Here is a 56,252-nt window from a genome sequence, read left to right as displayed (position 1 = left end):
AGTGCCGAGGCGGGCTTGCGGGCCTGGCTGGAGGCTGGGTTTCATGGCAGCATGGGCTACATGGCCAGCCACGGCCTGCGGCGCGCGCGGCCGGCGGAACTGGTGCCGGGCACGGTGCGCGTGATCACGGCGCGCATGGATTACCTGCCGGCATCTACCGAGACGGACTGGCGCGAGCGTGAGCTGCAGCGCCTGACGCAACCCGGCGAGGCGGTAGTGTCCGTCTATGCCCGGGGGCGCGACTACCACAAGGTGGTGCGGGCGCGGTTGCAGAAGCTGAGCGAGCAGATTGCCGCGCTGGTGGGGCCATTCGGCCATCGCGTGTTCACCGATTCGGCACCGGTGCTGGAGGCGGAGCTGGCCAGCCGCAGCGGACAGGGCTGGCGCGGCAAGCACACGCTGGTGCTGAGCCGGGATGCGGGATCGACCTTCTTCCTGGGCGAGATCTACGTGGATTTTCCGCTGCCGCTGACCGAGCCGGAGCCGGCCCATTGCGGTCAGTGCACGGCCTGTATCGATGCCTGCCCCACCGGCGCGATCGTGGCACCGTACCGGCTGGATGCGCGGCGCTGCATCTCCTACCTGACCATCGAGCATGCCGGCAGCATCCCCGAGGAGATGCGTCCCCTGCTGGGCAACCGCATCTACGGCTGTGACGATTGCCAGCTGGTGTGCCCCTGGAACAAGTTTGCCCGGCGCAATGCCTTGCCGGACTTTGACGAACGACACGGGCTGGGGCAGGCGCAATTGCTGGAGCTGTGGGGCTGGAGCGAGGCGCAGTTCCTTCAGCGCACCGAAGGCAGCCCGATCCGGCGCATCGGCCATGCGCGCTGGCTGCGCAATATTGCCGTGGCATTGGGCAATGCACTGCGGCAGGCACCGGACGCGCAAAAGGCAGTCATCCGGGATGCCTTGGTCCGGCACGCGCAGCACCCTGATGTTGCAGTGCGCGAGCATGTGCAATGGGCATTGCAGCAGGGATGATGGCGTGCGTTGTGCGTGTTGTGAGCCACCGCGTGACCGTTTGGCAGGCTGACACCCTGTGCCGTGTCTGAGAAGGCGTTGGCGCATGGCGGCCCCGGCAGTTGCCGGCTGCATAATGCGGCGATGCCCCGCGCCACCCCCGCACCCTCTCCACTGCCCGAGCAAGACGCTGCCGCCGTTGATGCCTTCATCGACGGTTTGTGGCTGGAAGACGGCCTCTCCAGCAACACGCTGGCGGCCTACCGGCGCGACCTGACGCTGTTTGCGCAATGGCTGCAGCAGCAAACGCCGCCTTGCCCGCTGGATGGCGTTTCCGAGTCGGCCATCAACCTGTATCAGGGTCACCTGTTCACCACCGGCAGCAAGGCCACCACGGCCAACCGGCGGCTGACGGTGCTGAAACGCTATTACCGCTGGGCCGTGCGCGAGCATCACATTGCGCAGGACCCAACCCTGCGCCTGCAGGCGGCCAAGCAGCCGCTGCGCGTGCCCAAGAGCCTGAGCGAGGCACAGGTGGAGGCATTGCTGGCGGCGCCGGATGTATCCACCGCGCTGGGCCTGCGTGATCGCACCATGCTGGAGCTGCTGTACGCCAGCGGCCTGCGCGTGAGCGAGCTGGTCGGGCTCAAGCTGTTTCACATCAGCCTGAACGACCGTGTGTTGCGCATTACCGGCAAGGGCAGCAAGGAGCGGCTGGTGCCGTTCGGTGATGTGGCGCACGACTGGCTGGTGCGCTACCTGGCGCAGGCGCGATCAGAGCTGCTTGGCGGCCACCAGACCGACGCCGTGTTCGTGACCGTGCGCGGCGCCCATCCGGGTGAAGCGATGACGCGGGCCATGTTCTGGCATCTGGTGCGCAAGTATGCGTTGCAGGCCGATATCCGCGTGCCCCTGTCGCCGCACACCTTGCGCCACGCCTTTGCCACGCACCTGCTCAACCACGGCGCCGACCTGCGTGCCGTGCAGATGCTGCTGGGCCATGCGGACATCAGCACCACCACCATCTACACCCATGTGGCGCGCGAGCGGCTCAAGCAACTGGTGGCCAGGCACCATCCGCGCGGTTGAGCGGAACAGGCAGTGACCTTTGCACGAGGTTGCACGAAGTGATGGCGCCCTTGCCGGGGTGGAGTGCAAGGGCGCGGCTACGCACCGGCAGCAAGGTGCGACGCGGAACGCGAGCGGGGTTTATGAACCAGAATAGGTACCGGGACGTTTTTCCAGCAGTGCCGCCACAGCTTCCGCATGATCCTGCGTATGGTGCGCCAGCGCCTGCATGGCGGCCGACAGTTCCAGCAGGCTGTCCAGCCGCATGTGCTGGCCTTCGCGCAGCAGGCGCTTGCTCATGCGCACGGCCTGCGGCGGGTTGACGGCGATGCGTTGTGCCAGCTGGCGGGCGCTGTCCAGCAACTGCTCGGGCTCCACCACGCGCGACACCAGGCCCCAGGCCAGCGCCGTTTGTGCATTGATCGGCTCGCCGGTAAAGGCCATCTCGCTGGCGCGCGACATGCCGACCACGCGCGGCAGCAGCCAGGCACCGCCATCGCCGGGGATGATGCCGATCTTGGCAAAGCTCTCGGCAAACTGGGCACGGGTGGAGGCGATGCGGATGTCGCACATGCAGGTCAGGTCGCAGCCGGCGCCAATGGCCGGGCCGTTCACCGCGGCGATGGCCGGAACCTCCAGCTCCCACATGGCGCGCGGAATGCGCTGGATGCCGTGGCGGTAGCCGTTGCGGATCTGTGCCGGCGTGCCGCCGAACATGCCGGTGCGGTCGCGCATGTGCTTGACGTTGCCCCCCGAGGAGAACGCGCTGCCGGCGCCGGTCAGGATCACCACGCGCACGCTGGCATCGCTGTTGATGCGATGCACGGCCCCTTCGAAGGCGTCGATCATTTCCGGTTCGGAAATCGGGTTGCGCGTATCGGGGCGGTTCATCGTCAGCGTGACGATGGCACCGTCCTGTTCGTAAAGCAGGGCGTCGGTCATGGGGGGTCTCCTGAGGGTGATGATGTGTCTGCCCCCATTGTGCCTGCGTCCGTTACGGATTTGTGCCCATCGCCTTTGTGGTGGCGCCGGGTGGTCTGACGTCCATCAGCGCAATGTGATGCAGGGGCGCGTGCCTCGTGCATCAACGGAAGATGCATGCCCTGCCTTGCTCGCCTACACCCCCATGCCCAGCAGGTAATCCAGCTCGGCCTGGCTGAATCCGGCCTGCTTGCGCGCCGCCTCGTTGAATGGCGGCTTCAGGCGCGGGGCGGCGTAGCGTTCCACCAGCACGCCGTAGTGCGGCACCGCATCCAGCCGTTCGCGTTCGCACAGCCAGCGGTACCAGTGGTTGCCGATGGCCACATGGCCGATCTCGTCGCGCAGGATGGTGTCGAGCAGGGTGGCGGTGGTCTGGGCGTCTTCTGCGTCGATGGCGCGCAGGCGTTTCTGGATCAGTGGCGTGGCATCCAGACCGCGTGCCTCCAGCGTGCGCGGCACCAGCGCCATGCGTGCCACGATGTCGTCCGCCGTCTTCTCGCACATGGCCCACAGCCCGTCGTGCGCCACGAAATCGCCATACTTCCAGCCCATGTGCCGCAGATGCTCGTGCAGCATGGTGAAGTGCTCCGCCTCCTCGCGGGCTACCTGCAGCCAGTCGCGGTAGAACTGCTCCGGCATGCCGGCAAAGCGCCACACCGCATCCAGCGCCAGGTTGATGGCATTGAACTCGATGTGCACCACGGCGTGCAGCAGCGCAGCGCGGCCTTCCGGCGTATGCACGCTGCGCTGGGCCACCTCGCGCGGATGCACCAGTTGCGGCAATGCGGGGCGGCCGGGGATGTCACTCGGCGCGGCGCGCGCAAGCACGTCGGCGCTGACGGAAGGATCGAAGGAAAGCGCCCCCGATGCCGCCTGCGCCCACAGCGCAAGCACCGCCTGCACCTTGGCAGCGGGATCGGTCAGACTCAGGGCAGAACGGGCAGCTTGGCGTACACTCATGCCCAGAATTCTAGGCGCCCCGCGCCGCCCACGATTTGACCGGAGACAGACACCATGGCCATTTACCAGCTCGATGACAAGACCCCGCAGATTGCCGACTCCGCCTGGGTGGCGGACAACGCCGAAGTGATGGGTGATGTGCGCCTGGGCGAGAACGTCAGCATCTGGTTCAACACCACGCTGCGTGGCGACAACGACCCGATCACCATCGGAGACGGCACCAACATCCAGGACGGCAGCGTGCTGCACACCGACGAAGGGGTGCCGCTCACCATCGGCCGCAACGTCACCGTAGGCCACATGGTGATGCTGCACGGCTGCAGCATCGGCGACGAAAGCCTGATCGGCATTGGCGCCATCGTGCTCAACGGCGCGAAAATCGGCCGCAACTGTCTGGTCGGCGCCGGTGCGCTGGTGACCGAGGGCAAGGAGTTTCCCGACGGCAGCATGATCATCGGCAGCCCGGCCAAGGTGGTGCGCCAGCTCACGCCCGAGCAGATGGAGGGCCTGCGCTACAGCGCGCAGCACTACATCGACAACGCACGCCGCTACAAACAAGGCTTGAAGAAGATCGGCTGATCCTCATTTACGGGTTTTGGGCAGCCTGATGGCGGGTTGCCGTGTGCCCGGGCGGCACAGAGATTGATTGGCGGTCCCCATGTCCCAGATCCAGAAATTCCTTTTTGACGGCCTGCCGGTGCGTGGCGTGGCCGTGCGCCTGACCGATGCCTGGCAGGAAGTCGTGCAGCGCCGCGCTGCCAATACCGAAAGCGGCCCCTATCCCGCACCCGTGGTGCAGCTGCTGGGCGAGATGACGGCCGCAGCCGTGCTGATGCAGTCCAACATCAAGTTCAATGGCGCCCTGATCCTGCAGATGCAGGGTGACGGCCCGGTGAAGGTGGCCGTGGCCGAAGTGCAGCCCAGCCTGGCCGTGCGCGCCACGGCTTCCATTGTGGGTGAAGTGACGCCCGGTGCCGGCCTGGTGCAACTGGTGAACCAGCACGGTGCCGGCAAGTGCGCGATTACGCTGGATCCGAAGGACCGCCTGCCGGGACAGCAGGCCTACCAGGGCGTGGTCCCGCTCGCGGACGAGCAGGGCGCGCCGCTGCTGCATGCCGCCGACGTGTTGCAGCACTACATGCGCCAGAGCGAGCAGCTCGACACCACGCTGGTGCTGGCCGCCAATGAAGAGGTGGCGGCAGGCATCCTGATCCAGCGTCTGCCGCTGGAAGGCGAAGCGAACCTGGCCGGCAGCACCGCAGCCCCGACCGATGAGGCGCGCGAGGAGGCGGACGAAAGCTACAACCGCATCGTCACCCTGGCGCAAAGCCTGCAGCCGGACGAGTTGCTCGGCCTGGACATCGACACCATCCTGCATCGCCTGTTCTGGGACGAGAAGCTGCTGCGCTTCATGCCGTCCTCCAGCGATCCGGTGCCGCACTTTGCATGCACCTGCAGCCACGAGCGCGTGGCGGCCATGCTGCGCAATCTGGGCAAGGAAGAGGCCGATGCCATCGTGGCCGAGCAGGGCCAGATCGAGGTGGGCTGCGAATTCTGCGGTCGGCAGTACCAGTTCGACAAGGTGGAAGTGGCGCAGCTGTTCAAGCCGGCGGCGGCGCAGCCGCCGGGCAGTGACGCCTTGCACTGACCGATGTTGGCGAGCGGGCTCACGGCTTGCCGGATATTCTGGGGAGTATCACGCAAGCACTGGCGCGCAGAGCCCCGATCAGAGCAACAAAAAAGCCTGTGCCGACCACCGACACAGGCTCGCGAGGCACGCGCGCAGCTCAATGCGCGATCTGCACGAACACCTCGTTGGGCTTGACCATGCCCATCTCGTAGCGGGCCTTTTCCTCGACGGTGGCGACCCCTTCCTTGAGATCCTGAATCTCGGACTTCACGCGGGCGATGTCCTGTTCCAGCTGGGCATTGGCTTCGCGCTGGCGCTCCAGCTCGGTCTTCATGACGGCGACCCGGTGCACGCTCCCGCGCCCGGTCCAGATCTGGTACTGCAGCATGACCAGCAACAGCAGCAGTACCACCGTGACGACGCGGGAAACAGGCATGGCGCGCATGGGAAGCCCTCAGTTAAAGCCGGATTAGCGCAGATTGTAGAACGCCTTGCGGCCGGGGTACACAGCCACGTCGCCCAGGTCTTCCTCGATGCGCAGCAGCTGGTTGTACTTGGCCATGCGGTCGGAGCGGCTCAGAGAGCCGGTCTTGATCTGGCCGGCGTTGGTGCCGACGGCGATGTCGGAAATGGTGCTGTCCTCGGTCTCGCCCGAACGGTGGCTGATCACGGCGGTGTAGCCGGCGCGCTTGGCCATCTCGATCGCTTCGAAGGTCTCGGTCAGGGTGCCGATCTGGTTGATCTTGATCAGGATGGAGTTGGCGATGTTCTTCTCGATGCCTTCCTGCAGGATCTTGGTGTTGGTCACGAACAGGTCGTCACCCACCAGCTGCACCTTCTTGCCCAGCTTCTCGGTCAGCAGCTTCCAGCCATCCCAGTCGCCTTCGGCCATGCCGTCCTCGATGCTGATGATGGGGTACTTGTCGCACCAGGTGGCCAGCATGTTGGCCCACTCTTCAGCGGACAGCTGCACGCCGCCTTCGCCTTCCAGCACGTACTTGCCGTCCTTGTAGAACTCGGAGCTGGCGCAGTCCAGACCCAGCACGATGTCCTGGCCAGCGGTATAGCCGGCGTCGGAGATGGCTTGCAGAATCAGCTGGATGGCTGCTTCGTGGTTGTCCACGTTGGGGGCAAAGCCGCCTTCGTCGCCCACGGCAATGCTCATGCCCTTGTCGTGGATGATCTTCTTCAGCGCGTGGAACACTTCGGCGCCGTAGCGCAGCGCTTCGCGGAAGGAGGGGGCGCCCACCGGAATGATCATGAACTCCTGCAGGTCGAGATTGTTGTTGGCATGCGCGCCGCCGTTGATGACGTTCATCATCGGCACCGGCAGGTCCTTGCCGCCCATGCCGCCGAAGTAGCGGTACAGCGGGATGCCGGCTTCTTCGGCAGCCGCACGGGCCACGGCCATGGACACGGCCAGCATGGCATTGGCGCCCAGACGGCTCTTGTTGTCGGTGCCATCCAGCTCGATCAGGGTGCGGTCCAGGAAGGCCTGCTCGCTGGCGTCCAGACCCAGGATGGCTTCGCTGATCTCGGTGTTGATGTGCTCCACGGCCTTGAGCACGCCCTTGCCCAGGTAGCGGCTCTTGTCGCCGTCACGCAGCTCGATCGCCTCGCGGCTGCCGGTGGAGGCGCCGCTCGGCACGGCCGCACGGCCCATCACGCCGCTTTCCAGCAGCACGTCGCATTCGACGGTGGGGTTGCCACGGCTGTCCAGAACTTCGCGGCCGACGATATCAACGATTGCACTCATGGGTTGGTCCTTTTAATGCAGGGTTTTCTAATGGTTAAACAGGGCTTCAGCCGAATTGCTGGATGCGCTCTTCGAGCAGGCCGCGGCTGGCGGCAGTTTTCTTGGTGATGCGGTCGAGTTCGAGCAGCGTCTCGAGCAGCTCGGGCATGTGCTGCAGCGGCACGGCGTTGGGGCCGTCGCTCAGTGCGCAGGCGGGGTTGGGGTGGGTTTCCATGAACAGGCCGGCAATGCCGACCGCCACGGCAGCCCGGGCCAGCACCGGCACCATCTCGCGCATGCCGCCGCTGGACGTGCCCTGGCCGCCCGGCAGCTGCACGCTGTGCGTGGCGTCATACACCACCGGAGCGCCGGTCTCGCGCATGATGGCCAGCGAACGCATGTCGCTCACCAGGTTGTTGTAGCCGAAGCTGGCGCCGCGCTCGCAGGCCATGAAGTTGTCGGTCGGCAGGCCCATTTCGGCCGCCGCCGCACGCGCCTTGTCGATCACGTTCTTCATGTCGTGCGGCGCGAGGAACTGGCCCTTCTTGATATTGACTGGCTTGCCCGACTGCGCCACGGCGCGGATGAAATCGGTCTGGCGGCACAGGAAGGCCGGCGTCTGCAACACGTCCACCACATCGGCCACGGCCATGATCTCGGTCTCGGTGTGCACATCGGTCAGCACCGGCACGTCCAGCTCCTTCTTCACTTTGGCCAGAATTTCCAGACCGGCCACCATGCCCGGACCACGGAAGCTCTCGCCGCTGGAGCGGTTGGCCTTGTCGTAGCTGCTCTTGAAGATGAAGGGAATGCCCAGCTTGCCGGTCATTTCCTTGAGCTGGCCGGCCACGTCCATCTGCAGCTGCTCGCTCTCGACCACGCAGGGGCCGGCGATGAGGAACAGGGGCTGGTCGAGGCCGATATCGAAATTGCAGAGTTTCATGTCAGGGGGCTGCTCCAAACGTGCGGAAGGTCGGGTGTTGCCGGATCAGGCCGGAGCCGTTGCCTCGGCCTGCTGGTGTTTCAGCGCGGCCTTGATGTAGGCGTTGAACAGCGGGTGGCCGTCCCACGGCGTGGACTTGAATTCCGGGTGGAACTGCACGCCCATGTACCAGGGGTGCACGTCCTGCGGCAGCTCGACGATCTCGGTCAGGTGCTCGCGCTGCGTCAGCGCGGAGATCACCAGGCCAGCCTTGCGCAGCTGGTCCAGATACTGGGTGTTGGCCTCGTAGCGGTGGCGGTGGCGCTCGGTGACCACGTCGCCGTAGATGCTGTGTGCCAGCGTGCCGCCGGCCACGTCGGAGCTCTGCGCGCCCAGGCGCATGGTGCCGCCCAGGTCGCTGCCTTCATGGCGCGTCTGGATGTTGCCTTCGGCGTCCTGCCACTCGTCGATCAGGGCGATCACCGGGTGCTTGCAGTGGGGCTCGAATTCGGTACTGTTGGCATCCGTCAGGCCGGCCATGTGGCGGGCGTATTCGATGGTGGCCACCTGCATGCCCAGGCAGATGCCGAGGTAGGGCACCTTGTTCTCGCGGGCATAGCGGGCGGCGGCGATCTTGCCTTCCACGCCGCGCTTGCCGAAGCCGCCCGGCACCAGAATGGCGTCGAAGGGCTTGAGCTGGTCGGCCACGTTGGCGGGCGTCAGTGTTTCGGAATCCAGGTAGGTGATTGCCACCTTGGTGTGGTTCTTCATGCCGGCATGGCGCAGCGCCTCGTTGAGCGACTTGTAGCTGTCCGACAGATCCACGTATTTGCCAACCATGGCCACCTGCACCGTGTGCTGCGGGTGCTGCAACTCGTACACCAGATCGTCCCAGCGCTTGAGGCTGGCCGGCTGGGTGTGGATGCGCAACTTGTCGCAGATCAGGCCGTCCAGACCCTGCTCATGCAGCATGCGCGGCACCTTGTAGATGGTGTCCACGTCCCACATGCTGATCACGCCCCACTCGGGCACGTTGGTGAACAGGCTGATCTTCTCGCGTTCCTCTTCCGGCACCTTGCGGTCGGCGCGGCACAGCAGGGCGTCGGGCTGGATGCCGATTTCGCGCAGCTTCTGCACCGTGTGCTGGGTCGGCTTGGTCTTGAGCTCGCCGGCGGCCGCAATGTAGGGCAGATAGGTGAGATGGACAAACGCCGCCATGTTGGGGCCCAGGCGCAGGCTCAGCTGGCGCACGGCTTCCAGGAAGGGCAGGGATTCGATGTCGCCCACAGTGCCGCCGATTTCAACGATGGCCACATCCACCGCATCGGCCGTGCCGATGCCGGCACCGCGCTTGATGTATTCCTGAATCTCGTTGGTGACGTGCGGAATCACCTGCACCGTCTTGCCGAGATAGTCGCCGCGGCGTTCCTTCTCAAGCACGCTCTGGTAGATGCGGCCGGTGGTGAAGTTGTTGCTCTGCTTCATGCGCGTTTCAATGAAACGCTCATAGTGGCCCAGGTCGAGGTCGGTTTCGGCGCCGTCGTCGGTGACGAACACCTCGCCGTGCTGGAATGGGCTCATGGTGCCCGGGTCGACGTTGATGTAGGGATCGAGCTTGATAAGGGTGACTTTGAGGCCGCGCGATTCGAGAATGGCAGCCAGGGACGCCGAGGCGATGCCTTTGCCGAGCGAAGACACGACACCGCCGGTGACGAAGACGAATTTGGTGGTCATGGCCAGAAGCGGGTGAGTGAACCCGCGTGGTGGGAAATTCCAATTATAAAGGGCAAGGCCGGGCGGGAGGAATGTGCCCCGGCTTGCCCGCACCACGGCCGGGAAAGCGCAGGGCTCTTGACTGGCGGCTTAACGCGCCCGAACAGCCGCATGCAACGGCACAATCTTGGGTCGGGGCTTCTGTTCGGCCTGCCACAGATCATAGGCACCCTGCATGCCGATCCACATATCGGCGCTGGTGCCGAGCAGGGCTTCCAGGCGCAGCGCCATGTCGGCGCTGATGCCGGCGTGCTCGTTGAGGATACGAGACAGATAGGCGCGCGTAACGCCCAGACGAAGCGCAGCCTGCGTCACGCTGACATCCCCCAGCCATTCCTTCAGCACGGCGCCGGGGTGGGCGGGGTTGTGCATGCGGGTCATTGCTGTTTCTCCTGTCAATGATAGTCCTGATAGTCAACCAGTTCGACGTCCTGGCCCACAAAGCGGAAGGTCAGACGCCAGTTGCCATTGACCGTAATGGCCCAATGGCCGGCCAGCGAGCCTTTCAGAGCATGCAACTTCCAGCCTGGTACGGCCATGTCTTCGGGTTTGCTGGCATGATCCAGCGAGGTCAACTGCAACTGCAGGCGCCGGGCATGATCCGGACGGATGCCTGCCTTGCTGCCAGTTTGGTAGAAGGCTTCAAGGCCTTTGTGAAGGAGGCTGCGGATCACGATGGATTGTATACATATCGTATACAGGTGGCAAGTGGATGGACAACAGATTTGAATAGTAAAAAATAAGAGAAAAAGCCGGATATATCCGCTCCGGCTTTTAATTTATCATACTTAAGAATTAATTAATCGAAAGATTTCTCTCACACCTTCAAATCCCCATCCACACCGCCATCGCTGGTCTTGCTGCCGGTGATGGCAGACAGGCTCGTCTTGATGAAGGACATGACCTTGCCCGAATGGGTCTGCCAGTAGTGGCCATCGACGGGCTTGACGCAGATGACGGTGATACGGGGATCGTCCTTGCCATCGAACCAGGCATTGGCGTAATCGGTCCAGTATTTGTCGATCGTGACACGGTCGGTGTGCACCGAGGCCACGCCGGAGAGGGCCAGATATTCGTATTTCTCGTCGTTCTGTATCGTGAGGATCACCCGCGCATCATGCGCGATGTCGCCGTTCTTCTCGCTGGCACCCGAGCTCAGGAACCAGAACGTGCCGTCGTCTTCCACCTTCTGGATCGCCATCGGGCGCACGTCGCCGGGATAGTCCGTCACGTCGGTGGCCAGCATGCACATGCGTGCATCCTTGGCGAGCTCGCGGATCTTCCTGCAGGCGGCTTCTCCGCTGAGGTCTTCGCGCGGTTGTTGGTCCATGTCAGCCATGAGTTTGCTCCTGGGGTCTGTTTGGGAATACCCATTGGAGCGCAGCTGGCGTGCCGGGGCCGCAGGCCCGTGCCGGACGCAGGCGTAGGACCAGAGCCCTCGTGGCCCGCTAGAGGTGGAACTGGCAGGTGGCGGGGGCAGCAGGGGGCATGCGCCGCCATGCAGGCCCCTCATCCAGAAACAACAAAGCCGGCTCCGGGAGCCGGCTTTGCTGCGCAGGGGCGCTTACATGCTGCCGTAGTTCGGGCCGCCGCCGCCTTCCGGCGTTACCCAGACGATGTTCTGGGTCGGGTCCTTGATGTCGCAGGTCTTGCAGTGCACGCAGTTGGCGGCATTGATCTGCAGGCGCTGGCCACCGCCTTCGGCCTCGACGAACTCGTACACGCCGGCCGGGCAGTAGCGGGCCTCGGGGCCGGCGTACTTGGCCAGGTTGACGTTGACGGGCACGCTCGGGTCTTTCAGCGTGAGGTGGGCCGGCTGGTTTTCCTCATGGCTGACGTTGGCAATGAACACGCTGCTCAGGCGGTCGAAGGTGAGCTTGCCGTCCGGTTTCGGATAGTCGATCTTCGGGCACTCGGCCGCCGGCTTGAGCGCGGCGTGGTCGGGGTGCGTGCGGTGCACGGTCCAGGGCATGTTGCCGCCGAACAGCTTTTGCTCGATACCGGTCATGATGGTGGCGACGTCACGGCCCTTGTGGAACCAGTACTTGAAGTTGCGCGACTTGTTCAGTTCGTCGTACAGCCAGCTGTTCTCGAAGGCGGCGGTGTAGGCGCTCAGTTCGTCGTGCTGGCGGCCGGAGGTGATGGCCTCGTAGGCAGCCTCGGCGGCCATGGCGCCGGTCTTGATGGCGGCGTGGCTGCCCTTGATGCGGCTGGCGTTGAGGAAGCCGGCGTCGTCACCCACCAGGGCGGCACCCGGGAACACGAATTTGGGCAGCGACAGCAGGCCGCCGGCCGTGATGGCGCGCGCGCCGTACTCGAGGCGCTTGGCGTTGACGTTGCCGTCCTTGTCGGTGAAGTACCACTTGATGTTGGGGTGCGTCTTGAAGCGCTGGAATTCCTCGAACGGGCTCAGCCAGGGGTTCTGGTAGTCCAGGCCGACCACGAAACCGACGATGACCTTGTTGTCGGCCATGTGGTACATGAAGGAGCCGCCGTAGGTGTCGGCGTCCAGCGGCCAGCCGGCGGTGTGCAGCACCAGACCCGGTTCGTGCTTGGAAGGATCGACTTCCCACAGTTCCTTGATGCCGATGCCGTAGGCCTGCGGATCCTTGCCGGCGTCGAGCTTGAAGCGCTCGATCATCTGCTTGCCCAGGTGGCCGCGGCAGCCTTCGGCGAAGACGGTGTACTTGGCATGCAGTTCCATGCCGAGCTGGAAGTTCTCGGTGGGCTCGCCTTCCTTGTTGATGCCCATGTTGCCGGTGGCCACGCCCTTGACGGAGCCGTCTTCGTTGAACAGCACTTCGGCAGCGGCGAAGCCGGGGAAGATTTCCACTTCCAGCGCTTCGGCCTGCTGGGCCAGCCAGCGGGTGAGGTCGGCCAGGCTGATGATGTAGTTGCCGTGGTTGTCGAAGCACTTGGGCAGCATGAAGTTGGGCATGCGGCTGGCGCCCTTCTCGGTGAGCTGCAGGAAGGTGTCGGCCACCACGGGCTGGTTCAGCGGAGCGCCCTTTTCCTTCCAGTCGGGGATCAGTTCATTGAGGGCGCGCGGGTCGAAGGTGGCGCCGGAGAGGATGTGCGCGCCGGGCTCGGAGCCTTTTTCGAGCACGACCACGGACACGTCGGTGCCTTTTTCTGCAGCCAGCTGCTTCAGGCGGATGGCGGTGGACAGGCCGGCAGGGCCGCCGCCCACGATCACCACGTCGTATTCCATGGATTCGCGCGGGCCGTACTGTTCGAGGATTTGTTGAGGGGTCATGGATAGTCTCCAGATCACTAGGAAAGGGTACTGCTGCGGATGCAGGCCGGGGCAGTGCAAATGCCTGCGCGACACGGCTCTCCTGGGGCACAATGGCGCTTGCGGAAATAAACCGGGCGTGCGCAAACAACCCGACGGGCAGTATGGCTGTATCTGATTGTAGAGAGAATTGCCTGCAAGACCGATGTTGCGCTGCAAAAATGGACAAATCCAGTCGCTGGCCTGCAACCTTTTTGCAGTTTACGTTAACGTAAACTATTGCCGGGCTTTTCCGATTTCCTTTTCTCATCACGAAGTTCCCATGAAACTGCTGCTGCCTGAAGACAAGAAACCGGTGCACGTCACCACCATGCCGATCCGCTGGGGAGACATGGATGCGCTGGGCCATATCAACAACACCGTGTACTTCCGCTATTTCGAGGAGGCGCGCGTGCGCTGGCTGACCGAAGGCGGTCGCAGCATGGTGGAGGGCGGCGAGGGGCCGGTGGTGGTCAACGTGTTCTGCAACTTCTTCAGCCAGGTCGAGTACCCGGGCGATTTGCTGATCCGCCAGTACATCAGCAACGTGGGGCGCAGCTCATGCGACGTATGGATGACCATGGAGCGCACCGACCAGCCCGGCAGGATCGTGGCCGATGGCGGCTGCACCATGGTGTGGGTGAACTACGCGGCGCAGAAATCGGTGCGCCTGCCGCAGTGGGTGCTGGAGCTCCTGAACCAGGCACTGCCGGAGCAGCAACCGGCGTAATCCGGGAGGGCGCTACCAGGCACGGCCCGGCGGGCCTGCCACCGGCTCAGGCGTCGGCCTTCGGCTTGCGCGGCGTGCGGCCCAGCAGGTAGAACTCGGGGTTGGGCATCATGCCGGCGAAGCTGGCGATACGGTTGCTCATGCCGAAGAAGGCCGTGATGCCGGCGATGTCCCAGATGTCGTCGTCGTCCAGGCCGTGCGCATGCAGGGCGTCGAAGTCGGCGTCTTCCACGGTATGCGAGGCGGTGCAGACCTTCATCGCAAAGTCGAGGATGGCGCGCTGGCGCGGCGTGATGTCGGCCTTGCGATAGTTGACGGCGACCTGGTCGGCCACCAGCGGCTTCTTCTCGAAGATGCGCAGCAGCGCGCCGTGCGCCACCACGCAGTACAGGCACTGGTTGGCGGCGCTGGTGACGGTGACGATCATCTCGCGGTCGCCCTTGCTCAGGTTGCTGCTGCGGCCCACGCTGGCAGGGTCCATCAGGGCGTCGTGGTAGGCGAAGAAGGCGCGCCATTCGGCCGGGCGGCGCGCCAGCGCCAGGAACACGTTGGGGACGAAACCGGATTTTTCCTGCACCGCGAGGATGGCGGTGCGAATGTCCTCGGGCAGGTTCTCGAGTGGAGGGTGGGGGTAGCGGTCGGGGGTCATGCGTCTTTGTCTTTCGGAGGAATCCGATCATAGGGCGCAGGGATGGAGGAGCTTGCGGAGGACTTCCCCGACTTGCCGTTTACGTCAATTTGGGGCAGGCAATGCCAAGGGGCGCCTGGTGTCAGGTGGCAGCAGGTGTGACCGGAATTGCCTTGGTCAAGAACGAGCAACCGGAGTGCAGGCATTCACGGCATGCCTGCCAGCAGTTTCTGCACCAGCGCGGCGGTGGTGGCGGTGCAGTACTTGCGCATCAGGCTGGCGCGATGGATCTCCACGGTGCGGTGACTCAGGCCGAGGATGCGGCCGATTTCCTTGGAGGTGAGGCCGTGCAGCAGCTGGCTGGCCACTTCGCGCTCACGCGGGGTGAGGGTGCTGCCTTCCGCGGCAGGGGGCGGGCGGCTGTCGATGTCCTCGAAGCTCCAGATGCCGGCGGCGTGCGGGTGCAGCCGGTCGAGCGCGCGGCCCGATACACGGCACCAGAACATCTGCCCGGCACAGCGGCCGCCGACGCGGCGCATGATGCGCTCGTCGCGGTAGCTGCCGTGCTTCATCAGCGGCTGGGCGATGCGTTCGCCGGTGCGGTGGTACTCGTCCACGCTCGGATAGAGGATGGCGAAGGTCTGGCCGATCAGGGTTTCGCGGTCGGTGTCAAACAGGGTACACACTTGCTGGTTGCAATCGACAATGACACGGTCGCGTGACAGAATCAGCCCGATGGGTGCCAGCTCGAAAGCCCAGCGGTAGTCGGCATTGGCCGGGGGCAGATCAGGGGTGTCCATTACGCAATACTACGTAGTTCAATACGTAGTATCGTAATGCTTTCCAAACCTCAACTCAAATCAGGAGACAAGCGTGAACAAGATTTATCCGAGCGCTGAAGAAGCGCTCAAGGGCGTGGTGAAGGATGGCCAGCTGCTGGCCGTGGGCGGCTTCGGCCTGTGCGGCATCCCCGAAGCGCTGATCGACGCCCTGTGCGCCAGCGGCGTGAAGGATCTGACCGTCATCTCCAACAACGCCGGCGTGGACGGCTTTGGCCTGGGCAAGCTGCTGGAAACGCGCCAGATCAAGAAGATGATCTCCTCCTACGTGGGTGAGAACAAGGAGTTCGAGCGCCAGTACCTGGCCGGCGAACTGGAACTGGAATTTACGCCGCAGGGCACGCTGGCCGAGAAGCTGCGCGCGGGCGGCGCCGGCATCCCGGCCTTCTTCACCAAGACCGGCGTGGGCACGCTGGTGGCCGAAGGCAAGGAACTGCGCGAGTTCAACGGTGAAACCTATGTGATGGAGCATGGCCTGTTCCCCGAGGTGTCGCTGATCAAGGCCGACGTGGCCGACCGCAGCGGCAACCTCCGTTTCAACCTGACGGCGCGCAACTTCAACCCGGCTGCTGCCACCGCCGGCAAGATCTGCATCGTGGAAGTCGAGCGCATCGTGGCCAACGGCGAAATCGCTCCCGATGACGTGCACCTGCCCGGCATCTACGTGCACCGCATCGTGCACAACCCCACGCCCGAAAAGCGCATCGAGAAGCGCACCATCCGCGATCACAAGTAAAGCAATTCAGGAGACATCATCATGGCTTGGACCCAAGACCAAATGGCTGCGCGCGCAGCCCAGGAGCTGCAGGACGGCTTCTATGTGAACCTCGGTATCGGCATTCCCACGCTGGTGGCCAACCACGTGCCGCACGACAAGGAAGTGTGGCTGCAGAGCGAGAACGGCATGCTGGGCATCGGCCCGTTCCCGTCCGAAGACGAGGTGGACGCCGACCTGATCAACGCCGGCAAGCAGACCGTGACGACGCTGAAGGGCTCTTCCATTTTCGGCAGCGACCAGTCTTTCGCCATGATTCGTGGCGGCAAGATCAACCTGTCCATCCTGGGCGCCATGCAGGTGACGGCCAAGGGTGACCTGGCCAACTGGATGATTCCGGGCAAGATGGTCAAGGGCATGGGCGGCGCCATGGACCTGGTGGCCGGAGTGAAGCGTGTGATCGTGCTGATGGAGCACGTGGCGCGCAAGAAGGACGGCACTACCGACCTGAAGATCCTGCCCGAGTGCACGCTGCCGCTGACCGGCGTGGGCGTGGTGGACATGATCATCACCGACCTGGGCGTGTTCGACGTGACGCCGGAAGGTCTGAAGGTGCTGGAACTGGCGCCGGAAGTGACCTTCGAGGAAGTGCAGTCCAAGACGGGTGTGCCGCTGATCCAGTAATCGGCAACTGCCCAAAACAGGAAACCCGCGACTCTTGCGAGCGCGGGTTTCTTGTTGGGCGCTGCGTCGGTGTGTCAGCCCAGCTTCTTCGCGTATTCGCGCGGCTGCGTGAGCATCTCGTGGCGCAGCGCCTCGTTCAGCTCCTCTTCGGACATCAGCTGCTTCTGCAGCACGATGTCGCGCACGTTGCGGCCGTGGGTGAAGGCTTCGGTGGCGATGTCGGTGGCCTGCTTGTAGCCGATGATGGGGTTGAGTGCGGTCACCAGGGCGATGGAGCGCTCGATATTCTCGCGCAGGCGTTCCTCGTTGGCGGTGATGCCGGCCACGCAGCGGTCGGCCAGCGTCATGCAGCCGGTGGTGAGCAGCGTGAGACTGCGCGACAGGGCGTTCATGATGACGGGCTCGAAAGCGTTGAGCTGCAATTGGCCGCCCTCGGCCGCGAAGGTGACGGTGACGTCGTTGCCGAACACTTCGAAGGCGACCTGGTTGACCACTTCGGGGATCACCGGGTTGACCTTGCCGGGCATGATGGAGGAGCCGGCCTGCATGGGCGGCAGGTTGATCTCGCCGAAGCCGGCGCGCGGGCCGCTGGAGAGCAGGCGCAGGTCGTTGCAGATCTTGGAGATCTTGACGGCGATGCGCTTGAGCACGCCGGAGAGCTGCACGAAGTCGCCGCAGTCCTGCGTGGCCTCGATCAGGTTGGGGGCGGTGGACAGGTCCAGGCCGGTGATCTCGCGCAGGTGGTGCAGGGCCTTGGCGGCGTATTCGGGGTGGGCCGTGATGCCGGTGCCGATGGCGGTCGCGCCCAGGTTGATTTCGCGAACCAGCACTTCGACGCGGATCAGGCGCGCCATGTCTTCCTCGAGCATGACGGCGTAGGTGGAGAATTCCTGGCCCAGCGTCATGGGCACGGCATCCTGCAGCTGGGTGCGGCCGATCTTGAGCAGGCCGGAGAATTCTTCCGCTTTTGCGGCGAAGGTGTCGCGCAGGTGCGCCATGGCTGCCAGCAGGCTCTTGATGGCGAAGCAGGTGGCAATGCGGATGGCGGTGGGGTAGACGTCGTTGGTGCTTTGCGCCATGTTGACCTGCTCGTTGGGGTGCAGGTACTGGTATTCGCCGCGCTGGTGGCCCATCAGTTCGAGCGCGCGGTTGCAGACGACCTCGTTGGCGTTCATGTTGGTGGAGGTGCCGGCGCCGCCCTGGATCACGTCGACCACGAACTGGTCATGCAGCGCGCCGCTGCGGATTTCGGCGCAGGCGGCAACGATGGCGTCGCACTGGTTCTTGGGCAGCAGGCCGAGTTCGTTGTTGGCCTTGGCAGCGGCGGCCTTGACGGCAGCCAGCGCCACGATCAGTTCGGGCATGGTGGCTACCGTGACCCCTGAAATCTGGAAGTTTTCCTGCGCGCGCAGGGTGTGGACGCCGTAGTAGGCGGAAGCGGGGACCTCGCGGTCGCCGAGCAGATCATGTTCCAGACGGGTTGCTGTCATCGGAGTGCTTTCATCAATAAATCCTGATTTTGCGAAAGAGGGCAATTCGCACGAAAGAGCATGGTTTTTGGCTGGCAGGGGTGCGAAGGGGAATGGGAAGGCTTTAGGGGGAAGTCCGGATGTCAGGGGGAGCGGCGGGCGTGGGTGTACTCGCTTGATCCGATGGCGGTGATGCGGCGGACCAGAACAGGGCTCCTGTGCGCCAGGCCCACTGCCAGCCGCTGAGGCTGGCGGACATCAGCGCACCGGCCAGCTGGGCATTGGAGACATGGGTGCCCAGCGCGCTGGCGTCCCGCGGGCCGGCCAGCGTGCGGCGCGGCCATTCGGCCAGCAGTTGCGCCAGGCCGCGCTGGATCAGCGGCAGATCGGGCGAGACTTCGCCGCCCAGGTCCGCCAGCACGCCGGCGAGCGAGAGCCAGGTCTTGCGGAACAGCGACAGGCTGGGATCGACCTGGATATGGCCGTCGAGTGCGAGCTGATCGAGCAGGCCGAGCAGCCAGTCGAAACCGGCCAGTTGCGGAACGGGGAAGGGCGACAGCGCAAGATGCGGCAGAGTCGCGTGCGGGAAGCGCAGGTGCGGCGCAACAGGGTGTGCAGCAGGTGAAGGGAAGGCAGCCTGGGCGGTGGCGGGGCGCACCAGACGGTTCAGGGCCTGCTCCACATGCGCTATCAGGGCAGGGTCGTCCGGCGGGATGTTGCCGAGGCGTGCCACGGCGCTGCGTACCTGTGCAGCATCCAGCGTGATGCCGCCGATCATGGCGGCCACCACGGCTTCGCGCGCGGACTTGGGCATGGGGGCGATCAGGGCCCAGTCCAGCACGGCCAGCCGGCCCTGCTCGGTGAGCATCAGGTTGCCGCCATGCAGGTCGCCATGGAACAGGCTCGGGTCTGCCGGAGACCAGAAGGGCTGTGCCAGCAGGGCATCGATGGCGATACGGGCCAGGCGCTGGCGCTCGGGCGGAGGCAGGTCCGCTTCGGCCAGCGGCTGGCCATGGATGCACTCCATGGCCGTGACCCAGGAAGTGCTCCAGGGCAGCACGCGCGGAATATGGATGGCGGGCGTGCGGGAGTAGAAGGCATGCGCGGCCTGCAGGTGGGTTTGCTCGCGCTCGAGCTGGATTTCTTCGCGCAGCAGGCGGGCCACGCTGTCGAGCGTGCCGGCGTAATCGAGGGCAGGCAGTTGCAGCTCTGCGCCGCGCTGTTGCAGGAATTGCGCGATGGCGGGCAGGGTGGAGAGTTCTTCGTCCAGCTGCCGGGCCACGCCGGGGCGCAGCACCTTGAAGACGCCATGCTGCTCGCCGTCTGCATCGTGCCAGCGGAAGGGCAGCACCAGGGCCACGCTGCCTTCGGCCAGCGGAGCGGCATCGATCTGCAGGCCCGGAGCGGGTGTTGCAGAGCCGGCTACCAGGGTGCGGAGATCATGCACCAGCGCGGCCACTACCGAGGCATCGGTGCGCGCCGGTGTGGACTCGAGCTGGCGCAACTGGTCGCGCAGCTCCTGCGGCAGGTGCTTCTGCCGTGCCAGTACCTGCCCCAGCTTGTGCAGCGTGGGGCATTGCAGCAGCAGGGTGGTGATGCGTGCGGGCAGCGGAGCGTCCAGGCCGAGCTGGAACTGGGCCTGCACCAGAGCCTCGATACGGGCAGCGGGCAGGGCGTTGAGGAAGCGGGCCAGGCCTTCGAGCACCAGCGGCTCCCACTGGCTGAGCGAGCGGGGCAGCAGGCTGCCGATGCCGAGAGCGGCAAGCCATTCGGCGTCGAGGGCAAGGGCGTGATCAGCTTCGGAAGGGAGAGGAGTCATGGCGGGCTGGGATGGAATGGGCCGACTCCAGTCTAGCGCCTGTGCGTGACAGGCCGCGCGAAGAGGTGACGGAAACAATGCATGCCTGTTTTTTGCGCAGGCATGGCGATAACTTGCCTGATGCAGTAAAATGGAAAGTTTCACACCAACATAATTTCAGGACAGGACTCCATCATGGGCAACAAGATCGTTACCGAAGCCGACCGCAAAGCCACCAAGCCGCTGCCGGGCGCACCCCGCGTCAAGATTGGCGCTGGCCAGCGCAGCAGCCTGGAGCGCGGCTCCCACACCCGCAGCAAGAAGAACCCCGGCAAGCGTCCGCACCAGGGTTGATGGGCGCGGCTGCCAGCGGCGGCCAAACCCCATGCAAAAGGCGACTGCCTGAGCCCTTCCTGTCGAGGAGGGTTCAGGCAGTCGCCTTTTTTGTGCTGGTTCAGGCGTCGATCTCGAGGTTGTCGATCAGGCGTGCGCGGCCCAGTTGTGACGCGGCAAGTACCACCAGCGCGCGGTCGTCCGCCGTGGCGGGCAGCAGGTCGCCGCGATTGGCGATGACGATGTAGTCGGTTTTCCAGCCACGCGCATCCAGGATGCTGCTGGCGTTGGCGCAGAGGGCAGCATAGTTGCGTTCGCCGCCTTCCACGGCGGAACGGATGCCCTCCAGCGTGCGGCGCAACTGCGGCGCTTCGGCGCGTTCGCGTTCGCTCAGGTAGCCGTTGCGCGAGGAGAGCGCCAGTCCGTCCTCGGCGCGTTCGGTGTCGATGCCGACAATCTCGACCGGCATGTTCAGGTCGCGCACCATGCCTTCGATCACCTTGAGCTGCTGGTAATCCTTCTTGCCGAAGATGGCCACGTCGGGCTGCACCAGGTTGAACAGTTTGGTGACCACCGTGGCCACGCCGCGGAAGTGCCCCGGCCGGAATTCGCCGCACAGGCGGCTCTGCAGCTCGGGGGGCTCGACGAAGTACTGCTGCGGCCCGTGCGGGTACAGGTCTTCCACGCCGGGGTGAAACACCGCATCGACGCCGGCGGCGCGCAGCTTGTCGCAGTCGGCATCGAAGGTGCGCGGGTACTTGCTCAGGTCTTCGTTGGGGCCGAACTGGATCGGGTTGACGAAGATCGAGACGATCACCTGGCCGCCTTGGGTCGTGGCCTGTTTGCGCGCTTCATGGCAGAGCGCAATGTGGCCCGAATGCAGGTTGCCCATGGTGGGCACAAAGGCGACATGGCCAGCCTGCTTGCGCCAGGCGCGCAACTCGGCGACTGTGGTCAGGATCTGCATGAAAGACCTCCGTGGGGATCAGATCAGTAGCAATGCTCGGGTGCAGGGAAGGAGCCGGCCTTGACCTGCTGCACGTAGTGTGTCACGGCGTTCTGGATCGTGCCAGCCTCGGCCATGAAGTTCTTGACGAAGCGGGCCTTCTTGCCGGGGTACACATCCAGCATGTCATGCACCACCAGCACCTGGCCGTCGGTGTCGGGGCCGGCGCCGATGCCGATGGTGGGCACGGCAATGCTGCGCGAGACTTCGCCAGCCAGCGCGGCGGGCACCATCTCCATCAGCAGCATGTGCGCGCCGGCTTCGGTCAGGATGCGGGCATCCTGCAGCAGCAGCGCGGCCTGGATGTCGTCGCGACCCTGCACGCGGTAGCCGCCCAGGGTGTTGACGGACTGGGGCGTGAGGCCGATATGCGCGCACACCGGAATGCCGCGCGCCACCAGGAAGGCAATGGTTTCAGCCATGAAGGCGCCGCCTTCGAGCTTGACCATTTCGGCACCGGCCTGCATCAGCGCGACCGAGCTGGCAAAGGCCTGCTCCTTGCTCTGCTGGTAGCTGCCGAAGGGCAGGTCGGCCAGCACCAGCGCATTGCCGGCGCCGCGCGCCACGCAGCGCGTGTGGTAGACCATGTCGTCCAGGGTGACGGGCAGCGTGCTGCCGGCACCCTGCACCACCATGCCGAGCGAATCGCCCACCAGCAGCATGTCCACGCCGCACTGGCTCATCAGGCTGGCGAAGCTGGCGTCGTAGCAGGTCAGCATGGCAATCTTGTTGCCTTCTGCCTTCATCTTCTGCAGGGTGGTGATGGTGTGTTTCATGAAACCTCTCTCCTTGCCGTTATCGCGGATGGCTGCAACAGAGCGCGGATTGTAGTACCGCGGCGCGCCTTGTGTGCAACCGGAGCAGAGGATATCAGAGAGGACGGCGCAAATGGGGGCTGTGCGACAACATGCCGGCCCAGGTGCGCACCAGGGTTTCGGCGCAGTTGCGCAGGTCGAGCCGCTGCGGTTCGGACAGCCACAGCGCGGTGAGGCCGAACAGGCTGGACATGAGGGCGGCCTGGGCCAGATCCGGATCCAGATCGGCCGGCAGCATGCCGTGGTGCTGGCCGGACTGGATGGCGCTGCGCATGTGCTGGCGCCAGATATCGCGATGGCTGGCCAGAACGCGCAGAATGCCTTCGTTGCCCGGGGTGGCCTCGCACTTGAGATGCAGCACCGCGGCGAACTTGCACAAGGCAGGGTCATCGGCCAGACGCCGGTAATAGGCGATGCAGGAGTCGATCAGGATGTTCCAGGCCTGCGGGTTGATGGCGCCGTCCTCGCAGAAGAGCTTGGCGCGGATTTCGGCGAAGTGCAGCTGGCACAGGGCGTCGAACAGGTCTTCCTTGTTGCGGAAGTGCCAGTAGAGCGCGCCGCGCGTGACGCCGGCGGTCCGCGCGATTTCGTCCAGCGAGGCGCGGGCCACGCCGCGCGCATGGAATACTTCCAAGGCGGCGTCAAGCAGGGCCTGACGGGTCTGTAGGGCTTCCTCGCGGGTTCTTTTCACGGTACAGAAAAATGGGGGAACGGCAACAATTGCCGGGGTTGGCAAAGGGGCATTTTAGCATTGAGGCAGTAGAAACATACAAGTGTGTATGTATAATTTGCCGGCGCTATTGTGCAGAAGAAGACGGGGTCAGATGCTGACCCCTTTTGCGTTGTTTTTCTGCGGCCCTGCCGCGGTTTGCACGCACAATGCACATACCACCGGGATTTTGTTGCGGCCTCCGGGAGCAGGAGGGGCAATACCGTCTGCAAGTCGTTCGGCGGCTTTCGCAGCATCTAATTCGATACCGATACGGATCAAGCATGAAGAAGAACCAACCGACATTCATCAACGGTGCGCGCCTGCGCGTGCCCGCCCTGGTGCTGGGCAGCGCGCTGCTGCTGGTGGCCTGTGGAAAAAAGGATCCGGCTGCTGCGGGCCCGCAGGGCGAAGGCGCTCCGCCGCCCACCGTGGGCGTGGTGGTGGTGCAGCCGGGTAGTCAGCCGGTGCTGACCGAGCTGCCGGGTCGCCTGGAAGCGTTCCGTATTGCCCAGGTGCGTGCGCGTGCTACCGGGGTGGTACAGCGTCGCCTGTTTACCGAAGGAGGTTGGGTGAACGCGGGGCAACCGCTGTTCCAGATTGACAGTGCGCCCTACCAGGCGGCGCTGCAGAGTGCACGCGCCAGCCTGGCGCGCGCCCAGGCATCGCTGGGTCAGACCAGTGCCCAGGCGCGCCGCTTTGCCCCGCTGGCAGCGGCCAATGCAATCAGCAAGCAGGAATATGACAATGCGCTGGCTGCCGAGAAGGCTTCGCGTGCCGAAGTGCAGGCGGCCCAGGCAGCGGTGCGTACCGCCAATATCAACCTGGGCTACGCGCGTGTGACGGCGCCGATTTCCGGCCGCATCGGCAAGGCGCTGGTGACCGAGGGGGCGATGGTCAGTGCCACCGAGGGCACCCAGCTGGCCGTGATCCAGCAGACCAATCCGATGGTGGTGAATTTCACCCAGTCCGCCAGCGAGCTGCTCAAGCTGCGCACGGCGGCGGGTGCCACCGGCGTGGGGGCCAATCCCGAGGTGAACGTGCTGCTGGAGGATGGCAGCGTGTACGCACACCGCGCGCGCCTGCTGTTCACCGACGTGACGGTGGACCAGGCGACCGGCCAGGTGAACCTGCGCGCCGAGGTGCCCAACCCCGAGGGCCTGCTGCTGCCGGGCCTGTATGTGCGTGTGCAGATCGAGCAGGCGCGCATGGACAACGTGATGCTGCTGCCGCAGCAGGCGGTGACGCGCGGCAACGCCGGCGATACGGTGCTGGTGGTCAAGCCCGATGGCAGCTTTGGTCCGCGCCCGGTGAAGGTCGGCCCGGCACAGGGCAGCCAGTGGATCATCCTGTCCGGCCTGCAGCCGGGTGAGCAGGTGATTGTCGATGGCGTGATGAAGCTGCGCCCGGGCATGCAGAAGGTGAAGGCGGTGCCGTGGCAGGCACCGGGTGCCGCTGCACCGGCCGGCGCGGCCTCGGCGCCTGCGGGCACGGCCTCCGGCGTTGCCAGTGCTGCGGCTTCCGGCCCGGCTGCCGGGGCCAGTGCGGCTCCCGCGCCTGCTGGTGCCGCCTCCGGTGCCAGCGCTCCGCGTTCCTGATAGCGGGGACGACAGACCATGGCCAAGTTCTTTATTGACCGCCCCATTTTTGCGTGGGTGATTGCGCTTTTCATCATCGTGCTGGGCGCACTGTCCATCACGCAGCTGCCGATTGCGCAGTATCCGGCGGTAGCACCGCCGACCATCGTCATCAACACCGTCTATCCCGGGGCGTCGGCCCAGACCATGGACGACAGCGTGCTGTCCGTGATCGAGCGTGAAATGAACGGTACGCCAGGTCTTGCGTATATGGAGTCGGTCTCGCAGGCCGACGGCACGGGCTCGGTGACGCTCAGTTTCGAGCCCGGCACCAATGCCGACCTGGCGCAGGTGGACGTGCAGAACCGCCTGAGCCGGGCGCAGCCGCGCCTGCCCTCGGTGGTGGTGCAGAACGGCGTGCGCGTGGACAAGTCACGTTCCAACTTCCTGATGTTCGTGATGCTGTCCTCGGACGATCCGAATGCGCAGATCGATGCCATGACGGATTACGCGGCGCGCAACGTGCTGCCCGAAATCCAGCGCCTGCCCGGCATCGGCCAGGCGCAGCTGTTCGGCGCCGAACGCGCCATGCGCATCTGGGTGGATCCGGCCAAGCTGCAGGGCTTCAATCTGGGGACGGCCGATGTGGCCAATGCCATCCGCGAGCAGAACGCCCAAGTGTCTGCGGGTGCATTGGGCGATTTGCCCAATATCGAGGGCGTGAGCATGAGTGCCACGGTGGTGGTGCCGGGCCAGCTGGCAACGCCGGAGCAGTTCGGCAACATCATCCTGCGTGCCAGCGGAGATGGTGCAGCGGTGCGCCTGAAGGATGTTGCACGCATCGAACTGGGGTCGCAGCAGTACGCCACCTCGGCACGCCTGAACGGCAAGGCTGCCGTGGGTATCGGCGTGCAGCTGGCACCCTCGGGCAACGCGCTGGCATCGGCCAAGGCGGTCAAGCAGCGCATGGCCGAACTGCAGCGCTTCTTTCCCCAGGGCATGAGCTGGACCGTGCCGTATGACAGCTCGGAGTTCATCGAGATTTCCATTACCAAGGTGGTGCATACCCTGCTCGAAGCCGTGGCGCTGGTGTTTCTGGTGATGCTGCTGTTTCTGCAGAATATCCGCTATACGATCATTCCGACGATCGTGGTGCCGGTGGCGCTGCTGGGCACGTTCGGTGCGCTGCTCGCCATGGGTTTCTCGATCAACGTGCTGACCATGTTCGGCATGGTGCTGGTGATCGGTATCGTGGTGGACGATGCCATCGTGGTGGTGGAGAACGTGGAGCGCATCATGAGCCACGAGGGCCTGCCGCCGCTGCAGGCCACGCGCAAGGCCATGTCGCAGATTTCCGGCGCCATCGTGGGCGTGACGGTGGTGCTGATCGCGGTGTTCGTGCCGCTGGCCTTCTTTGCCGGCTCCATCGGCAACATCTACCGGCAGTTCTCGGCGGTGATGGCCGTGTCGATTGCATTCTCGGCGTTCCTGGCGCTGTCGCTGACGCCTGCGCTGTGCGCGACGCTGCTGAAGCCGGTGGCGGCCGGACACCATGAGGAGAGAAAGGGCTTTTTCGGCTGGTTCAACAAGCGCTTTGCGCGCACCGCCAAGGGCTACGAGGGCTGGGTAGCCAGGCTGCTGCGCCGCAGCGGGCGGATGATGGTGATTTATGCCGTGCTGATTGCGGTGGTGGCGCTGCTGTTCATGCGCCTGCCGACGGGCTTCCTCCCGCAGGAGGATCAAGGCAACCTGATCGTGAACGTGCAGTTGCCGCCGGGTGCCACGCAGGAGCGTACGCGCAACGTGATGCAGGAAGTGGAAGGCTTCATGCTCAAGCAGCCGGAGGTGAAGACCATGGTGAGCGTGCTGGGCTTCAGCTTTGCCGGTCGCGGGCAGAATGCGGCGCTGGCCTTCGTCACGCTCAAGGACTGGTCCGAGCGCAAGGCAGGCGCGGAAGCGATTGCCGGTCGTGCCATGGGCGCACTCAGCCAGATCCGTGATGCCTTCGTGTTTGCGGTGACGCCGCCAGCGATTCCGGAACTGGGTTCGGCTTCCGGCTTTACCTTCCGTCTGCAGGACCGCGCCGACAACGGCCACGCTGCGCTGATGCAGGCGCGCAATCAGCTGCTTGGTATGGCGATGCAGAGCAAGGTGCTGGCGGGCGTGCGTCCGGACGGGCTGGAAGATGCACAGCAGCTGCAGGTGGACATCGACCGCGAACGCGCGCTGGCGCAGGGCGTGAGCGTGGGCGCCATCAACGCAGCCATCGGCACGGCGCTGGGCTCGCAGTATGTGAACGATTTCCCCAACGCCGGCCGCATGCAGCGGGTGGTGGTGCAGGCAGAGGCGGCCGCGCGCATGCAACCCGAGGATATCCTCAAGCTCACGGTGACCAACAGCCGCGGCCAGGCCGTGCCGCTGTCGGCGGTGGCGACCACGCGCTGGATTACCGGCCCGATGCAGTCCATCCGCTATAACGGCTACCCGGCCATGCGGATTGCCGGCAGCGCCGCTCCGGGCTACAGCACGGGCGAGGCCATGGCCGAAATGGAAATGCTGGCCAGCAAGCTGCCGCCGGGCTTCGGTTTCGAGTGGACGGGCCAGTCCCGCGAGGAAAAGATGGCCGGCGCCCAGGCGGTGCTGCTGTACGGCTTTGCCATTCTGGCGGTGTTCCTGTGCCTGGCTGCGCTATACGAGAGCTGGTCGATTCCGTTCTCGGTGATTCTGGTGGTGCCGCTGGGCGTGCTGGGGGTGCTGCTGGGCGTGAGCGCGCGCGGCATGGTCAATGACGTGTACTTCCAGGTGGGTCTGGTGACCATCATCGGCCTGTCGGCGAAGAACGCGATCCTGATCGTGGAGTTTGCCAAGGACTTGCAGGCCCAGGGCAAGAGCCCGATGGAAGCGGCGCTGGCTGCGGCGCACCTGCGTTTCCGCCCGATCGTGATGACCTCGCTGGCTTTCATTCTGGGCGTGTTGCCGCTGGTGCTGGCCACCGGCGCCAGCTCGGCCAGCCAGCGCGAGATTGGCACCGCAGTGATGTCCGGCATGATCGTGGGCACGCTATTGGCCGTATTCTTCGTGCCGACATTCTTCGTGGTGGTACGCTCCATCTTCAAGGGCAGCAAGCGGCAGCAGGAGCGTTTTGCGGCCCATGCGGCCGAGGCAGGTTTTACGGCTGAATCGGTCGACGGCATCCTGGCGGAAGCCGAGGAGGGCATGTCGGCAGAGGAGCGCGCGGCCATGCACCATGGCGCACGCGAGATTGGTCACACTCCCAAGGAGGGCGCATGATGCCCGCAACAATGCTTCATTCCCGCAGCCTGGCGGCTGCGCTGCTGGTTTCCGTGCTGTCTGGCTGTAGTCTCATGCCTGCCTACGAGCGTCCCGAGGCGCCGGTGCCGGCTGGCTGGACACAGTCCGGCAGCGGCGATGCGCGTCTGCCCGCAGCGGCCGATATCGGCTGGCAGCAGTACTTTGCCGATGCGCGCCTGCGCGAACTGATCGGACTGGCGCTGCAGAACAACCGCGACCTGCGCGTGGCGGCGCTCAACATCGAGGCGGCGCGGGCGCAGTACGGCGTGGCGCGTGCCGACCAGTTGCCGACCGTGGCGGCTGGCGCCGGCATGACGCGTTCGCGCACAGCGGCCGATGCCAGCCCGACTGGGCGTGAAACCCTGGGCAACATCTACAGCGCCAATCTGGCCTCCACCGGTTTCGAGCTGGACTTCTTCGGCCGCGTGAAAAGCCTGAGCACCGCCGCGCTGAACCAGTATCTGGCCACGCAGGAAGCCCGTGATGCGGCGCAGATCAGCCTGATCGCCGAAGTGGCCAAGGCCTATGTGGCGCAGCGCACGGCGGATGAAGCCATGCGGGTGTCCAAGCTGGCGCTGGACTCGCGCGAGAAGACCTACCGCCTGTCCAAGCTGCGCTTCAACGCCGGCGTGATTTCGGCGATCGACCTGCGCCAGAACGAGACGTTGATCGAGTCGGCCCATGCGGACTATGCGGCGCAGACCCGCTTGCGCGAGCAGGCAGGCAATGCGCTGCAGCTGCTGATCGGCCAGCCGTTGCCGGCCAATCTGCCGCCGGCGCTGCCGCTGGGCAAGCAGGTGGCGGTCAATGCCCTGCCGGTAGGCATGAGCTCGGAAGTGCTGCTGCGTCGCCCGGACATCCGCCAGAGCGAATACCAGTTGCAGGCGGCCAACGCCAACATCGGCGCGGCGCGCGCGGCTTTCTTCCCGCGCATCTCGCTGACGGGCAGCTTCGGCAGCACGAGCCGCGAGTTGGACAACCTGTTTACCGGCCCCAATCTGGCATGGAGCTTCATGCCGCAGATCAGCCTGCCGATCTTCGATTTCGGCCGTAACCAGTCCAACCTGGATCTGGCCAATGCGCGCAAGAACATTGCGGTGGCGCAGTACGAGAAGAGCATCCAGGGTGCCTTCCGCGAGGTGGCGGACCAGCTCGCTGCACGCCGCACGCTGGCGGACCAGCTCGCTGCACAGGAGCGCGGGTATCAGGCCGAGCGCGAGCGTCTACGTCTGGTGCAGATGCGCTATGACAACGGCATTTCCAGCTCGCTGGATCTGCTGGATGCGCAGCGCCAGAGCTATGCGCTGGAGCAGTCGCTGCTGCTGACACGCCAGGCGGCGATGAACAACCGCATCGACCTGTACAAGGTGCTGGGTGGGGGGCTGGTGGATGTGACGGCGGTGCCGGCTGCCGCTGCGCGCTGAAGAAGCTCAGCGCGGGTAGCCGCGTTGCGCCAGATATGCCCTGGCGATCACGTAGAGCAGCGCAAACAGGGTGATCCAGAACAGGGTCAGCTTCCAGTTCATGTCTGGTGGCTGGCCCTTTTTGCTCTGTCGGTCTGAGCGGAACTGTTTGGGGTGGTAGATTGGGCCGCGGGGATCGGACGTTTCGTCGCTTTCGAGCCAGGCGAGGTAGCGGCGTCGGGTGCGATCCCTGACGTATGTGCGATCATCCAGAGACATGGTTAAATACTACTATTGTAGTATTTATTGACTCCGGCTATTTTTGCCACGGGCTGAATCGCGCACGATGTGGAGCGGGCGATGGGAATCGAACCCACGTCTTGAGCTTGGGAAGCTCAGGTCCTGCCATTGAACGACGCCCGCAGAGAGGGAAATTGTAGCGGGCTTTGCCGTAAGACTGCGAGAAAAGAAAGACTGCTTGTATGAGTTGGCAGGCAGTTGTGCAGAAGATTGGCGGCGACTCCGGTTGCGGAGACGCCGTTCAGGAGAACCGTCTTACTTCAGCACATCCCCCAGGTTCACGTACTTCATCTCCAGGTATTCATCCATGCCATGGTGCGAGCCTTCGCGGCCCAGGCCGGATTGCTTGACGCCGCCGAACGGCACCTGTTCGCTGCCCAGCAGGCCGATGTTGACGCCCACCATGCCGTATTCCAGCGCCTCGCTCACGCGGATGATGCGGCCGATGTCGCGGCTGTAGAAGTAGCTGGCCAGGCCGAATTCGGTGGCGTTGGCAGCGTCGATCGCTTCCTGCTCGGTCTTGAAGCGGAACACCGGCGCCAGCGGGCCAAAGGTTTCCTCGCGCGCCACGCGCATGTCCTGGCTGGCGTTGGCGATGATGGTGGGCTCGAAGAACTGGCCGTGCAGCGGCTTGCCGCCGGTGACGATGTTGCCGCCCTTGGAGACCGCATCGGCGATGTGCTCCTTGACCTTGTCCAGCGCAGCGGGCTCGATCAGCGGGCCCTGCGTCACACCGGGCTCGAAGCCGTTGCCCACTTTCAGGCCCTTCACGCGCTCGGCCAGCTTGGCGACGAAGGCGTCGTAGATGCCGTCCTGCACGTACAGGCGGTTGGCGCACACGCAGGTCTGGCCGGCGTTGCGGTATTTGCTGGCCATGGCGCCGTCCACGGCACTGTCCACGTCGGCGTCGTCGAAGACGATGAAGGGGGCATTGCCGCCCAGCTCCAGCGCCAGCTTCTTGATGGTGGGTGCGCACTGCGCCATCAGGATGCGGCCGACTTCGGTGGAGCCGGTGAAGCTCAGATGGCGCACTACCGGGCTGTCGCACAGCACCTTGCCGACGGCGGCGGCGTGCTCGGTCGGGATCACGTTGATCACGCCATCCGGGATGCCGGCGCGGTGCGCCAGTTCGGCCAGAGCCAGCGCGCACAGCGGGGTGAATTCGGCGGGTTTGACGACCACGGTGCAGCCGGCCGCGATGGCGGGCGCGACCTTGCGCGTGATCATGGCGACCGGGAAGTTCCAGGGCGTGATGGCGGCGCAGACGCCGATCGGCTGGCGCAGCACGATGGCGCGACGGTCGGGCGCGAAGCTGGGCACGGTTTCGCCGTAGGTGCGCTTGGCTTCTTCGGCATACCACTCAACGAAGCTGGCGCCGTACACCACTTCGCCGGTGGCTTCGGCCAGCGGTTTGCCTTGTTCGGCGGTCATCAGGCGGGCCAGGTCATCCTGGTGCGCGAGGATCAGTTCGAACCACTTGCGCAGCAACTGGCTGCGCTGCTTGTGCGTCATGGCGCGCCAGGCGGGCAGGGCGGCCTCGGCGGCGTCGATGGCCTGCTGGGTCTGGGCCGCGGTGAGGTTGGCAACCTGGGCCAGTTCCAGGCCGGTGGCGGGATCGGTGACGGCAAAGGTGCCTTCGCCCTCCACCCAGGCGCCGTTGATGTAGCCGGCGTTCTTGAGCAGGGTGGGGTCCTTGAGCTGGAGCAGGGGGGAGTTGTTGGTGGTCATGGTTGTCTCGATGCTGGGTTCTTGAAACAGGGGTTATTGTCTTGGGGCAGTATAGAAAATCGGAAAGCCAGTGGGCTGGATGAGGGAAAAGCGGTTCGGAGATCGGCAGTCGCCGGACTGACGGTGGCGAGAGTCCTGCCGTAGCTCGGAAGCTCAGTAGGCTCTGTAGTCATCAGCTGCCGATACCGCGCGCCTCCCATCCCGATATGCGTCGCCGTCATGCCGGCGCTGCTACTTCCGTCGCTTCGGCCTGCAGCCAGTCGCGCAACACCTCCTCCGTGTGCTGCCCCACCAGCGGCGGTGGGCGGCGGTACTGCACCGGCGTGGCGCTCAGACGCACCGGGCTGGCCACGGTCGATACCGTGCCGAGCGGATGCGGCAGGTCGACGCGGATGCCGCGTGCCTGCACCTGCGGATCGGCAAACACCTGGTCCAGCCGGTTGACCGGGCCACAGGGCACATCGGCCTGTTCCAGCGCGCTGACCCATTCGGCGGTGGTGCGCATCACGGTGGTCTGGCGCAGCAGCGGAATCAGTTCGGCGCGGTGCCTGACGCGTTGCGGGTTGGTGGCAAAGCGCTCGTCCTGCGCCCATTCCGGGTGGCCGGCCACCAGGCAGAAGCGGGCGAACTGGCCATCGTTGCCGACGGCGAGAATCATGTCGCTGTCGGCCGTGGGAAAGGTCTGGTAGGGCACGATGCTGGGATGGGCATTGCCCATGCGGCGCGGCACCACGCCACCGACCAGATAGTTGGAGGCCTGATTCGCAAGCGTTGCGACCTGTACGTCGAGCAGGGCGGTGTCGATATGCTGGCCCAGGCCGGAGCGGTTGCGCTCCTGCAGCGCGGCCAGAATGCCGATGGTGGCGTACAGGCCGGTCAGGATGTCAGTGAGCGCCACGCCCACTTTCTGCGGGCCGGCGCCGGCCTCGTCATCGGGCACGCCGGTGATACTCATCAGCCCGCCCATGGCCTGGATCAGGAAGTCGTAGCCGGGGCGCGCAGCGTAGGGGCCGCTTTGGCCAAAGCCGGTGATGGAGCAGTAGATCAGGCGCGGGTTGATGGCATTTAGGCTGGCGTAGTCCAAGCCGTATTGCTGCAGGCCGCCGGTCTTGAAGTTTTCCAGCACGATGTCGGCCTTGGCGGCCAGATCGCGCAGCGTCTGCTGGCCTTCGGGGCTGGCCATGTCCACGGTGATGGAGCGCTTGTTGCGGTTGGTGCAGAGGAAGTAGGCCGATTCGCGCGTGGGCTGGCCGTCGGCGTCCTTCAGCCAGGGCGGGCCCCAGGCGCGGGTGTCGTCGCCGCTGCCGGGACGCTCGACCTTGACCACATCGGCGCCCAGATCGCCCAGGATCTGGCTGGCCCAGGGGCCGGCCAGCACGCGGGACAGGTCGAGCACGCGGATGCCGGTCAGAGGTTGCGGGCGCGGGGGTGTACTTGTCATGGGCAGATGTTCCGGATGAAAAGCCCCGCCGCCACCAGCACGCGGGCCGGCAGGGCGGGGGGAGGAGACAAGAGTTGCTTAGAAGGCGGCAATGCCGGTCTGGGCGCGGCCGAGGATCAGCGCATGGATGTCATGCGTGCCCTCGTAGGTATTCACCACTTCCAGGTTCACCAGATGGCGCGCAATGCCGAATTCGTCGCTGATGCCGTTGCCGCCCAGCATGTCGCGTGCCATGCGCGCAATCTCCAGCGCCTTGCCGCAGTTGTTGCGCTTGAAGATGCTGGTGATTTCCACCGCGGCCGTGCCTTCGTCCTTCATCCGGCCCAGGCGCAGCACGCCCTGCAGGCCCAGCGTGATCTCGGTCTGCATGTCGGCCAGCTTCTTCTGGATCAGCTGGTTGGCCGCCAGCGGCTTGCCGAACTGCTTGCGGTCCATGGTGTACTGGCGCGCCGTGTGCCAGCAGGCTTCGGCCGCGCCCAGCGCGCCCCAGGCGATGCCGTAGCGCGCGCTGTTCAGGCAGGTGAACGGGCCTTTCAGTCCACGCACCTCGGGGAAGGCGTTCTCTTCCGGCACGAATACCTCGTCCATCACGATCTCGCCGGTGATGCTGGCGCGCAGACCGACCTTGCCGTGGATGGCCGGAGCGCTCAGGCCTTTCCAGCCTTTCTCCAGCACAAAGCCGCGGATCGCGCCTTCATCGTCCTTGGCCCAGACCACGAACACATCAGCCACCGGCGAGTTGGTGATCCACATCTTGGAGCCGGTGAGGCTGTAGCCGCCGTCCACCTTCTTGGCGCGGGTGACCATGCTGCCGGGGTCGGAGCCGTGGTTGGGTTCGGTCAGGCCGAAGCAGCCAATCCATTCGCCGGTGGCCAGCTTGGGCAGGTACTTCTGCTTCGTGGCCTCGTTGCCGAACTCGTAGATGGGCACCATCACCAGCGAGGACTGCACGCTGGCCATGGAGCGGTAGCCGGAGTCGACGCGCTCGATTTCCCGGGCGATCAGGCCGTAGCAGACGTAGTTCAGGCCGGGGCCGCCGTATTGCTCGGGGATGGTGGGGCCGAGCAGGCCGAGTTCGCCCATCTCGCGGAAGATGGTCAGGTCGGTCTGCTCGTTGCGGAAGGCGTTGAGCACGCGCGGGGCGAGCTTGTCCTGGCAGTAGGCGGCAGCGGCGTCGCGCACCATGCGCTCGTCGTCGCTCAGTTGCTGGTCGAGCAGCAGCGGGTCATCCCATTGAAAGGCGGTGCGGGTGGTTCTCTGGAGCATTTTCTTGAACTTCCTTCTGGATACAAAAACAGGAGATGTCAGGTGGCGCTGGCTTCAGGCTGCAGGCCCACCAGGGGAGCGGTGTTCTGTTGCGATTGTCCACCGATGTTGAATTTCTGTGCGATCAGGCCCATGGCGATAATCACTGCGGCCAGCACGGAGGTGTAGATCACTTCGGTACGGTAGGTGCCCTCGAACACCATCACCACCAGCGAAGCGGCGATGGCGAAGATCACGGCGTAGGTCAGCCAGGGGAACAGCCACATCCTGAATGCAATGGGTTTGCCCGAAGCTTGCAGTTTCTGGCGCATCTTGAGCTGGGAGATGGCGATGCACAGGTACACGTACATGGCGACAGTGCCGGTGGCAGACATCAGCACGTCGTAAATGTCCATTTTCTCGGTCGCGGTCAGGTAGATGGCAACGAAGGAGAAGATGCTGGAGATCAGCACGCCGACCCAGGGGCTGCCGCTGTTCTTGCCGGTGATCTGCATGATGCGGTGCGCATCGCCACGGCGCGACAGGGAATACAGCATGCGCGAGCAGGTGTACAGGGCGGAGTTGAAGCAGCTGCACACGGAGGTCAGCACCACGAAGTTGACGATGTGGCGCGCTTCGGGAATGCCCAGGCGCGTCAGCGTGACGGTATAGGTTCCGTAGGTGGCGTCCTTGAGCAGCGGGTCGTTGTAGGGCACCAGGCAGACAGCGATGAAGATGGAGCCGACGTAGAACAGGATGATGCGCCACACCACGGATTTGGTGGTCTTGACGATTTCCTTGCTGGGGTTGTCGGATTCGGCGGCGGCCACGGTGACGATTTCCGCGCCGATGAAGGCGAACATCACCCCGAGCATGGCGGTGACCACGGCGCCGAAGCCGTTGGGCATGAAGCCTTCCTTGGTGAGATGGGTGAAGCCGACGGCATCCGGCTGGCCCCAGGGCCACAGGTGCGTCAGCGCGAGCAGGCCGATGATCAGGAACACCACGATGGCCGTGACCTTGACCAGCGCGAACCAGAATTCGAACTCGCCGTAGTTCTTCACCTTCATCAGGTTGACCAGGATGAGCGAGACGGTGACGATCAGCATATAGCCCCAGATCGGAATCATGGGGAACCAGCTGTGCAGGATCTTGCCGGCGACGTAGGCTTCCCAGCCCATCAGCAGCGCCCAGAAGTACCAGTACAGCCAGCCGATGGTGAAGCCGGCCCAGCGCCCGATGGCGCGGTCTGCGTAGGTGGAGAATGAGCCCGTGTCGGGCTGGGCCACGGCCATTTCGCCGAGCATGCGCATGACCAGCACCACGACGATGCCGCCTGCGATATAGGCCAGGATGGCCGCGGGGCCGGCGTTGGCGATCACCTTGCCGGAGCCGATGAACAGCGCAGCGCCGATCACGCCGGCGATCGAAATCATGGTGAGGTGCCGCGAGCGCAATCCGTTTTTCAGCGTGGTGCCGCTCTGGACACCGCAGGCTTGTGTTGTCATGATGTCTCCTCGTTTATTTTCTCGTACCGGGGGAGCCGAGGGGCTCCGGATAAACATCGGGGTGCGCCGGCCCGGCGGCGGGAGGGCGTGACTGCTGCATGCCTTGTTCCCGCGCCAAGGGTGTGTGCCCGGCGCCCCCGACAAAAACGGATCAGGCCTGCTTGGCCGCTTCCACGCTGGCGGCAAGAATCTCCAGGCCCTCGTCCAGCAGCGCATTGCTGGCCGTCAGCGGCACCAGGATGCGCAGCACGTTGCCGTAGGTGCCGCAGGTCAGCAGGATCAGACCGCGGCGTGCGGCTTCGGCAGAGATCGCCTTGGCCAGCTCGGGCGCGGGCTGCTGCATGTCGCCGTTCTTGCACAGCTCCACCGCCACCATGGCGCCCAGGCCGCGGATGTCGGCCAGCTCGGGATGCTTCTCGGCTATGCCTTCGAGCTTGGCCACCATGTGCTGGCCCACGTCACGCGAGCGCTGCAGCAGGTTTTCCTCTTCGAAGGTGTCCATTACCGCCAGCGCGGCCACGCAGCCGATCGGGTTGCCGGCATAGGTGCCGCCCAGACCGCCCGGTGCCGGTGCGTCCATGATCTCGGCGCGGCCGGTGACGGCGGAAATCGGGAAACCACCGGCCATCGACTTGGCCAGGGTGATCATGTCCGGTACCACGCCGCTCTGCTCGATGGCGTACCAGGTGCCGGTGCGGCCGGCGCCGGTCTGTACCTCGTCCACGATCATCACGATGCCGTGCTGGTCGCACACGGCGCGGATGTGCTCGAGCAGCGCGCGCGGCGCCGGGTTGAAGCCGCCTTCGCCCTGCACCGGCTCGATGATGATGGCCGCCACGCGGCTCGGCTCGATGTCATTCTTGAAGATCTGTTCGATGGATTCGATGGAATCCTCGATCGTCACGCCGCGCTTGGGGTTGGGGAAGCGGGCATGGAAGATCTCGCCCGGGAAGGGGCCGAAACCGGCCTTGTAGGGCACGACCTTGCCGGTCAGCGCCATGGTCAGCGAGGTGCGGCCGTGGTAGGCGCCGCTGAAAGCGATCACGCCGCCGCGGCCGGTGTGGCAGCGCGCAATTTTTACGGCGTTTTCCACGGCTTCGGCGCCGGTGGACAGGAACACCGTCTTCTTGGCGAAATTGCCCGGCGCCTTGTCGTTCAGGCGCTCGGCCAGTTCCACATAGCTTTCGTAAGCCAGTACCTGGAAGCAGGTGTGCGTGAAGCGCGTCATCTGCTGCTGCACGGCTTCCATGATCTGCGGGTGGCGATGGCCGGTGTTGAGCACGGCGATGCCGCCGGCAAAGTCGATGTAGCGCTTGCCTTCCACGTCCCAGATCTCGGCGTTGTCGCCACGGTCGATGAAGATCTGGTGCGTGTGGCCCACGCCGCGCGGAATGGCCGCTTCGCGGCGCGCGTACAGGCTGGCGTTGGTGGTCTTGGTGGTGTCGAGCATGGCTTCCTTCTCCGGTGAATAACATTGGCGAACAGTGGGATGCCACTCTATAGACCGGGCCGAAGGGCTAACATATACAGCTTGTGCCTGCGGCGACTGGTACTGTGCAGGGGGTGTGTGCTGTACAAACAAACCCGATCGGTACTAACCCCTAGTTTTGAGGTGTTGGTGGTTCCCGCCCACCGGGACTGTGATTGCCATGTTCGTACTCGACTCTTCCTCTTCCGTGTCTCTCGTCCAGCAGATCGTGGACGGCTTCAGCCGTCTGGTCGAGGAAGGTTCGCTGCGTCCGGGTTCCAAGCTCCCTTCCATCCGGCAGTTTGCGCACGCGCATGGCGTGAGCGTGTACACGGTGGTGGACGCTTACGACCGGCTGGTGGCGCAGGGCTATTTCGTGTCGCGCCCGCACCTGGGATTTTTCGTGCGCCGGCGTCGGCAGGACGAGGGCTTGGTGCCCGCAGCCGGTGGCAGCTACGATTTCGACTCCATGTACTACATGCGGCGCATCTTCGAGCACCGCGGGCTCAGCCGCAAACCCGGCTGCGGCTGGTTGCCGGAAGACTGGCTGTTCGGCGATGGGGTGCGCCGTGCGCTGCGCACACTGGCTTCGGGCGAGATCAGCATCAGCGGCTATGGCGAGCCCAAGGGCTTTGCGCCGCTGCGCCAGCTGGTGCGTGACCTGCTGGCCGAGCATGAAGTGGCGGTGACCACCGAACAGATCCTGCTTACACAAGGTTCCAGCCATGCACTCGACCTGATCGCGCGCCGCCTGGTGCATGCAGGCGATCCGGTGCTGATCGACGACCCGAGCTATGCCAACCTGTGCTTTGGCCTGCGCCTGCTCGGCGGTGAGCTGCTGGGCGTGCCACGTACCGAGGAGGGCTACGATCTGGCGCTGCTCGAACGCCTGCTGGAAGAACGCAGGCCCAAGGTGTTTTTCACCCAGCCGCGCCTGCATTGCCCGACCGGAGCATCCGCCACGCTCGCACATATGTACCGCGTGCTGCAACTGGCGGAAAAATACGATGTCACGCTGGTCGAAAACGACATTTACAGTGATCTCGACCCGCGCCCGCATCCTTCGTTTGCCAGCCTGGACCAACTCAACCGCGTGGTCTACATCAGCAGTTTTTCCAAGACCATTTCCCCCAACCTGCGCGTGGGCTATATGGCGTGCAACCCCGAACTGATCGAGGATCTGGCGCAACTCAAGATGATTTCGGGGCTCACCTCGGCCGAACTGTCGGAGCGCATCGTTTACGGCGCGCTGATCGACGGCCGCTGGCGCAAGCATGCCAAGACGCTGCGCGACCGCCTCACCGCAGCCCATGAGAAGGTGGCGGCGCGCTTTCTGGAGCTGGGCTTCGAACTGTTCACCGAGCCCAAGGCCGGCATGTTCCTGTGGGTGCGTCATCCTCGCATTGCCGATGCCAATGAACTGGCCTTGCGCGCCACGGAGCACGATATCCTGCTTGGCCCGGGGCATCTGTTTTCGCCAGGGCTGGAGCCGAGCCCATGGCTGCGCTTCAATGTGGCGTTTTGCGAGGATGAGGCGGTGTTCGATTTCCTGCAGCAGGAGATCGGGCGGGCCGACCCAGAGGGGGGCGCAGCGGCGTAGCACGCCCACCAGGACCGGCAGCCAGCGCGGGAGACAAGACAACGTGCACGCTGATCATTCGACCTGCTGTACCGGCGCGAACACGTCGTCGCCGTGGCCGGGCTAGTCGTACATTTGCGTAAAAAGCATCGCTGTCACTGCCGGTTCGGAGGCAAACCAGGCATGAAAGTAACTTGCCATGATGCTGCCATGGCGGTAGAGCGCATCCACCTGCTCTCCAGTGGAGGGACGCTGGGTGTGCGCGATCGGCACCAGCGGCGTGCTCTCGCGCGAATGGTGGAAGGTGTGGCCGCGCAGTGTGCCCATGCCCCAATCCAGCTGCTGGCTGCCCAGGGCGGCCAGACGCGGCTGCATGGTTACTTTTCCCGGTAGCAAGCCCCACATGGGCTGCGTGCTGCCGTCCTTTTGCGTCAGGGTTTCAAACAGCAGCATCATGCCGCCGCACTCGGCCCAGACCGGCTTGCCCGCCCGGACGTGCGCTGCCACGCTATCGCGGCTGATAGTGGCTTGCGCCAGGGTTTCGGCATGCAGTTCGGGATAGCCGCCGGGAAGCCACAGGGCATCGCATTCCGGAAGCGCCTCGTTGGCCAGCGGCGAAAAGGACACCACTGTGGCGCCCATGGCGTGCAAGGTATCGAGATTGGCCGCGTAGATAAAGCACAGCGCGGCATCGCGCGCGATGGCGATGGTTTTGCCTTCCAGCAAACGGGGCAGCGGCTGCAGCGCAGGAGGCGCGAAGTCGACGCGCCAGTCCTGCCAACTGGAAATGGGGTGGGAGCTGGCTGAAAGCTGCGCTGGGGCGTCTTCTGCCGGGTCCGCTTTCAGAGCCGCTGAAACAGTTAGACCAGAAGGAGGCCGATCGAAAGCAGGCGCATCAGAAGAAGTTGCCGTCTTGGTCTCCAACGATGGAGCGTCCGATGTGCCCATCATCGCTTGTTGCGGCGCCCACGCCAGCGCTCCCAGCTCGGTCCGGGCCAGCGCATCCGCCACCGCATCCAGCCGCGCCGTGGCGTCTTCCACCTCCTGCGCCACCACCAGCCCCAGATGCCGCTCCGGCAGGCTGAACCCCGCATCGCGCGGCAAGTGGCCCCAGAAATCATCATCCACCATGCTGTCGCGCAGCATGCCCGCATGGCGCTCGCTGCCCACATGGTTGGCCAGCACGCCGGCCCAGGGCAGCGGCTTGCCGGACGGATGCGGATAGCGACGCAGCCCGTAGGCCACGGCGCCAAAGGTATCCGCCATGGCCGCCGCGCTCAGGATGCACAACACCGGAATACCCAGCAGCCGCGCAATATCGGCCGCGCTCGGCTTGCCGTCGTGCAGCCCCATCACGCCTTCGATCAGGATCAGGTCCGATTCCTGCGCGGCCCGGTGCAGGCGCTCGCGAATCTCCTGCTCGCCGTTGATCCACAGATCGAGCTGGTACACCGGCCGGCCGCTGGCCAGTTCATGCCAGTATGGATCCAGAAAATCCGGCCCGCACTTGAACACCTGCACGCGCCGCCCGGCGCGCGCATGCAGGCGTGCCAGTCCGGCGGTGAGTGTGGTCTTGCCCTGGCGCGAAGCGGGGGCGGCGATCAGCAGGGCAACGCAGGAGGTCATGGCGCGTCGTCATCGCCGTGCATGTCGGGCCCTTGGTGAAACACCAGGTCTTCCACCACGCGCCCGTGGACGAGGTGTTCGTCGATGATGCGGTCCATATTGGCGGAGGTCACGTTGTAGTACCACACGCCATCGGGCTGCACGCAGACGATGGGGCCGCCCTTGCAGGCGGCAAAGCAGCTCACGCGGCTGCGCTTCACGCGCAGGGCGCCCTCCTGCAGGCCGGCGGCCTTGAAGCGCTCGCCCAGACTGTCGTACAGTGCCTGCGACTGTCCATCCTGCGTGCAGCGCGGGCCCACGCACAGCAGCAGGTGGCGGCGGTAGTGGCTGATTTTCGGCTTGGTCACGCCCGTGTTGACGGCATCCGAGGAAGTTGCCGCGCTACTGGCCGCGCCGTCGTGCATGGCCGTGTCGGCTGGCGCGCCGTTCTTTTGCAAAGTGGCGTTTCTGCTCTGGAGGGCCATCTCCACCGCGGCATCACATCCGCGCTCGCAGGTCAGACATTCCTTGCGCAGCTCCGCGACCTTGGCTTCATTCATGCTTCAATTCCTTCTTCAGTGATTTCCGCGCCGTCCAGCGCCGGTTCCTCGATGGTCATGCGGATGTAGTCGGCGGGCAGGCGGTATTCTGCCGCCAGTGTGTCGATGCTGCTGCCGGACGCATGCGCCTCGCGCACGGTTTCCTGCCAGCCGGCCAGGCCGGTGCTGAGCGAGCGGCCGGCCTTCTCGCCGTCGCGCGTGCTCTTGCTGCCTTCCACCTCGTACTTGTTGGCGTAGCCGCGTGGCGTTACCATCAATCCATGGCGCACAAAGGTGTTGCTGTTGCCGATCAGCACCGTGCTCAGCATGCCGATATCGCAATCCGTCATCTCGGCGAGTGTAGTGTGCACGATATTCTGGCGACGGCGGTAGCCGGACTTGACGATGGCCACCGGAGTGGCGGGATCGCGGTGGCGCAGGAACAGGCGCTGCGCCTGCACGATCTGCTGGGTGCGGCGGCCGCTCTTGGGGTTGTACAGCGCCACCACGAAATCGGCGGCGGCAGCGGCGTCGAGCCGGCGTGCAATGGTGGGCCAGGGCGTCAGCAGGTCGGACAGCGAAATCGCGCAGAAATCGTGCGTGAGCGGCGCACCGACCAGCGCCGCGCAGGCGTTGATGGCGGAAGCTCCCGGAATGATCTCGACCTCGATGCCATCGGCCACCACGCGGCGGATGCTGCCGTCTTCGGCTTCTTCCTCATGCACCTCGGGCGGCGTCCAGCCGGCCTGGAACAGCACCTCGAAGGTCGGGCCCGCCATGCCGTACACGCCCGCATCGCCGGACGACACCAGCGCCACCTTCTTGCCCTCGCGCGCACGCTCCAGCGCCTCGATGGCACGATCGAGCTCCTCGGTCATGCTCTTGCGGATCACTTCCTTGCCCTCGATCAGGTCGGCCACCAGCTTGATATAGGTGACGTAGCCGATGATGGTGTCGGCTTCCTGGATGGCGGCACGGGCGCGCGCCGTCATGCTGCCGGCGTCGCCGGGGCCGATGCCGACCAGCATGATTTTGCCGTTGCGGGAGGGGGAGGTCGTGGTCATGGGAATCCGTTTCTTGAATAAGGGGTTTGCGCCTGGGCCTTGTTCGGATTGCAGGCGCTTTCTGAGCTGGCCAGGAGAAGGTTGGTCAGTACGCATCAGGGCGCCGGCTGGCCGGTCGTGTGATGCATATCGGGTAGGGCATGTGCGGGCAAGGGATGCGCTGGCAGCATGGCGACGGAAACGGTGGCGTTGCGGCCATCCGGGCCCCGCAGCTTGTGTTTCTCCACCAGCAATTGCCGGGCGGGCAGGGCTTGCGCATGGCCGAGCAGCAGGCCGCCCACCAGCAGCGCCGCCGCTTCGCTGACGGACGGCGTGCCGGTGTACTTGCGCACGGTTTCGCTCGGATTGGGCACAGCAACGCCAGCCAGTCGCTGCGCCGGGAAAAAGCGCATGCGCCAGTGATGCTGGCGGCTGACTTCCTGCATGCAGGGCTCGTCCGCCTTGAGGTCGATGCTCGCCACGGCGGCCACCTGGTGCCATTGCAGACCTGCTTGCAGCAGCGCCTGCTCGATGGCCTGCTCCAGCGTTGCCGTGGGCGTGCCGCGGTCGCAGCCCAGGCCCAGCGCGCAGAGCTGCGTTGCCTGCCCTTGCATGGGCATCGAGGCTTGGTCCGCATCTGGCGCCGGCCTTTGCGTCAGTTCTTGCGCTTCAACCACGGTCACCTTCCTGCTGTCCAACCGGCGGGCGATACACCACAAGCCGCTCGTGCCACTGCTGCCAGAACGGCGCGTCCAGCTCGGCATGCGTTACCCACAGCACCGAGCGGTGGCGGGCCGGATCGACCTGGTCGAAGCGCTCCAGCAATTCGACGTTGGCCGGCAGCGGGGTTGGGCGCGTCCACCAGTGGCGGCTGCCGGTTTCCTGCACAAAGGCAATTGCCTCGCCGTTGACCACATCGGCCGACACGCGCGTGATGTTGATCTTGGGCGCTTCCACACGCCAGCCCAGGTGACGGCCGAGAATGTCCACCGGAATCGTCTTGCCCACATCCGACGCCGTGGTCAGCACCGGCGTGGCGCCGATCAGGGCGCCCACGCGCTCGCTCCAGGCATTTGCGCCGCCCACATGGCCGGACAGCACCGGGATGACATAGTCACCCGCATCGTCCACCACGATCACCCCCGGATCCTCGTCCTTGCTGCGCAAATGCGGGGCGATCAGGCGCACCACGGCGCCGAGCGAGACGAAGAACACCAGCTGGTCATGCTCGGCGAACAGGCGCGGAATCTCGTCCTTCAGCGCGCCGGTGTAGACATGGACCGGATTGGGCAGCCCGGCGAACACCTCGCCAAACTTGGCGGAGGTGCAGATATGCGCCGGCGGCAGATGCTCCGGCCAGCGGCCGGCCAGCTCCAGCGCCTGCGCCGCGCCGTGTTTGGTGATGGCGACCAGTGCTACACGCACCTGCTCCTCGGGGACCGCCGGGGCCGAAGTGACAACCTTGTGATCCGTGCTCATGCGGCAACTCCCGCCCGGTCCTTTTTCAGACACCCCTTGATCCGCTCCCCCCGCACGCGGTGCGGATGCTTGATGATCATCAGCGAGAGGTAGCTGATCTTGGTATCTCGCAGCGTCAGCAGTTCGCGCCCGCTCAGGTGGCGTTCATCCTCGGCGCCGGAGCGCTCGATGAACCAGGCTTCTTCCAGCAGATTGCGCTGCTCCAGCCAGTCCAGCAGCTCGTTCAGCAGCGGCTTGATCTTCATCAGCACCAGCGTGTCGAACTCCTTCAGATGCCGGTCGATGGCGCTCACGCCATAGGCGGCGGGAATGATGGCCACCGTATCGTCCTGCTCTGCCAGCGCAATGCCCGCATCGGCACAGGCCGAGGTGAACGAGTTGACGCCGGCAATCGTGCGCACGGGAATCGCCGCATCCAGCTGCTGCACCGTGCGCGCCAGATGGCCGAAGGTGGCATAGGTGCTGGCATCGCCCTCGACCAGAAACAGCACGTCGCGGCCGGCTTCCAGCCAGGGCAGGATGGCGTGCGCGGCCTTGAGCCAGGCAGCGGCGAGTTTCTCGCCATCGTGTGTCATCGGGAACAGCAGTTGCGCATGCTCGGCCGGCGGCTGCAGGCCGGCGCGGCTGGCGATGTCGAAGGCATAGCTCGGGGTCTTGCCGCTGCGTGCGGGATAGACCCAGGCCGCATCGGTGCGCTGCAGCTGCTCCCAGGCATCGCGCGTGATCAGGCCGGGCGAGCCGGGGCCGAGCGACACGCCGATCAGGGTGCCCATTACCGGCTTGCCGGCAAGGCCAGCCGCCGCACTCAATGGAGATTCATGGTTCATCAACATTCCTTCTTCGCGGTCACGATCCAGACCGGGTTTTCGGCGGCCATGCGGTGCATGTGCAGAATGGGCTTGCTGCGGGCAGCCTGCAGTTGCAGCACATCCCACTGGATGCCGCTGTCCTCCAGCGCCTGCAGCGTCGCGGTGGCTGTCGCCAGGTTTTCCAGCGTCACGAAGTTCATCACCAGATGACCACCCGGCTTGAGGCGCCGCAGAATCAGCCGGATCAGCTCTTCCAGTTCGCCGCCCGAGCCACCGACAAACACCGCGTCCGGATCCGGCCACCCATCCAGCAGCTCCGGCGCCTTGGCGTTGAACAGGCTGTAGTTGCTCACCCCAAACGCCGCGTGATTGGACTGTGCAATGGCGAAATCGCCCGCGTTCTTCTCGATGGCAAACACGTGCCCGCTGGAGCACAGGCGCGCCGCCTCCAGCCCCACCGAGCCGCTGCCTGCGCCGATGTCCCACACCACGCTGGAGGCGCGCAACTGCAGCCGCGCCAGCGACACGGCGCGCACTTCCTGCTTGGTGATCAAGCCCTTGTCGGGCTGGCGCTGGGTGAAGGCGCTGTCGGCCTGGCTGGTCAGCACCGGTTCTGGCAGCGGCGTCTGGCGCCACAGCAGCACCACGTTGGGATGGGCAAACTCGGCCGTGGCTACCTCATTTACGCTCAGCTCACCCAGCACGCGCTCCTGCGCGCTGGCCAGGCGCTCGGCCACCGCCATCCGGAAATCTTCCGCAAGGCCTTCGCGCTGCAGCATGCGCGCGATGCGGCCCGGCGTGTTCTCGGGGCTGGTCAGCACCGCCAGACGCGCATGGCGGCGCACCAATTGCGCCAGCGCATACATGCCATGCGAGGGCGGAGCGCCGCGCTCCCACTCGCCGGTATCGCGCGTGTGGATCGAGGCCAGCTTCATGTCGGCCCAGGACAATCCCAGCCGCGCACAGGCCAACTGAATGGTGGACACATTGGGCAGAACGTCCACCGCCTGCACGCACAGGCGCGCAGCCAGATAGCTGCCCACGCCAAAGCACAGCGGATCGCCGGTGGCCAGCACCACACAGCGCAGGTCCAGCGCACGCGCCGACCGCACCCACTCGGGCACTTCCGACAGCTTGCCGCCGGCGTCGTGCACTTGGGCGCCGGGCTTGAACAGGGGTGCGAACAGCGTCAGGCTGTCGGCCCAGCTGATGATCACATCCGCATTGCGGATATGCGCCAGCGCGGTCGGCGTGAGGCTCTCGGCGCCATCGTCGAGCACGCCGATCACGCGGCAGGGGTTGGGGTCCTTGGCAAGAGTCTGCATGCCGGGCTTATTCCGTATCGAAGTCAGATGAATGGGTGTGGCCGATGCCGGTGCGGCCGGCGCTTTCGGGTCGCGGGCGCGCGGGCACCGGCGGCGACAGCACGTCGGCCACCTTGTTGCCGGCAAAGTCGCACACCAGCACGCGGATCTGGAAGGCATCGCCATAGCGATCCGGTGCAGTCAGGGTGTCGATGGCGGCCTGAGCCAGCGCATGGTGGAAGGCATCGCCCAGGCCGCGTTCCACCATCAGCTCGGCGCCGAAGCGCGCGGTTTGCGCGTCGGCAATGGCGGTGCAATCCTCGTCGCTGGCGCCGATCTGCCGTGCGATGCGCGCCACCAGATCGGTATCCACCACGTTGCGGTTGGCGTGGGTGATGGTCTCGCCCTGGGCGATCTTGGTGAGCTTGCCCACCATCACGCCCAGCACCACCAGCCGGATGCCCTGCGCCACCACTTCATCGAGCGCATAGCGCAGAAAGTCGCCCATCTGGATGAAGCAGGCCGAGGGCAGTTCCGGGTGGTCCTTGCGCAGTTCGGCAATGGCGAAACTCTCGGTGCGTCCGCCGGTCGTGAGCGCCACCACGTCATGCCCCAGCGTGGACACCACCTGGATGGCCTGCACCACGCTGGCGCGCCAGGCGCTGGTGGAGTAGGGCTTGACGATGCCGGTGGTGCCCAGGATGCTGATGCCGCCCAGAATCCCCAGTCGTGCATTGGTGGTCTTCTTGGCCATGTCCTGCCCGCCGGGCACGCTGATCGTCACCTCCAGCCCGTGGCGCTGCAGCAGGTCGCTGCCCAGCTCGTCCAGTGCCTCGCGCAGGTTGTCGGCAATGTTCTGGCGCGGCACCGGGTTGATGGCCGGGCCGCCCACTTCCAGGCCCAGGCCGGGCATGGTCACCGTGCCCACGCCTTCGCCGTTGCGATAGACGATGCGGCCGACCTGCCCTGGCAGCACGCGCAGGTCCACCGTGAGGTGGGCCTTGTCGGTGCAGTCGGGATCATCGCCGGCGAACTTCTCGATCCAGGCACGGGCATGGCGCTCCACGCCTTCGCCCTCGACCATCCCCTCGCCCACGGCAAAGCTCACGCGGTCGCCATTGGGCAGCAGGCTGGTGATATGGGGCGGAACCAGGCCATGCACCATGCCCACGGCGCAGGCCCGTGCGGCTGCGGCCGAACAGGCCCCGGTGGTAAAGCCGGTGCGCGTGCCTTTCTGGGGTTTGCCTTCCATGCTTGAAAGCTCCGTGGTCAGAAGGCTTCAGGCAGCCACGGCCTGCTTCTGGCGCGCCTCGGCCAGCGCCAGCAGTGCGTGCAGCGCAGCCACCACCAGCGTGGAGCCGCCCTTGCGCCCGCGGATCACGATCCACGGCACTTCCTGCACTTCGGCCATCAGATCCTTGCTTTCGGCGGCAGAGACAAAACCCACCGGCATGCCCACCACCAGCGCCGGGCGCACACCTTCCTCGCGGATCAGGCGCACCAGCTCGATCAGCGCGGTGGGAGCATTCCCGATCCCGACAATGGCGCCATCCAGCAACCCCAGCCGATGCGCCTTGCGCATGGCCTGTACGGCACGCGTGGTGTCTTCCTGCTGCGCCTGCGCGATCACGTCGGCATCGCTGATGAACTGGTGCGTCATCACGCCGAAGTGCGACAGCCGTGGCTTGGAGAGCCCGACGCAGATCATTTCCACGTCCGCCACCATGGCGATGCCGCCGCGCGCCTTGGCATCGAGCAGCGCCTGCAGCCCGGCCTCGACCGCATCGGGATGGAAGTCCGTCAGGCCGTTGAATTCGAAATCGGCGTTGGCATGGATCATGCGGCGCACGATGGGCCACTGGCCTTCGGTATAGACGTGCGGGCCGGCTTCGCTGTCGATGATGGCAAAGCTGTCATGCTCGATGACCTGGCCGGCGCGCGTGAGCTGCTCGGTAACAGTGTTGATGGTGCTCATGGCAAACCCGTGAAGTGCGAATCAGTGGTGGGACACATGCGTGCAGTGGCGCACGGCGTCGTTGCCGTCGTCGCCATGGTCGTGTGCATGCGCATGGTGGTGCCCGTCGTGCGAATGGTCATGTCCGTGTTCGCCATGCGCATGATCATGGTGATCATGGCTGTGCGGCACATACCCCGCCACGTCATAGCGCACCGTCGCATGCGGCGCGCCGCGCAGCCACTTGTCCACCCGCTCGTCCAGCAGCGCAAACACCTCCGGCTCGAAGCCGAAATACTGGCTGTGCGCAAAGCGCAGCTGCGGATACTGCTTGCGCAGATGCTCCACCTGGCGGTCGATGCGGTGCATCAGCGTGCCGGTGAACAGGTAGTAGGGCAGGATCACGATCTGCGTCATGCCCAGCAGCATGTGCCGTTGCACCACGCGTTCCAGGCGCGGGTAGGTGATGCCGGTAAAGGCCACATCCACCAGCTCGTGATCGGTTTCCTCCCACAGCCAGCGTGCCATCTTGGCGACCTCGCCATTGGCCTTGCGGTCGCTGGAGCCGCGTCCCAGCAGGATCACGCCGGTGCCTTGCGGATCGGGCATGTCCAGCCGGTGCATGGCATGGCGCAGCTTGCGGCGCAGCACCGTCAGCACCGGCTCGCAGGCGCCCAGATGCGGTGCATAGTCGAACTGCACTTGCGGAAAGCGCTGGCGCGCCTGCTCCAGGGCATAGGGAATGTCGCCTTTCACATGGCCGGCGGCGTTCAGGATCAGCGGCAATACGAGCACTTTGCCATCATGCTGCTGCGCATGGGCGGCGGCACGGTCGAGGCCTTCGTCCAGCAGCACATCGGCAAACTCGATAAAGCACACCTCGATGTGCCACTCGGGCCGGTCCTGGCGCCAGCGGCGTGCGAATTGTTCGATTTCTGCGTTGCCGCCCGGCTCGCGCGAGCCATGGCCAACCAGCAGCAGGGTAGGAGTCGTCATGTCGGGGTTCCGGAGGAAGAGGGGGAAACGTCATCCGCAGGCGCACTGGCGCGGCGGAAACGGTGGGTAAAGCCGGCGTCATACAGGCGCGACTTGGTCAACTCGGGCCACTGGCGGGCACCCAGTGTGGGGCTGGCGATGATCATGCTCTGGCTCACCACGCCGGCCTCGCGGCAGATCGCCTTGATGGTGGACAGCGTGCCGCGCAGGATGCGCTCCTCGCCCGGCCAGCTCGCCTTGTGCACCACCAGCATGGGCGCGTCCTCCGGCCAGCCGGCGGCGCGCAGTTCGCTCTCGACCTTGTGCAGCAGGGTGATGGAGAGGTAGATGCACAGCGTGCAGCGATGCTGGGCCAGTTCGCGCAGGCTTTCGCCTTCGGGCATGGGCGTGCGGCCTTCCACGCGCGTGAGGATCACGGTTTGCGTCACCTCGGGCAGTGTCAGGCTCTCCACCGCCGCAGCGGCCGAGGCCATGGCCGAGGTCACGCCCGGCACCACCGCGATCGGTATGCCGGCCGCATCCAGCGGCTGCGCCATCTCGATCAGCGTGCCGTAGAGCGAAGGATCGCCCGTCTGCAGGCGCACCACCACGGCGTGCTGCTGCGCCTGCGCGATCAGCCAGGCGCAGATCTGCTCCAGCGTCATGTCCTTGCTGTCGGCGATCACACAGCCGGCAGGCGCCCAGCGCGTGGCGGCCTCGCTCACCAGCGAGCCGGCAAACAGGATGGCACCGGCCTGCGCGATCAGGTCGCGCCCTTTGACGGTCAGCAACTCCGGATCGCCGGGGCCGGCGCCGACAAACCAGACCTTGCCTGGCAGGGAAGAGAATTGCATGGGAAAAACCAGAAACAGAAACGGCAAAAGCCCGGCCCGCACACTGCAGGCCGGGCCGGCGGACGGCAGTGATCAGGCAGCAGCCGTCACGCGCTCATCCAGGCACAGCTGGGCCCAGTTGCTGTCCTTGAAGCCGCGCGCAGCGCGCACGATGGCCAGCGTCACCAGCGGCTCGACCAGCACCAGCGCCAGGTAGCTGGCGGCAAAGGTGGCCCAGTTGGCCAGCGGCGTGGGTTCGGTGCCCATGGACAGCCAGAAGCCCACCATCAGCGTCACGCCGGCGTAGAAGGCAAAGTCCAGCTTCACGATGTTGGCCACGGTGAACTTGCCGGCCAGGCGCTTGCCCAGGCCGTAGTGCACGGCAGCCAGCGGCACCATCAGCGACAGGCTGTTCACGGCCAGATGCGCCAGATCCTGCGGATCGAACAGCAGACCCTGCAGCAGCAGGCCAAAGGCAAAGCCGAACAGCGTGGGCACGAAGCCCAGCAGCAGGTAGATCGGCATGGCGCCGACGAAGTGCAGTTCCGATGCGCCAACCGGCATGTGGAACACCTGCATGAAGATGGAGAAGAACAGCGCCGCCAGCGCGGTGCGCAGCAGCAGGGCCGGGCGCTTGACCAGCGCGGGCGCGCAGGCAGCCAGCATGCCGACGGCTGCGACGTTGGCAAAGGCGATCTTGGCGGAGGAGAGAATGCCGGGTTCGATGTGCATGATTGCTTCCTTTTAGTAACACCCTAGAAGACCAGCCGGGGCTGGCATACAGTCTGCCGCGCTGGCAGGTGGGTATTGAAGGAAGCGCGATGCCGGGAAGAAAAAGGGGGAAGTCCGGCTGTGCACTGCCCGCATCGCCCTCCGCAACGCTGACAAACGTGTCACAGCAGGCCGGTCTCCGGGCTTGCCAGTTCCTGCACAGGGCAGGGGGCCTGCAGCACCTTCCCGGCCGGAAGCGACCAGTGGCATCGAGCTGCAAGCTTGACTGACATACCGTTGCGGGGGCAGCGCTGGACTTGGCCTCGGCCTTACCAGCTTCCCGTTTCATCCGGACGGACATGACTCCATCCGGACACCTGCATGTATGCATAATTATAGGCGGCCTCCTGCTGAAAATGGCTGCGCACCTATAATCTCGGGCAGCACATTTCGTTCCCCATACAGCCTTTTGCGGCCGTTCGGCCGTCCCCAGCATGAGCACCCCTTCCCCCATGACCGTTGCGGACATCCGCAAGACCTTTCTCGACTTCTACGCCAGCAAGGGCCACACCATCGTCGAATCCAGCCCGCTGGTGCCGGGCAACGACCCGACGCTGATGTTCACCAACTCGGGCATGGTGCAGTTCAAGGACGTGTTCCTGGGCACCGACAAGCGTCCCTACAACCGCGCCACCAGCGTGCAGGCCTGCCTGCGTGCTGGCGGCAAGCACAACGACCTGGAAAACGTCGGCTACACCGCACGCCACCACACCTTCTTCGAGATGCTGGGCAACTGGTCCTTCGGCGACTACTTCAAGCGCGAAAGCATTGAATGGGGCTGGGAACTTCTCACCCAGATCTACGGCCTGCCGCCCGAGCGCCTCACCGCCACCGTCTACGCCGAAGATGACGAAGCCTACGACATCTGGAAGGACGTGATCGGCCTGCCGCCCGAGCGCATCATCCGCATCGGCGACAACAAGGGCGCGCGCTACAAGAGCGACAACTTCTGGATGATGGCCGACACCGGCCCCTGCGGCCCCTGCTCCGAGATCTTCTACGACCATGGACCCGAAATCCCCGGTGGCCCGCCCGGCTCGCCCGAAGAGGATGGCGACCGCTTCATCGAGATCTGGAACCACGTGTTCATGCAGTTCGAGATGCACGAGGATGGCAGCGTCACGCGCCTGCCCGCGCCCTGCGTGGATACCGGCATGGGCCTGGAGCGTCTGGCCGCCGTGCTGCAGCACGTGCACAGCAACTACGAGATCGACCTGTTCGACACCCTGATCAAGGCCGCCGCGCGCGAAACCGGCTGTACCGACCTGGACAACCCCTCGCTCAAGGTGATCGCCGACCACATCCGCGCCACCGCCTTCCTGGTCAGCGACGGCGTGCTGCCTGGCAGTGAAGGCCGCAGCTACGTGCAGCGCCGCATCATCCGCCGCGCCATCCGCCACGGCTACAAGCTGGGCCAGCAAAAGCCCTTCTTCCACAAGCTGGTGCCCGATCTGGTGGCGCTGATGGGCGATGCCTACCCGCGCCTGAAGGCGCAGCAGGCGCAGGTCATGGCTGCGCTCAAGGGCGAGGAAGAGCGTTTCTTCGAGACCCTGGCCAAGGGCATGGAAATCCTGGACGACGCCTTGATTGCCGGCCGCCGCGAACTGCCCGGCCATGTCGCCTTCAAGCTGCACGACACCTACGGCTTCCCGCTCGACCTGACGCAGGACGTCTGCCGCGAGCGCGGCGTGACGGTGGACGAGGCCGGCTTCGAGGAAGCCATGCAGGAACAGAAAGCCACCGCCCGCGCGGCCGGCAAGTTCAAGATGGACAAGCTGCTCGACTACAGCGGCGAGGGCAATGCCTTCACCGGCTACGAGCAACTGGGCGGCGAGGCCAAGGTCGTGGCCCTGTATGTCAATGGCGAACCCGCGCAGCAACTCGATGCCGGCCAGCAAGGCGTGGTCGTGCTCGACACCACGCCGTTCTACGCCGAAAGCGGCGGTCAGGTCGGCGACCAGGGCGTGCTGGTGGCCAACGGCGTGCAGTTCGACGTGGCCGACACGCTCAAGATCAAGGCCGACGTGTTCGGCCACCACGGTACCCTGTCGCGCGGCACGCTCAAGGTGGGCGATACCGTCACGGCCGAAGTGGATTGCGAACTGCGCGCCGCAACCGTGCGCAACCACAGCGCCACACACCTGATGCACAAGGCGCTGCGCGAGGTGCTGGGCGAGCATGTGCAGCAGAAGGGCTCGCTGGTCAACGCCGAGCGCACCCGTTTCGACTTTGCCCACACCGCGCCGCTCACTCCCGAGCAGATCGCCGCAGTCGAAGCCAAGGTCAACGCCGAGATCCTCTGCAACAGCGACACCCAGGCCCGTCTGATGGGCATGGAAGAAGCCAAGCAGACCGGCGCCATGATGCTGTTCGGCGAGAAGTATGGCGATGTTGTGCGCGTGCTCAGCATCGGTTCCTCCACCGAACTGTGCGGCGGCACCCATGTGGGCCGCACCGGCGATATCGGCCTGTTCAAGATCGTGGCAGAAGGTGGCGTCGCTTCGGGCGTGCGTCGCGTGGAAGCGGTGACCGGCGCCAACGCGCTCAGCTACCTGCAAAGTCTGGAAAGCACCGTCGACAAGGTGGCCGGCGCGCTGCGCTCCGCCCCCGGCGAAGTGCTGGAACGCATCGGCCAGATGCAGGATCAGGTCAAGGCGCTGGAAAAGGAAATCGCCGCGCTCAAGGGCAAGCTGGCATCCAGCCAGGGCGACGAACTGATGAACCAGGCGGTGGACGTGAACGGCATCAAGGTGCTGGCGGCACGCCTGGAAGGCGCCGATGCCAAAACCCTGCGCGAGACCATGGACAAGCTCAAGGACAAGCTCAAGACCGCCGCCATCGTGCTGGCCGCCGTCGATGGCGAGAAGGTGCAGCTGGCTGCCGGCGTCACCAAGGACGCGACGGCCAAGATCAAGGCCGGCGAGCTGGTCAACTTCGTGGCGCAGCAGGTTGGCGGCAAGGGCGGCGGCAAGCCGGACATGGCCATGGCCGGCGGCACCAACCCGGCCGGGCTGGAAGCGGCGCTGGCCGGTGTGCAGGGCTGGGTGGCCGAGCGCGTCTGAGTTTCCGGGCGGTCCTCCCCTGTAAAGGCATGCGCTGGCAACGGCGCATGCCTTTTTGCTTTGCCTTCGCTGGCTGGTGAGAGGGCGGTAACGGCTACAGCCGCTGCCGCGACACTGTCGGACTGTCGCCGATTTCGCCGTCACGGCGCCAGATCGCATCCTTGCGCTCCAGCTCGTTCAGGATGTCTTCCAGCCACGCCTCCAGGCTGATGCCACCGCCCAGTGCCGCGTGCAGTTCGGCAAACACCGGCGCACCTGCCAGCCACTGGTTAAATGCTTCCAGCGCCATGCGCTCCACATCCAGCAGGTGGTATTTGATCAGCGCCTTGGCGCCATAGCGCGCATGCTGCTCCGGCTGCGCGCGGAACAGTGCAATGCGCTTGCGCGCGCTGGCAATCGCGGCCGTCACGGCAGCGCCTTCGCCCTCGCCAAACGCCGCGCCATGCCCCGGCACCACTACCTGCGGCTGCAGGCGCTCGATCTGCGCCAGCGTCGCCTCGAACCCCGCAAAGCCATCCCGGTCAAAGCGCGGCAACTCGTCGAACACAATGCTGAGCTGGCTTTGCCACAGCGCATCGCCAGCCAGCAGCAGGCGCAGCCGCGGCTCGAACAGCATCACGGCATCGCTGTCATGGCCGGCGGTGGCGTGCACTTCCCAGTCGTAGGCGCCCAGCCGCACCACGCTGCCGGGCTGCAGCACGCCCTGCGCGGCAAAGCGCCCGCAGTGCTGGCCGGTGAGCACATAGCTCAGCCGCTGCATGTCCCACTGTTGCACGGAATCCCACGACGAGGCTGCCACCAGCGTGTGCGCCTGGGGATAAGCCTGCTGCAGCAACGCCGTGCCGCCGCAATGGTCGCTGTGCAGATGGGTGTGCGCGATGGTGTGCAGCGGCGGCCCGCCCAGCAGCGCGGTCTGCACCAGATGCAGCGTCAATTCGGCATGCTTGTCATGGCCGGTGTCGATCAGCGCCGGCTGTTCGCCCAGGCACAGCACGTTGTTGGACGACAGCCAGCCGCGCTGGAACAGCTGCAGGTCGGCAGGAAGCAGGGAGGAGGCGGACATCGGGCAGAAACACAGGATGCGGTGCTGATTGACGTGAACGTCATGCGAACCCCCAGCATAACGGCTCCCGCATCCCGATCGGGGGGCAAACAATTAGGGGTAAGCCCTGCCCTCGGCCCTCTGGAGAAAGCCGACACTGTGGGATAGGATAGTCGTTCGAACGACCGTGCTATTCAGCGCGACATTCCAAGCACAACAACGCCAACCATCGACAGGCGAGGAGACACAGGCATGGTGGACAGGATCTGGCTGCAGCATTACCCCGAAGGCGTTCCGCACGACGTCAACCCGGAGCAATACGGCTCGCTCACGGACATGCTGGAAGAGTCCCTGCAGAAATACAAGGACAAGCAGTTCTCCATCTGCATGGATGTGGCGATGACCTATGGCCAGCTCGACCGCGAATCGGCCGCGCTCGGCGCCTGGCTGCAGGCGCAGGGGCTGGAGCCGGGTGCGCGCGTGGCCATCATGCTGCCCAACGTACCGCAGTTCGGCGTGACCATGGCTGCCGTGCTGCGCGCCGGCTACACCTGCGTCAACGTCAACCCGCTCTACACCCCGCGCGAGCTGGAGCACCAGTTGCGCGACTCCGGCGCCAGCGTCATCGTCATCCTGGAAAACTTCGCCCATACGCTGGAGCAGGTGATGGACCGTACCAGTCTCAAGCATGTCGTCGTCACCGCCATGGGCGACCTGCTGGGCGGGCTCAAGGGCAAGCTGGTGACCTTTGCCGTGCGCCACGTCAAGAAGATGGTGCCGGCTTTCAAGCTGGAGATGCCCGGCGGGCCGGCTGTCACGTCTTTCAGCCAGGCGCTGCGCCAGGGCGCCGGCATGCAGCTCAAGCGCGTGCCGCAGACGCTGGATTCCATCGCCTTCCTGCAATACACCGGCGGCACCACCGGTCTGGCCAAGGGCGCCATCCTGTCGCACCGCAATATCGTCGCCGCCATGCTGCAGGCCGACGCCTGGTTCCAGCCGGCGCTCAAGGACATGGGCAGCGACACCACGCGCATCCACACCATTGCCGCGCTGCCGCTGTACCACATCTTCGCGCTCACGGTCTGCCTGCTCGGCATCCGCCAGGGCTGGCACATGACGCTGATCCCCAACCCGCGCGACTTCCCTGCCTTTATCGCCACGCTCAAGAAAAAGCCCTTCCATGTACTGCCGGCGGTGAACACGCTGTTCAACGCCCTGCTGGTGCAGCCCGATTTCAAGACCGTCGATTTCTCGTCCTTGCGCATCTCGCAGGCCGGCGGCATGGCCGCGTCCGAGGGCACGGCCAAACGCTGGCAGGAGGCCACCGGCTGTCCGATGATCGAAGGCTGGGGCATGAGCGAGACCTGCGCCATCGGCACCAACAACCCGGTCACCAACCGGGAGTTCACCGGCACCATCGGCATGCCGCTGCCGGGCATCGACGTGGCCATTCTGGACGATTACGGCAAGGAACTGCCGCTGGGCGAGGCGGGCGAACTGTGCATCCGCGGCCCCAACGTGATGGTGGGCTACTACAACCAGCCCGAGGAAACGCGCCGCGCCACCACCGAGGATGGCTTCCTGCGCACCGGTGACATCGCACGCATGGAGCCCAATGGCCATATCCGCATCGTGGATCGCAAGAAGGACATGATCAACGTGAACGGCTTCAACGTGTTCCCGAACGAGATCGAAAACGTGGTGTCCACCTGCCCGGGCGTGGTGGAGTGCGCGGCCATCGGTGTGCCGGACGAGGAGCAGGGCGAGGCCGTCAAGCTCTACGTGGTGCGCAGCGACCCGAACCTGACCGAGGCTGATGTGCAGCGCTGCTGCAAGGAACGCCTGACCGGCTACAAGCGCCCGCGTCATATCGAGTTCCGCGACGAACTGCCCAAAACCAACGTGGGCAAGGTGCTGCGCCGGCGCCTGCGCGAAACCGAAGGCTGATCAAGAGACTGTCAGCAATTGCGGATGAACTGAACCGTTCTGCGAGGGCACCATTCGGCGCGGAACGGGGTCATCCTGATCGCGCGCAGTCGACTCTGCTGCGTAGCTGCGCGATTGTTCTGCAGTCTGTCTAGATAGCCGCGGCAAACAGCGCCCGCACACGCTCCAGATCGGCAGGTGTGTCGACACCCGGACCGGGAACATCCGGCGTCACGTGCACGGCAATGCGGTGCCCGTGCCAAAGCGCACGCAGCTGTTCCAGCGATTCGCAGGTCTCGATCGGCGCCTGCGGCAAT

50 protein-coding genes, 1 tRNA gene and 1 riboswitch (2 of these 52 cut by a window edge) are annotated in these 56,252 nt (G+C 65.2%); of the genes, 14 read left to right on the top strand and 37 right to left on the bottom strand.

The genetic code is table 11. The features are described from left to right. Both queG and xerD read left to right on the top strand, forming a co-directional pair. Positions 1-984: the 3' portion of a tRNA epoxyqueuosine(34) reductase QueG gene (gene queG, locus ACX36O_RS10435; RefSeq protein ID WP_213361418.1), read on the top strand. 90 nt of this gene lie to the left of the window's left edge; the window shows 984 of its 1,074 coding nt (coding positions 91-1,074); its start codon lies beyond the left edge, outside the window; it ends in the stop codon at positions 982-984. Between the two features lie 123 nt (positions 985-1,107). Continuing rightward, entirely contained in the window at positions 1,108-2,052 is a 945-nt protein-coding gene (gene xerD / locus ACX36O_RS10430) for a site-specific tyrosine recombinase XerD (protein ID WP_213361417.1), read from the top strand. Positions 2,053-2,172: 120 nt separating this feature from the next. Here xerD and ACX36O_RS10425 read toward each other — a convergent pair whose 3' ends face one another. Then, the gene (locus ACX36O_RS10425; RefSeq protein ID WP_488359745.1) at positions 2,173-2,973 is read right to left on the bottom strand and encodes a crotonase/enoyl-CoA hydratase family protein; all 801 of its coding nucleotides are present in this window, start codon (positions 2,971-2,973) and stop codon (positions 2,173-2,175) included. A 174-nt stretch (positions 2,974-3,147) separates the two neighbouring features. After that, positions 3,148-3,972 carry a ferritin-like domain-containing protein gene (locus ACX36O_RS10420; RefSeq protein ID WP_213361415.1) on the bottom strand — a complete coding sequence of 275 codons (825 nt, stop codon included), beginning with the start codon at positions 3,970-3,972 and terminating at the stop codon, positions 3,148-3,150. Between the two features lie 54 nt (positions 3,973-4,026). Between ACX36O_RS10420 and ACX36O_RS10415 the strand changes: the two genes are divergently transcribed. Next, on the top strand, positions 4,027-4,551 hold the full coding sequence (locus ACX36O_RS10415) for a gamma carbonic anhydrase family protein (protein WP_213361414.1): 525 nt from the start codon (positions 4,027-4,029) through the stop codon (positions 4,549-4,551). A gap of 79 nt (positions 4,552-4,630) precedes the next feature. Next, positions 4,631-5,620 (top strand): Hsp33 family molecular chaperone HslO, encoded by a 990-nt coding sequence (gene hslO / locus ACX36O_RS10410; RefSeq protein WP_213361412.1) that lies wholly within the window; start codon positions 4,631-4,633, stop codon positions 5,618-5,620. A 139-nt stretch (positions 5,621-5,759) separates the two neighbouring features. On the opposite strand, the gene ftsB is transcribed toward hslO, so the two are convergent. The 8 genes from ftsB to ACX36O_RS10370 all read right to left on the bottom strand — a co-directional run bounded on the left by ftsB (position 5,760) and on the right by ACX36O_RS10370 (position 13,288). Continuing rightward, the gene (gene ftsB, locus ACX36O_RS10405) at positions 5,760-6,038 is read right to left on the bottom strand and encodes a cell division protein FtsB (RefSeq protein WP_213362720.1); all 279 of its coding nucleotides are present in this window, start codon (positions 6,036-6,038) and stop codon (positions 5,760-5,762) included. A 33-nt stretch (positions 6,039-6,071) separates the two neighbouring features. Beyond that, on the bottom strand, positions 6,072-7,358 hold the full coding sequence (gene eno / locus ACX36O_RS10400) for a phosphopyruvate hydratase (protein WP_371686982.1): 1,287 nt from the start codon (positions 7,356-7,358) through the stop codon (positions 6,072-6,074). A gap of 46 nt (positions 7,359-7,404) precedes the next feature. Beyond that, positions 7,405-8,280, bottom strand: a complete 876-nt coding sequence (gene kdsA / locus ACX36O_RS10395) for a 3-deoxy-8-phosphooctulonate synthase (RefSeq protein WP_213361409.1) — start codon at positions 8,278-8,280, stop codon at positions 7,405-7,407. Positions 8,281-8,325: 45 nt separating this feature from the next. After that, positions 8,326-9,993 carry a CTP synthase gene (gene pyrG / locus ACX36O_RS10390; protein WP_488359744.1) on the bottom strand — a complete coding sequence of 556 codons (1,668 nt, stop codon included), beginning with the start codon at positions 9,991-9,993 and terminating at the stop codon, positions 8,326-8,328. A 129-nt stretch (positions 9,994-10,122) separates the two neighbouring features. Beyond that, the gene (locus ACX36O_RS10385) at positions 10,123-10,413 is read right to left on the bottom strand and encodes a HigA family addiction module antitoxin (protein WP_371698739.1); all 291 of its coding nucleotides are present in this window, start codon (positions 10,411-10,413) and stop codon (positions 10,123-10,125) included. A gap of 14 nt (positions 10,414-10,427) precedes the next feature. Further along, complete coding sequence (locus ACX36O_RS10380) at positions 10,428-10,706, bottom strand: type II toxin-antitoxin system RelE/ParE family toxin (protein ID WP_213361406.1); 279 nt, start codon at positions 10,704-10,706, stop codon at positions 10,428-10,430. 143 nt (positions 10,707-10,849) lie between these two features. Then, positions 10,850-11,371, bottom strand: a complete 522-nt coding sequence (locus ACX36O_RS10375) for a pyridoxamine 5'-phosphate oxidase family protein (RefSeq protein WP_371699329.1) — start codon at positions 11,369-11,371, stop codon at positions 10,850-10,852. Positions 11,372-11,596: 225 nt separating this feature from the next. Next, complete coding sequence (locus ACX36O_RS10370) at positions 11,597-13,288, bottom strand: electron transfer flavoprotein-ubiquinone oxidoreductase (protein ID WP_488359743.1); 1,692 nt, start codon at positions 13,286-13,288, stop codon at positions 11,597-11,599. A 301-nt stretch (positions 13,289-13,589) separates the two neighbouring features. Here ACX36O_RS10370 and ACX36O_RS10365 point away from each other — a divergent pair, with 301 nt between their 5' ends. Continuing rightward, the gene (locus ACX36O_RS10365; protein WP_213361403.1) at positions 13,590-14,036 is read left to right on the top strand and encodes an acyl-CoA thioesterase; all 447 of its coding nucleotides are present in this window, start codon (positions 13,590-13,592) and stop codon (positions 14,034-14,036) included. Between the two features lie 46 nt (positions 14,037-14,082). Here the strand turns inward: ACX36O_RS10365 and ACX36O_RS10360 are convergent, their stop codons facing one another. Beyond that, positions 14,083-14,685, bottom strand: coding sequence for a peroxidase-related enzyme (locus ACX36O_RS10360; protein ID WP_213361402.1), 603 nt, complete (start codon positions 14,683-14,685; stop codon positions 14,083-14,085). A 185-nt stretch (positions 14,686-14,870) separates the two neighbouring features. After that, positions 14,871-15,464 carry a LuxR C-terminal-related transcriptional regulator gene (locus ACX36O_RS10355; RefSeq protein WP_213361401.1) on the bottom strand — a complete coding sequence of 198 codons (594 nt, stop codon included), beginning with the start codon at positions 15,462-15,464 and terminating at the stop codon, positions 14,871-14,873. Between the two features lie 73 nt (positions 15,465-15,537). Between ACX36O_RS10355 and ACX36O_RS10350 the strand changes: the two genes are divergently transcribed. Beyond that, on the top strand, positions 15,538-16,239 hold the full coding sequence (locus ACX36O_RS10350) for a CoA transferase subunit A (RefSeq protein ID WP_213361399.1): 702 nt from the start codon (positions 15,538-15,540) through the stop codon (positions 16,237-16,239). Positions 16,240-16,260: 21 nt separating this feature from the next. Further along, entirely contained in the window at positions 16,261-16,902 is a 642-nt protein-coding gene (locus tag ACX36O_RS10345) for a CoA transferase subunit B (protein ID WP_213361397.1), read from the top strand. A gap of 74 nt (positions 16,903-16,976) precedes the next feature. On the opposite strand, the gene aspA is transcribed toward ACX36O_RS10345, so the two are convergent. Beyond that, positions 16,977-18,392: an aspartate ammonia-lyase gene (gene aspA, locus ACX36O_RS10340; RefSeq protein ID WP_213361395.1), complete on the bottom strand. Its 1,416-nt coding sequence runs from the start codon at positions 18,390-18,392 to the stop codon at positions 16,977-16,979. Positions 18,393-18,495: 103 nt separating this feature from the next. Beyond that, complete coding sequence (locus ACX36O_RS10335) at positions 18,496-20,190, bottom strand: AarF/UbiB family protein (protein WP_213361394.1); 1,695 nt, start codon at positions 20,188-20,190, stop codon at positions 18,496-18,498. Between the two features lie 174 nt (positions 20,191-20,364). Here ACX36O_RS10335 and ACX36O_RS10330 point away from each other — a divergent pair, with 174 nt between their 5' ends. Then, complete coding sequence (locus ACX36O_RS10330; RefSeq protein ID WP_213361393.1) at positions 20,365-20,523, top strand: hypothetical protein; 159 nt, start codon at positions 20,365-20,367, stop codon at positions 20,521-20,523. Positions 20,524-20,623: 100 nt separating this feature from the next. Here ACX36O_RS10330 and panC read toward each other — a convergent pair whose 3' ends face one another. From panC to ACX36O_RS10315, 3 genes are all read right to left on the bottom strand, one after another. Continuing rightward, positions 20,624-21,469: a pantoate--beta-alanine ligase gene (gene panC, locus ACX36O_RS10325; RefSeq protein ID WP_213361392.1), complete on the bottom strand. Its 846-nt coding sequence runs from the start codon at positions 21,467-21,469 to the stop codon at positions 20,624-20,626. 23 nt (positions 21,470-21,492) lie between these two features. Continuing rightward, positions 21,493-22,284, bottom strand: coding sequence for a 3-methyl-2-oxobutanoate hydroxymethyltransferase (panB, locus tag ACX36O_RS10320; RefSeq protein WP_213361391.1), 792 nt, complete (start codon positions 22,282-22,284; stop codon positions 21,493-21,495). Positions 22,285-22,378: 94 nt separating this feature from the next. Beyond that, positions 22,379-23,014 carry a TetR family transcriptional regulator gene (locus ACX36O_RS10315; RefSeq protein ID WP_213361390.1) on the bottom strand — a complete coding sequence of 212 codons (636 nt, stop codon included), beginning with the start codon at positions 23,012-23,014 and terminating at the stop codon, positions 22,379-22,381. A gap of 302 nt (positions 23,015-23,316) precedes the next feature. Here ACX36O_RS10315 and ACX36O_RS10310 point away from each other — a divergent pair, with 302 nt between their 5' ends. The 3 genes from ACX36O_RS10310 to ACX36O_RS10300 are packed head-to-tail and all read left to right on the top strand — an operon-like array spanning position 23,317 to position 29,345. After that, entirely contained in the window at positions 23,317-24,630 is a 1,314-nt protein-coding gene (locus ACX36O_RS10310) for an efflux RND transporter periplasmic adaptor subunit (protein WP_488359742.1), read from the top strand. An 18-nt stretch (positions 24,631-24,648) separates the two neighbouring features. After that, positions 24,649-27,900 (top strand): efflux RND transporter permease subunit, encoded by a 3,252-nt coding sequence (locus ACX36O_RS10305; RefSeq protein ID WP_488359741.1) that lies wholly within the window; start codon positions 24,649-24,651, stop codon positions 27,898-27,900. Further along, positions 27,897-29,345 (top strand): efflux transporter outer membrane subunit, encoded by a 1,449-nt coding sequence (locus ACX36O_RS10300; RefSeq protein ID WP_250131036.1) that lies wholly within the window; start codon positions 27,897-27,899, stop codon positions 29,343-29,345. Before ACX36O_RS10305 ends, ACX36O_RS10300 begins: the two co-directional genes overlap by 4 nt. 328 nt (positions 29,346-29,673) lie before the next feature. Here the strand turns inward: ACX36O_RS10300 and ACX36O_RS10295 are convergent. The 6 genes from ACX36O_RS10295 to gabT all read right to left on the bottom strand — a co-directional run bounded on the left by ACX36O_RS10295 (position 29,674) and on the right by gabT (position 36,996). After that, positions 29,674-29,747: transfer RNA gene (locus ACX36O_RS10295), tRNA-Gly, on the bottom strand. A 132-nt stretch (positions 29,748-29,879) separates the two neighbouring features. Continuing rightward, positions 29,880-31,352 carry an NAD-dependent succinate-semialdehyde dehydrogenase gene (locus ACX36O_RS10290; RefSeq protein WP_213361387.1) on the bottom strand — a complete coding sequence of 491 codons (1,473 nt, stop codon included), beginning with the start codon at positions 31,350-31,352 and terminating at the stop codon, positions 29,880-29,882. A 217-nt stretch (positions 31,353-31,569) separates the two neighbouring features. Then, complete coding sequence (locus tag ACX36O_RS10285; RefSeq protein WP_213361386.1) at positions 31,570-32,793, bottom strand: CaiB/BaiF CoA transferase family protein; 1,224 nt, start codon at positions 32,791-32,793, stop codon at positions 31,570-31,572. Positions 32,794-32,871: 78 nt separating this feature from the next. Next, a complete protein-coding gene (locus tag ACX36O_RS10280) occupies positions 32,872-34,059 on the bottom strand; it encodes an acyl-CoA dehydrogenase (RefSeq protein WP_213361385.1) in 1,188 nt (395 codons plus the stop codon). Between the two features lie 38 nt (positions 34,060-34,097). Continuing rightward, positions 34,098-35,546, bottom strand: coding sequence for an amino acid permease (locus ACX36O_RS10275; protein ID WP_213361384.1), 1,449 nt, complete (start codon positions 35,544-35,546; stop codon positions 34,098-34,100). Between the two features lie 151 nt (positions 35,547-35,697). Beyond that, positions 35,698-36,996: a 4-aminobutyrate--2-oxoglutarate transaminase gene (gabT, locus tag ACX36O_RS10270; RefSeq protein WP_213361383.1), complete on the bottom strand. Its 1,299-nt coding sequence runs from the start codon at positions 36,994-36,996 to the stop codon at positions 35,698-35,700. Between the two features lie 199 nt (positions 36,997-37,195). Here gabT and ACX36O_RS10265 point away from each other — a divergent pair, with 199 nt between their 5' ends. Further along, a complete protein-coding gene (locus ACX36O_RS10265; protein WP_371698463.1) occupies positions 37,196-38,614 on the top strand; it encodes an aminotransferase-like domain-containing protein in 1,419 nt (472 codons plus the stop codon). Between the two features lie 102 nt (positions 38,615-38,716). Here the strand turns inward: ACX36O_RS10265 and ACX36O_RS10260 are convergent, their stop codons facing one another. The 12 genes from ACX36O_RS10260 to ACX36O_RS10205 all read right to left on the bottom strand — a co-directional run bounded on the left by ACX36O_RS10260 (position 38,717) and on the right by ACX36O_RS10205 (position 49,866). Continuing rightward, positions 38,717-40,219 carry a cobyrinic acid a,c-diamide synthase CobB gene (locus ACX36O_RS10260; protein WP_488359740.1) on the bottom strand — a complete coding sequence of 501 codons (1,503 nt, stop codon included), beginning with the start codon at positions 40,217-40,219 and terminating at the stop codon, positions 38,717-38,719. Continuing rightward, complete coding sequence (locus ACX36O_RS10255; protein ID WP_488360238.1) at positions 40,216-40,623, bottom strand: (2Fe-2S) ferredoxin domain-containing protein; 408 nt, start codon at positions 40,621-40,623, stop codon at positions 40,216-40,218. The genes ACX36O_RS10260 and ACX36O_RS10255 overlap by 4 nt, the downstream gene beginning before the upstream one ends. A gap of 131 nt (positions 40,624-40,754) precedes the next feature. Continuing rightward, positions 40,755-41,801 carry a precorrin-3B C(17)-methyltransferase gene (gene cobJ / locus ACX36O_RS10250; protein WP_371686448.1) on the bottom strand — a complete coding sequence of 349 codons (1,047 nt, stop codon included), beginning with the start codon at positions 41,799-41,801 and terminating at the stop codon, positions 40,755-40,757. A gap of 95 nt (positions 41,802-41,896) precedes the next feature. After that, positions 41,897-42,394, bottom strand: coding sequence for a cobalamin biosynthesis protein (locus ACX36O_RS10245; RefSeq protein ID WP_488359739.1), 498 nt, complete (start codon positions 42,392-42,394; stop codon positions 41,897-41,899). A 55-nt stretch (positions 42,395-42,449) separates the two neighbouring features. Continuing rightward, entirely contained in the window at positions 42,450-43,259 is an 810-nt protein-coding gene (locus ACX36O_RS10240) for a cobalamin biosynthesis central domain-containing protein (protein WP_488359738.1), read from the bottom strand. Further along, positions 43,256-44,086 carry a precorrin-2 C(20)-methyltransferase gene (cobI, locus tag ACX36O_RS10235; protein ID WP_213361374.1) on the bottom strand — a complete coding sequence of 277 codons (831 nt, stop codon included), beginning with the start codon at positions 44,084-44,086 and terminating at the stop codon, positions 43,256-43,258. The genes ACX36O_RS10240 and cobI overlap by 4 nt, the downstream gene beginning before the upstream one ends. Continuing rightward, complete coding sequence (gene cbiE, locus ACX36O_RS10230) at positions 44,086-45,393, bottom strand: precorrin-6y C5,15-methyltransferase (decarboxylating) subunit CbiE (protein WP_213361373.1); 1,308 nt, start codon at positions 45,391-45,393, stop codon at positions 44,086-44,088. The genes cobI and cbiE overlap by 1 nt, the downstream gene beginning before the upstream one ends. Before the next feature lie 7 nt (positions 45,394-45,400). Next, on the bottom strand, positions 45,401-46,624 hold the full coding sequence (locus ACX36O_RS10225; RefSeq protein WP_213361372.1) for a cobalt-precorrin-5B (C(1))-methyltransferase: 1,224 nt from the start codon (positions 46,622-46,624) through the stop codon (positions 45,401-45,403). 27 nt (positions 46,625-46,651) lie between these two features. After that, on the bottom strand, positions 46,652-47,347 hold the full coding sequence (locus tag ACX36O_RS10220) for a precorrin-8X methylmutase (RefSeq protein WP_213361371.1): 696 nt from the start codon (positions 47,345-47,347) through the stop codon (positions 46,652-46,654). Positions 47,348-47,368: 21 nt separating this feature from the next. Continuing rightward, entirely contained in the window at positions 47,369-48,322 is a 954-nt protein-coding gene (locus ACX36O_RS10215) for a sirohydrochlorin chelatase (RefSeq protein WP_213361370.1), read from the bottom strand. After that, on the bottom strand, positions 48,319-49,155 hold the full coding sequence (gene cobM, locus ACX36O_RS10210; protein ID WP_213361369.1) for a precorrin-4 C(11)-methyltransferase: 837 nt from the start codon (positions 49,153-49,155) through the stop codon (positions 48,319-48,321). Before cobM ends, ACX36O_RS10215 begins: the two co-directional genes overlap by 4 nt. A 72-nt stretch (positions 49,156-49,227) precedes the next feature. Then, on the bottom strand, positions 49,228-49,866 hold the full coding sequence (locus ACX36O_RS10205; RefSeq protein ID WP_213361368.1) for an energy-coupling factor ABC transporter permease: 639 nt from the start codon (positions 49,864-49,866) through the stop codon (positions 49,228-49,230). Positions 49,867-50,018: 152 nt separating this feature from the next. After that, a riboswitch (cobalamin riboswitch) is annotated at positions 50,019-50,241 on the bottom strand. Between the two features lie 98 nt (positions 50,242-50,339). Between ACX36O_RS10205 and alaS the strand changes: the two genes are divergently transcribed. After that, on the top strand, positions 50,340-52,967 hold the full coding sequence (alaS, locus tag ACX36O_RS10200) for an alanine--tRNA ligase (RefSeq protein WP_488359737.1): 2,628 nt from the start codon (positions 50,340-50,342) through the stop codon (positions 52,965-52,967). A gap of 94 nt (positions 52,968-53,061) precedes the next feature. Here the strand turns inward: alaS and ACX36O_RS10195 are convergent, their stop codons facing one another. Further along, positions 53,062-54,030: an MBL fold metallo-hydrolase gene (locus ACX36O_RS10195; RefSeq protein WP_213361366.1), complete on the bottom strand. Its 969-nt coding sequence runs from the start codon at positions 54,028-54,030 to the stop codon at positions 53,062-53,064. Positions 54,031-54,261: 231 nt separating this feature from the next. Here ACX36O_RS10195 and ACX36O_RS10190 point away from each other — a divergent pair, with 231 nt between their 5' ends. Continuing rightward, positions 54,262-55,956 carry an AMP-binding protein gene (locus ACX36O_RS10190; RefSeq protein ID WP_371686456.1) on the top strand — a complete coding sequence of 565 codons (1,695 nt, stop codon included), beginning with the start codon at positions 54,262-54,264 and terminating at the stop codon, positions 55,954-55,956. Positions 55,957-56,086: 130 nt separating this feature from the next. Here the strand turns inward: ACX36O_RS10190 and kdsB are convergent, their stop codons facing one another. Next, a protein-coding gene (kdsB, locus tag ACX36O_RS10185) for a 3-deoxy-manno-octulosonate cytidylyltransferase (protein WP_213361364.1) crosses the window boundary here: on the bottom strand, positions 56,087-56,252 show its end. Its footprint extends 611 nt past the window's final position; 166 of the gene's 777 nt are visible here — the last part of the coding sequence; the start codon falls outside the window, past its right edge; it ends in the stop codon at positions 56,087-56,089.

Source organism: Brachymonas sp. KE5, from assembly GCF_057773645.1.
Note: the sequence above shows the minus strand (reverse complement) of the source record. Positions and strands in the feature narration are given on the sequence as shown.

Coding starts and splice junctions, on each gene's coding strand:
- ACX36O_RS10190 (WP_371686456.1), top strand. CDS start 54,262: ATGGTGGACAGGATCTGGCTGCAGCATTACCCCGAAGGCGTTCCGCAC.
- ACX36O_RS10220 (WP_213361371.1), bottom strand. CDS start 47,347: ATGAGCACCATCAACACTGTTACCGAGCAGCTCACGCGCGCCGGCCAG.
- ACX36O_RS10365 (WP_213361403.1), top strand. CDS start 13,590: ATGAAACTGCTGCTGCCTGAAGACAAGAAACCGGTGCACGTCACCACC.
- ACX36O_RS10420 (WP_213361415.1), bottom strand. CDS start 3,972: ATGAGTGTACGCCAAGCTGCCCGTTCTGCCCTGAGTCTGACCGATCCC.
- ACX36O_RS10415 (WP_213361414.1), top strand. CDS start 4,027: ATGGCCATTTACCAGCTCGATGACAAGACCCCGCAGATTGCCGACTCC.
- ACX36O_RS10375 (WP_371699329.1), bottom strand. CDS start 11,371: ATGGCTGACATGGACCAACAACCGCGCGAAGACCTCAGCGGAGAAGCC.
- ACX36O_RS10330 (WP_213361393.1), top strand. CDS start 20,365: ATGGGCAACAAGATCGTTACCGAAGCCGACCGCAAAGCCACCAAGCCG.
- ACX36O_RS10385 (WP_371698739.1), bottom strand. CDS start 10,413: ATGACCCGCATGCACAACCCCGCCCACCCCGGCGCCGTGCTGAAGGAA.
- ACX36O_RS10305 (WP_488359741.1), top strand. CDS start 24,649: ATGGCCAAGTTCTTTATTGACCGCCCCATTTTTGCGTGGGTGATTGCG.
- panB (WP_213361391.1), bottom strand. CDS start 22,284: ATGAAACACACCATCACCACCCTGCAGAAGATGAAGGCAGAAGGCAAC.
- ACX36O_RS10335 (WP_213361394.1), bottom strand. CDS start 20,190: ATGACTCCTCTCCCTTCCGAAGCTGATCACGCCCTTGCCCTCGACGCC.
- pyrG (WP_488359744.1), bottom strand. CDS start 9,993: ATGACCACCAAATTCGTCTTCGTCACCGGCGGTGTCGTGTCTTCGCTC.
- kdsA (WP_213361409.1), bottom strand. CDS start 8,280: ATGAAACTCTGCAATTTCGATATCGGCCTCGACCAGCCCCTGTTCCTC.
- cobI (WP_213361374.1), bottom strand. CDS start 44,086: ATGAACCATGAATCTCCATTGAGTGCGGCGGCTGGCCTTGCCGGCAAG.
- ACX36O_RS10285 (WP_213361386.1), bottom strand. CDS start 32,793: ATGACAAGTACACCCCCGCGCCCGCAACCTCTGACCGGCATCCGCGTG.
- ACX36O_RS10370 (WP_488359743.1), bottom strand. CDS start 13,288: ATGACCCCTCAACAAATCCTCGAACAGTACGGCCCGCGCGAATCCATG.
- alaS (WP_488359737.1), top strand. CDS start 50,340: ATGAGCACCCCTTCCCCCATGACCGTTGCGGACATCCGCAAGACCTTT.
- ACX36O_RS10195 (WP_213361366.1), bottom strand. CDS start 54,030: ATGTCCGCCTCCTCCCTGCTTCCTGCCGACCTGCAGCTGTTCCAGCGC.
- panC (WP_213361392.1), bottom strand. CDS start 21,469: ATGCAGATCCTGACCACAGTCGCCGAGTTGCGCGCCTGGCGCAAGCAG.
- ACX36O_RS10310 (WP_488359742.1), top strand. CDS start 23,317: ATGAAGAAGAACCAACCGACATTCATCAACGGTGCGCGCCTGCGCGTG.
- eno (WP_371686982.1), bottom strand. CDS start 7,358: ATGAGTGCAATCGTTGATATCGTCGGCCGCGAAGTTCTGGACAGCCGT.
- cobM (WP_213361369.1), bottom strand. CDS start 49,155: ATGCAATTCTCTTCCCTGCCAGGCAAGGTCTGGTTTGTCGGCGCCGGC.
- ACX36O_RS10300 (WP_250131036.1), top strand. CDS start 27,897: ATGATGCCCGCAACAATGCTTCATTCCCGCAGCCTGGCGGCTGCGCTG.
- ACX36O_RS10280 (WP_213361385.1), bottom strand. CDS start 34,059: ATGCTCCAGAGAACCACCCGCACCGCCTTTCAATGGGATGACCCGCTG.
- hslO (WP_213361412.1), top strand. CDS start 4,631: ATGTCCCAGATCCAGAAATTCCTTTTTGACGGCCTGCCGGTGCGTGGC.
- ACX36O_RS10245 (WP_488359739.1), bottom strand. CDS start 42,394: ATGCAAGGGCAGGCAACGCAGCTCTGCGCGCTGGGCCTGGGCTGCGAC.
- ACX36O_RS10345 (WP_213361397.1), top strand. CDS start 16,261: ATGGCTTGGACCCAAGACCAAATGGCTGCGCGCGCAGCCCAGGAGCTG.
- ACX36O_RS10240 (WP_488359738.1), bottom strand. CDS start 43,259: ATGAGCACGGATCACAAGGTTGTCACTTCGGCCCCGGCGGTCCCCGAG.
- ACX36O_RS10260 (WP_488359740.1), bottom strand. CDS start 40,219: ATGACCTCCTGCGTTGCCCTGCTGATCGCCGCCCCCGCTTCGCGCCAG.
- ACX36O_RS10215 (WP_213361370.1), bottom strand. CDS start 48,322: ATGACGACTCCTACCCTGCTGCTGGTTGGCCATGGCTCGCGCGAGCCG.
- ftsB (WP_213362720.1), bottom strand. CDS start 6,038: ATGCCTGTTTCCCGCGTCGTCACGGTGGTACTGCTGCTGTTGCTGGTC.
- cobJ (WP_371686448.1), bottom strand. CDS start 41,801: ATGACCACGACCTCCCCCTCCCGCAACGGCAAAATCATGCTGGTCGGC.
- aspA (WP_213361395.1), bottom strand. CDS start 18,392: ATGACAGCAACCCGTCTGGAACATGATCTGCTCGGCGACCGCGAGGTC.
- cbiE (WP_213361373.1), bottom strand. CDS start 45,393: ATGCAGACTCTTGCCAAGGACCCCAACCCCTGCCGCGTGATCGGCGTG.
- gabT (WP_213361383.1), bottom strand. CDS start 36,996: ATGCTCGACACCACCAAGACCACCAACGCCAGCCTGTACGCGCGCCGC.
- ACX36O_RS10225 (WP_213361372.1), bottom strand. CDS start 46,624: ATGGAAGGCAAACCCCAGAAAGGCACGCGCACCGGCTTTACCACCGGG.
- ACX36O_RS10255 (WP_488360238.1), bottom strand. CDS start 40,623: ATGCACGACGGCGCGGCCAGTAGCGCGGCAACTTCCTCGGATGCCGTC.
- ACX36O_RS10205 (WP_213361368.1), bottom strand. CDS start 49,866: ATGCACATCGAACCCGGCATTCTCTCCTCCGCCAAGATCGCCTTTGCC.
- ACX36O_RS10360 (WP_213361402.1), bottom strand. CDS start 14,685: ATGACCCCCGACCGCTACCCCCACCCTCCACTCGAGAACCTGCCCGAG.
- ACX36O_RS10290 (WP_213361387.1), bottom strand. CDS start 31,352: ATGACCACCAACAACTCCCCCCTGCTCCAGCTCAAGGACCCCACCCTG.
- ACX36O_RS10275 (WP_213361384.1), bottom strand. CDS start 35,546: ATGACAACACAAGCCTGCGGTGTCCAGAGCGGCACCACGCTGAAAAAC.
- ACX36O_RS10425 (WP_488359745.1), bottom strand. CDS start 2,973: ATGACCGACGCCCTGCTTTACGAACAGGACGGTGCCATCGTCACGCTG.
- ACX36O_RS10265 (WP_371698463.1), top strand. CDS start 37,196: ATGTTCGTACTCGACTCTTCCTCTTCCGTGTCTCTCGTCCAGCAGATC.
- xerD (WP_213361417.1), top strand. CDS start 1,108: ATGCCCCGCGCCACCCCCGCACCCTCTCCACTGCCCGAGCAAGACGCT.
- ACX36O_RS10355 (WP_213361401.1), bottom strand. CDS start 15,464: ATGGACACCCCTGATCTGCCCCCGGCCAATGCCGACTACCGCTGGGCT.